A 53,617-nucleotide genomic window follows, 5' to 3' on the forward strand; every position below is an offset into this window, starting at 1 on the left:
CTCGTAGGCGGCGGCCGCCGCCTCGTGCCCGCCGCGGCGCCGGGCCCGCCCGGCGGCCTGCTCGAGCTCGGCGACGACCGCCTCGTCCGGCTCCACCGTGCCCGCGGCGCGGTGCCAGGCCCGCCGGTCGGCGTCCGCCTCGCCCAGGGCGTCCGCGAGCGCCCGGTGGGCCGCGCGCCGCTCGTGGCTGGTGGCGGCGTCGTACACGGCGGAGCGCACGAGCGGGTGGCGCAGCTCCAGCTGCGTGCCGGCCACGCGCAGCAGCCCGGACCGCTCGGCCTCGTCCAGCGCCCCGGGTCCGACGCCGAGGGCGCGGGCGGCCTGCTGGACCGTGCCGACCCGGGTCGAGTCGTCCGCGGCGGCGACGAGCAGCAGCCGCTGGGCGTCGTCGGACAGGCGGCGGGCCCGGTCGAGGAAGACGCGCTCGACCCCGCCGGTCACCGGCAGCCGCTCCGGCAGCGGGGCCCGCCCGGCGAGCTGGTCGGTGCTGAGCACCTCGGGCAGCTCGACCAGCGCGAGCGGGTTGCCGCCGGTGCTGGCCCGCAGCCGAGCCGCGACGCCCGCGGCCACCGGCGCACCGGCCTGGGCGGACAGGAGCGCGGCGACGCCGTCGTCGTCGAGGCCGGCGACGGCGAGCTCGGGCAGCCCGGCGCCGTCGAAGGAGCGCACGTCGCCCTCCCGGGCGCCGAACAGCACCGCGACGCGCTCGCGCTGGAGCCGGCGGGCGGCGAAGAGCAGGGCCGCGGCGGAGGCGTCGTCGAGCCAGTGCGCGTCGTCGACGACGGCGAGGACCGGCTCGGCCGCGGCGGCCTCGGCGAGGAGGTTGAGGGCGGCGAGGAAGACGAGGAACCGGTCGACCTCGCCGGCCTCCTCGCCGAGCACCACCCGCAGGGCGCGGGCCTGCGGGGCGGCGATGCGGTCCGCACGGTCGAGCACCGGCCGCAGCAGCCGCTCGAGCGCGGCGAAGGGCAGCGGCGCCTCGGACTCGATGCCCTGGGTGCGCAGCACCTGCATCCCGTCGGCGCGCGCGGCGGCGTCGGCGAGCAGCACGGACTTGCCGGCCCCCGGCTCGCCGCGCACCACGAGGGCGCCGCCGCGACCCTCGCGTGCGGCCCGGACCAGCTCGTCGATCGCGGCCTGCTCCCGCGCGCGTCCCTGCACTCTCACGCGCCGGAGACTAGCGGCCCGCCGGCGTCCCGGTGACCATCCCGGTGATTTCACCGGCGCGAGGCGCGGCGCCGGCTCGCGACGATCGTCATGCCCGACCCGCTCGACCCACCCGGTCGACACACCCGAAGGAGCCCGACATGTCCCAAACCACCGCCGAGTACCAGGTCACCGGCATGACCTGCGACCACTGCGTCCGCGCCGTCACCCAGGAGGTCGGCGCCATTGCCGGGGTCGACGACGTCGCCGTCGACCTCGCCACCGGCCGGGTCACCGTCCGCAGCAGCCGCCCCCTCGGCGCCGAGGAGATGGCCGCCGCGATCGACGAGGCCGGCTACCAGCTCACCCACTGACCGCCCCGCCCCCGCGAGAGGAGACCCGCCGTGACCGCGACCGCCTCGACCACCCCCACCGGCACGTCCGCCCCGGCCCCGACGGTCGGGCCGGCCGGCCCGACCGTCGACCGCACCTTCGACATCGGCGGCATGACCTGCGCCTCGTGCGTCGGCCGGGTGCAGAAGGCCCTCGGCCGCGTGGACGGGGTGGTCGCGGCGGCGGTCAACCTCGCCACCGAGACCGCCACGGTGAGCTACGACCCCGCCGTGGTCGACGTCGCGGCAATGACCGCGGCGGTGACCCGGGCCGGCTACACCGCCGCGCCCCGCCCCGCCCCGCGCCCCGACGGCGGCACCCCGCCCGACGGCGCCACCCGGCTCGACGCCGGCACCGGCCCGGAGGCCGACCCCGGCCCCCGCGGGCAGGACGCGGAGGCCGCGGCCCTCGACGCCCGCCGCGACGCCGAGATCGCCCGGCTGGGCCGGCGCTGGAAGGTGGCCCTCGCCGTCGGCCTGGGCCTCATGGCCGTCATGTACGTGCCCATCCACCTCGACACGATGGACTGGCTCATGCCGCTGCTCTTCGTGGTCGCCACCGCCGTGCAGCTGTGGGCCGGCGCGGACATCTACCGCGCCGCCTGGACCGCGGCCCGCCACCGCGCCACGAGCATGAACACCCTCGTCGCGCTCGGCACCGGCGTCGCCTACGGCTACAGCGCCTTCGTCACCCTGTGGCCCGGCCCCGCCGAGCGGTGGGGCCTGCCGCTGCACGTGTACTTCGAGACCGCGCTGGTGGTCGTCGCGCTCGTGCTCCTCGGCCGCTGGCTGGAGCTGCGCGCCAAGAAGCGCACCGCCGCATCCCTGCGGGCGCTGGCCCGGCTCGCCCCGCGCACCGCCCGCGTCGTGCGCGACGGCGACGAGCGCGACGTCCCGCTCGAGCAGGTCCGGGTCGGCGACGTCGTGCGGGTGCGCCCCGGCGAGCAGGTGCCGGTGGACGGCGTCGTGACCGAGGGCGCCTCCGCCGTCGACGAGGCCATGCTCACCGGCGAGAGCGTCCCGGTGGAGAAGGCCCCCGGCGACGCGGTCATCGGCGCGACGGTCAACCGCACCGGCACGCTGCTGGTGCGGGCGGACGCCGTCGGCGCCGACAGCACCCTCGCCCAGATCATCCGGCTCGTCGAGGACGCCCAGGGGACCAAGCCCCCGATGCAGCAGCTCGTGGACAAGGTGGCCGCCTGGTTCGTGCCCGCCGTGCTCCTCGCCGCGGCGGCGACGTTCGCCGCGTGGATGACCTGGGGACCGGCCGAGGACCGGCTGGTCCTGGCCATCACCGCCACCGTGGCGGTGCTCATCATCGCCTGCCCGTGCGCCCTGGGCCTGGCCACCCCCACCGCCGTCATGGTCGGCACCGGCCGGGCGGCCGAGCTGGGCATCCTCGTCGGCGACGGCCAGGCGCTGGAGACCGCCCGCCGGATCAGCGCCGTCGTCCTCGACAAGACCGGCACCATCACCCGCGGCCGCCCGGCCATGGTGGACCTGCACACCGTGGACGGCTGGGACGCCGAGGAGCTGCTCGCCGTGCTCGCGGCGGCGGAGGTGCCCAGCGAGCACCCCACCGGCGCCGCGCTGGTCGCCGCCGCCCGGGAGCGCGGCCTGGCGCTACCGCCCGTCGCCGGCTTCGCCGCCGTGCCCGGCCACGGCATCACCGCCGAGGTGGGCGGCCGCCGGGTCGTCGTCGGCAACCGGGCGCTCCTGGCGGCCGAGGGGATCGACGCCGCGGCGCTCGAGCCCGCCGCCCGTGCCGCCGCGGCCGACGGCGCGACGCCCCTGTTCGCCGCCGTGGAGGGGCGGGCCGCCGGCCTCGCGGCCGTGCGCGACACCGTCCGGCCGGGCGCGGCCGACGCCGTCGCCCGGCTGCGGGCCCTGGGCCTGGAGGTCTGGATGATCACCGGCGACCACGCCGCCACCGCCCGCGCGGTGGCCGCGGAGGTCGGGATCGAGCACGTGCTGGCCGAGGTGCTGCCGGCCGGCAAGGCCGACGCCGTCGCCGGGCTGCAGCGCGCCGGGCACGTCGTGGCCATGGTCGGCGACGGCATCAACGACGCCCCCGCCCTCGCCCAGGCCGACCTCGGCGTGGCCATCGGCACCGGCACCGACGTGGCCATGGCCGCCTCGGACCTGACCCTGGTCGGCGGCGACCTCGGCGGCCTGGTCGGGGCCCTGGCCCTGTCGCGCCGCACCGTCGCGACCATCCGGCAGGGGCTGGTGTGGGCGTTCGCCTACAACGTCCTGCTCATCCCGGTCGCGGCCGGGGCGCTGTACGCCTGGGACGGCCTGCTCCTCGACCCGGTGCTCGCCAGCGCCGCGATGGCGATGAGCTCGGTGAGCGTGGTGACCAACGCGCTGCGGCTGCGCCGCTTCCGCCCGCCGGCCACCGCCGCGGAGATCCTCCGCCCGCCGCTGCTCGCCCGGCTGCGCCAGGGCGCCTACCTGGCCGGCGTGGCCGTGGTCGCCCTCGCCCTGGGCGTCGCCTTCACCGTGGCCAGCCGCAGCGACGCCGCCGAGCGCGGCATGAACGGGCTGCTGGCGTGGCAGGCGGGGATGGGCATGCCGATGCGCCCGGCGATGAGTGCCATGGAGGAGGCCGAGGTGGCGCCGCTGCGCCCGCACGACGCAGGCCTGCGGGTGGACGTGGACGTGCCCGCCGACCTGGCCCCGGGCCGCCCGGCGACGCTGACCGTGTCGGTGCGCGACGCCGCCACCGGCGCGCTGGTCACCGACGTGGTGCGCACCCACCAGGTGTGGATGCACATGATCCTCACCCGCGCCGACCTGGGCACCTTCGCCCACATCCACCCCGAGCCCACCGGCACCCCCGGCGTCTTCGCCGTGACCGCGCAGCTGCCCACCGGCGGCCGGTACGCCCTGCACACCGAGTTCCGCCGGCAGGGGCAGATGGCCGACGTCCTCGACGCCCGCGAGCTGCGCGTGCCGGGCGCGGCCCCCGCCGCGGCGCCGCCCGTTGGCGAGGTGCGCGAGCAGGTGACCGGCGGGGTGCGGGTGCGCCTCGACGGCGAGGCCCACGCGGGCGGGCGCAGCGACCTGGCGTTCCGCTTCACCGACGCCGCCACCGGGCGGCCGGTGACCGACCTGCAGCCCTATCTCGGGGCGGCCGGGCACGTCGTGGTCATGGCCGCGGACGGGTCGTCCTTCGGGCACCGCCACGCCGAGACCGAGGACGGCCGCGGCCGCCCGGTCCTCGCCGTCCCGGGCACCCGGTTCGGGCCCGACCTCGACCTGCACGTGACGTTCGACCGGCCCGGCACCTACCGGCTGTGGGCACAGTTCCGGCTGGCGGACGGCACGGTGATCACCGCGCCGTTCACGCTCGAGGCGGAGTGAGCCACCGGCGGTGACGCCGACCGGGCAGGACAGACGCGCGACGGCGCCGGACCAGGGGTCCGGCGCCGTCGCGCGTCTGCGGTGCGGGTTACTGCTTGCCCGAGGGCTGCTTGCCGCCCGCCACGGCCGGGGTCTTGCTGCCCTTGGGGGCCGGCGTCGGCTTCTTGCCGGAGGCCACGGCCTCCTCCCAGGCGGCGCGGGGCCGGGAGAGGGCGCTCAGCGAGACGAGCTCGCGGCGGAAGACCAGCGCCTGGGTCCAGTCGGCGAGGATGCGGACCTTGCGCTCGAAGGAGGGCATCGCCAGGACGTGGTAGCTGCGGTGCATGAACCAGGCCAGCGGGCCGCGGAACTTGAAGCCCTTGATCTGCGCCACGCCCTTGTACAGGCCGAGGGAGGCGACCGTGCCCACGTTCTCGTGCACGTAGTCCGTCGGCTGCTCGCCGCGCAGGACGCGCACGATGTTCTCGCCGAGGTGCTTGCCCTGGCGCACCGCGTGCTGGGCGGTCGGGCCGCAGGTGACGCCGGGGCCCTGGGTGAGGTCCGGGACGGCGGCGCAGTCGCCGGCGGCCCAGGCGTTCTCGACGGGGGTGCCGTCCTCCTGGGTCACCTGGAGGGTGGCGGCGGTGCGGACGCGGCCGCGCTCGTCGAGCGGGAGGTCGGTCTGCGCCAGGACCGGGTGCGGCTTGACGCCGGCGGTCCACACGACGGTGTCGGCCTCGAACTTCTCGCCGGTGGAGAGCTCGATGTGCCCGTCCACGCAGGAGTTGAGGAAGGTGTTGAGGTGGATCTCCACGCCGCGCTCGCGCAGCTGCTCGATGGCGTAGCCGCCGAGCTCCTCGCCCAGCTCGGGCAGGATGCGCCCGGCGCCCTCGACAACGACGAACCGGAGGTCCTCGGGCTCGATGGAGTCGTACTCCTTGGTGGCCGCGCGGGCCATGTCCTCGACCTCGCCGATGGCCTCGATGCCGGCGAAGCCGCCGCCGACGAAGACGAAGGTGAGCATGCGCTTGCGCTCGTCGGCGTCCCAGGTCGACGCCGCCATGGCGAGCTGGTTGAGGACGCGGTTGCGCAGCGCCGTGGCCTCCTCGATGTGCTTGAAGCCGATGCCCATCTCGGCCAGGCCCGGGATCGGCAGCACGCGGGCGACCGAGCCGAGGCCGACGACGAGGTGGTCGTAGGTGACCTCGTAGGCCGGGTCGTCGGTGAGCGGCTTGATGACGGCCTTGCGCTCGGCGTGGCGGATCTCGGTGATGTTGCCGTTGAGGACCGTGGTGCCCTCCAGCTCGCGGCGCAGCGAGGTGACGACGTGGCGCGGCTCGATCGAGCCGGCGGCGGCCTCGGGCAGGAACGGCTGGTAGGTCATGTACGGCCGGGGGTCCACGACGGCGATCTCCGCGTCCGCGCGCCCCAGGTGCTTGCGCAGCGTGGTCGCGGTGTACAGGCCGATGTACCCACCCCCGGCGATGAGGATGCGCGGCGTGCGACCGCCGTGGATGACGGGCCGGACGCTCTCCTCGGAGCGGGCCGCCATCGTCTTCGCGGCGTAGACGCCGGCACCGGCGAGCGCGGCCACGGACGTGGTGGCGGCGAGAGAGCGCAGGAAGGAAGCCATGCGGCCCATCGTAGGAGCCCCGTCCGAGGCCCTCCACGTGAGAATGGGTGATTTGCCCGTGAGAAGCACCACGGTGCTGACGGCGCGTCAGATCGTGCTATGCGGCCCGCTCGGAGCGCCGCCGTCACGCCACCACGTCTGGTGCCCCCAGCGGGATTCGAACCAGCACGGATCATTACTGGGGCCATGCGGTTTTCGGCATGATCCTGCGGAATCCCGCACTCGCCTCATCTCGCCCAGCCCCGTCGGATACCCTCGAAACACGTCCCCGTTGTTGACTCGTCAACACGCACCACACCCCTAGGAGGGACCTGTGGCATCCATCCGCCAACGCACCGGAGCGAAAGGCACCACCTGGGCCGTCCTCTTCCGCGACGACGACGGCCGGCAAACCTCCGAGACGTTCCCCACCAACGAGGCAGCCGAGGAGTTCCGCGCACTCGTCGACCGCATGGGAGCCGAAGCAGCCCGCCGCATCCTCGCCGTCTCCGAAGGGCTCACCCCCGGTGCACCACGACCACAAACCGTCGCCGAATACCTCACCGAATACATCCACCACCTCACCGGCATCGACGAAGGCACCCGCACCGGCTACCGGCAGCTCGCCAAAGCCGTCACCACCAAGCCCATCGGGGCGATCCCCCTCAGTGCCCTTGAGCGCCGCGACGTGGTGGCGTGGATACGGGACCAGGAGAGTTCCGGCCTGTCACAGAAGACAGTCATCAACCGCCGCGGCCTGCTCTCCGCCGCACTCGCCCGTGCCGTCGAAGACCAGATCATCCCCCGCAACCCCGCGTACCGGGTGCCAGTCGCCCGCACCGAACGTCAGGAAATGGTGTTCCTGACCCCGGCCGAGTTCCAGATCCTCAAGGCCAGAGCCACCCCACACTTCCGCCCCTTCCTCGACTTCCTTGTGCTCACGGGACTCCGGTTCGGGGAAGCCACCGCGCTACAGGCCAGGGACCTCCACCTCGAGGACTCCCCGCCAACACTGTCGGTCGTGCGGGCATGGAAAAAGTCAGGCAAGCTCGGCCCACCAAAGACAAAGAAGGCCCGCCGCACCATCTCCCTCCCACCCGAAGCCGTGACCATCCTGCGGGAAGCCATCAAGGGCAAAGCCCAGGACGAGTGGGTGTTCACGAACACCCAGGGGCGCCGCATCCTCCAGAACACGCTTTGGGGCCTGTGGGTCACGTGGCTCGATGACACCGAGCGGGCGCCGGGCGGTTGGGGTGGCCGGGGCAAGCCTGGCAGTCAGGCGCCCCGCCAGCCGCGCCACCCGCTGCTCGGGAAGAAGCCCCGCATCCACGACCTGCGCCACACCCACGCGTCGTGGATGCTCGCCGCCGGGATCAGTCTGCATGACTTGCGCCACCGCCTTGGGCACGAGTCGATCCAAACCACCTCGGACACCTACGGCCACTTGATGCCTGAGGCGCAGATCCAGGCCGCGCGCGCGGCATCACTCATGTATCAGCAGGGGTTGCCTCGCCTGGACGCCGCCGAGGTACTCGCCATCGAAGCCTGACCCCGCACGCGAAACGCCCCGCTTACCGACTTGGTAGCGGGGCGTTTCGTCGTCTCAGGGAATAACACCAGTGTCGTTCACCCCTGGCGGTGACCTACGTCACCGTTTAGCGTCAGTGGTCTCCGAAACTATGCCCATACGGACGTCACCGCTCGCCAATGTCGGCGGTCACCACTACGTTCGCACGCATGTTCGAAGACGCACCAACCGGGGGGAACCTGATGCCGTACCACCAACCGCAACCGCTCACGAAGACGTGCCGCCTGACCTGCCCGCTCGCTTCCCAATGCCCCTGGTCTGTCGCTTACGTTGGGGCGGGACACCGTACTGAATGCCGAGGCCGTTGGCGCCGCTGCCGTCAGGTGCGGCGGGCGTTTGCGGAGTTCCGGCGCCTGTCCCGTCTGCGGGATCAGTCGCGCCGTCCAGTGCGCCACCGGATCCCGCACTGCCTGTAGTCATGGGGGCGGAACGCTGGAGGGCATGTTCCGTCACCTCTTCCTGTCGTTGGCGAAGCTCGAATAGTTCACGGTTGAGCCGAGCGAGCATCCGCACAACGTCATAGACGATGCGGCGCTGCTCGGGGTCAAGCAGATCGGCGTCTTCCGGAAGGTTGTCCGCAAACGAAGTGCCAGCGAAAGGGACGCCGGCTGCCTCATACACAACCTGCCGGGATTCACCGGACAGCTCTGCTAGTGCGTCAAGCGTTTTGCGTGACGGCTTCGACAGGTACGTGCCAGCACGGATCTTGTCGACCGTCGTGTAGGACAACGTGAGCCCTCGAGCCTCGGCGGCACGCCCCAGGGCGCGTCCACCGCGGCCACCGTTGCGGGCCACCGCGAGGTCTGCGATGTCCCGCAGACTCGGCTTGCTGTTCTCCATGCCGCAGATCCTCTCGGCGCTTTTCCCACTGGTTCAACGATCGACGCAAGTCCCGAAGACAAGTCGGATGCTCAGAGTACGCAGAATGACGCCAGATTCATGCCTCATGCTTGACAAGTGAGTGACACGTGCAGCATGCTCCACTTGTCAGATCGAACGAAAGGAGGCATGATGAGTACACGACGCCCGAAGGTCCGTTATCTCAGGGAGGTCTGGATGAAGGTGATCAGCGGAGAGCGGATCGCCAAGGCCCGACGCAGAGCCGGCTACACGCAGTACGAGCTGGCCGCACTCACCAAGTGCACACAAGCCGCCATCTCCGGCCTAGAGACCGGGAACATGCCCCGGTGCTCCGAAGACCTAGCCAAGGCCATCTGCAAGTGGCTCGACCGCGACGTGGAGGAACTGTTCGAACGCCACGGCGACTCTCGCGTTGAGCGAGTGACAAACGCAGCCGGCTCCACTCACCAACGGAAGAAGGTTGCAGCGTGAACCACCGAGACCCATCCCTGCGGGAGCACTACGTGTACCGCTTCTACGACGCGGACGGCGCACTCCTCTACATCGGCTGCACGGTCGATCCGCGGATGCGCTGGAAGGAACACAAGAGCTTCCGCCGGGAGATGACGGACCGGGTCGCCAAGGTCCGGATGCAAGGCCCGTACAACTACGACACCGCCCGCGCCATCGAGAAGCAGGCCATCAAGGACGAGCACCCCACAGAGAACGTCATCTACAACCGGCCGGCGGGCTTCATCGCTGAGAAGCGCCGCCGGAGCCGCTTCGTCGAGGCCGAGATGGTCCGGCTCATGGATCTAGGTCTCGGCATGGCTGAGGCGCTGAAGGTCGCGGACGCCGCCTACGACAAGCGGGTGGCGGCATGAGCGACGTGCGACTGATGACGGTTGAGGAAGCCGCAGCAGCACTCAACCTGTCCGAGTACACGGTGCGTGCTGAGCAGAAGCGCGGCCGACTCCCCTACCGCCGCGTGGGCCGGTTCATCCGGTTTACCGAGGCCGACCTGGACGCGTACACGGAGCGGATTCGTGGTGAGGAAGCGCCGACGCTTCGCCGCACTGCCGCTTCCCAGGCCCGTCGTAGGGCGTCTTAACAACCAGTAAGGCCGGGCGCCCCGTCCTGGACAACCCGGCCTCACCGATACAACGACAAGGAGTTTACCCGTGAACCAGAACATCCCTGCTGAGGCCATCGAGGCCGCGACCCGCTCCATCGTTGCGGACCATCACCTCATCACGGAGGGGGACGCCTACGACCTGGCCTGCAACGCCTTGGCCGCCGCTCTCCCCTCCATCCGTGAGCAGATCGCTCGCGACATCGAGGCGGCAGTGGACGTGGACGCTCACCCTGGCCGGAACGTCGGGCTCCGCATCGCGGCTCGTGTCGCGCGGGGCGGTGAGGCGTGATGACCACCACCACGGAGCTTGCTGAGGTCCGTGAGGCCCTTGTGCATCTGATGCAGCCTGCGTGCCGGGCGATGCTGCCGGGGTTCGACCCTTACGCGTGTAACCGGCGCCAGGGGCATTTCGGGGAGCACGTTTGGTCCTCGCCACTGGGTGGGGCGGCTATCCGTTGGGGTGAAGCCGCATGAACGCCCTGGACCGTCTAGCCCAGATCGAAGCGATGGATCTGCCCGAGTTCCTTCAGGGTCAGGCAGCCGTGAGCGACCCCAACCACCCGATCCGTGGGCGCGCGCTCAACAAGGCCGCCAAGGAAGTTGAGGGGCTGGTCGCCGCCCTACGTGCCGTCCTTACAGAGGTTGAGGCATGGAAGCGCGTGCCGCCCGTAGATGTCGGCGTGCTCCGCATCGAAGCCGCGATCACGGAGATTCTGTCGTGAGCGCGCAGCCGACGCACACGTGGTCGCGGACGTACTGCGCGGACCACCACTGGGTCCCGGTCGTGGGCTGTGACTGGTGCCCGAGCGAGAAGGCCCGCCTGAGCCTGGCGAAGGCGGCTCACCCGGCCGGCAGCAAGAGGCACCTCGCCCCTGTCCCCACGTGGGAGCAGCAACGCACCGAAGGGCAGGCCAGCGCCCGCGCTCTCGGGGCCGTCATCGGCTGGGCCGTCTTCGCCGCACTCCTACTCATTGCGTTCGCAGAAGCCACACCCGCAGGTGTCGACATCGCTTGCGGCCTCATCGCCCTCCCCCTCGCCATCAAGCTCCCATTCCCATCCCGAAAGGCCAAGCCATGACCACCACCATCCGGGGCGCGCTCGTTCCCGATTCGTACAGCACCACGATTGACGGTAGCCGCGCCGACATCCGTGTCACGTTTAAGACTCCGACCGTCCCCAGCGCCACGACGATCCTCGACCGTGACGAACTCCTGGCGGCTGTGGCTGCCGAGCTGGGCGTCATCATCATCAACCGCGCCGACCTCCCCGAAGTTGTCATCAACGGGGACGAGGTCAAGGCATCTTCCGGTCCCGGCTACGTCGCGACCAGTGTGGGCTGGGAAACCGCCGAGAAGCTCCGCGGAGTCGCCTACGGGTGGCTCGCTATCGCGGAGTACCTGGACGCGCACCCGCCCGTGGACGAAGCCCAGGTGGACGCCCTCGCCGAACTCCTCGTCGCGCACTCCGCCGAGATGGTCTCCGCCGCATTCACCAACGACACCAGCGCGAGAGACGCCGCACGCCGCCTGCTCGCCACCGGCCGCGTCACGGTTCGGGAGGCGTGATGTCCGCTGATTTTGACCAGGACGTGTACCTGTCCCGCCCAGCCATGACCGACCCCGAACAGGCCGCGGCACCACAGTGGCAGTACACGGCACAAGACGTGCTGTCCCTCGTCAGTGAGGTGTGCGGCGAGAACCCGTTCACCGTCACCACCGCCCAATACAGGGACACCATCACCCTCGAGGTGTGGACCCTCAACCCCAACGACGCCCACACCATCGCCGAAAACCTCAACCTCGCCCGCCACCCCGTCCCCTCACGATGGACCGGCGCCTATGAGGGCCTGGCCGTGTGCCTCATCACCCAGCCCATTGCGCAGGTGGCCGCATGAGCGCCATTTCGATCTGCTGGCACACCTGGGGTCTGAACCCGTACAAGGTCGGCGCGGTCCACTGCACCCGGTGTGGCGCTCTGCCTGAACTGTTCGCCGTCGCGACCACCACTAGCAGCAAGACCGACTTTGGGGCGGTGGCCGCATGAGCCTCCGCGAGTACCCCGAAGTCATCCAAGGCGACGAGCGCACAGCCGCCCGCTTCCGCAAGTTCGTTCCAACGACCGACCCCAGCCAGTGCTGGGAGTGGCAGAGCGTAAGAAACCCGTCCGGCTACGGGAAGTTCTGGCTCAACGGCAGAACTGACTTGGCCCACCGAGTCTCCTACAAGCTCCACCACGGCCCCATTCCTCCCGGCATCCACGTTCGCCATACCTGCGACAACCCGCCGTGCGTGAATCCGTCCCACCTTCTCCTTGGTACAGGGAAGGACAACGCGCGCGACGCCCTCGAGCGCGGCCGGTACCGCCGTGGCGCCAGCAACGGGCGGGCGAAGCTCACGCCGCAGCAAGTGAGTGAGATTCGTACGGGCTGGCACCGAGGCGAGACGCAGGTCTCTATGGCGCGCCGGTTCGGTGTCTCCCGTTCCGCCATCCAGTGGGTTCTGAACGGCCAGAACTGGGCCGGGATTGGGGAGACACCGTGAGCCTCATTGAGTTTCCGGACGTCGTTCAAGGGTCGGACGCTTGGCATGAGCAGCGTCGCGGCATCGTCACCGCATCCGTCGTCGCCAAGCTCATCACCCCCAGCACCCTCAAGCCCGCGAACAACCCCGAGTCGCGCGGCCTGACTGCGCTACTCGCGGCCGAACGCATCACGGGGTACACGGACCCCACCCACATGACCGATGACATGTGGCGTGGCGTTGAGGACGAACCCCGCGCCCGCGACAAGTACGCCGAGCACTACGCCCCCGTAACCGAGACCGGGTTCATGGTTCGTGACGACTGGGGCTTCCCAATCGGCTACTCACCCGACGGCTTGGTGGGTGACAACGGGCTCATCGAAATCAAGTCGCGCCGGCAGAAGAAGCATTTGCAGACGATTCTTGCCGACGCTGTTCCGGCCGAGAACATGGCCCAGCTCCAAACGGGGCTGCTCGTTTCTGGCCGTGACTGGATCGACTACATCTCCTACTGCGGCGGGATGCCCATGTGGGTTAAGCGCGTGACCCCCGATCCGCGGTGGCAGACCGCGATTGTCGACGCGGTCCGCGCATTCGAGAAGGCGGCCGACGAGATGGCCGCGAGATACCTGGACGCCGTCAAGGGACTGCCCACGACCGAGCGCGTGACCGAACTGGAAATGGTGATCTGACATGGCGACTAAATCCACTCCTCGTGCCGCACGGGCTGAGGAGCGTGGGGAAGGCATTTGCCGCACTTGCCTCGCGCCCATCTGGAACGAGGGCGGAACGGTCGGCCACACCCGCCGCGAAGAAGGTTGGTCCGACCGTGTCGAAAGCGGCGGAGATTCCCTCGTTTGCTTCTCGGCGGTCGACTACCGCCACGTCCCCCTCACTGGCCGCGAGGCCGCCATTTACGACCACGCCTACACCCTCGGCACGAAGGGCATCTGACCATGGACCTCACCCAGACCATCGCCCCTAAGAGCGACCAGCAGAACTACGACGACTACATCAGTGGCCCGAAGACCGTCACCGTGTCTGAGGTCCGCGCCGGCAACGCTGAGCAGCCGGTGGAAGTCCATTTGGTGGAGTTCCCCGGCCGCCCCTACAAGCCGTCCAAGTCCATGCGCCGTGTCCTCGTGGCCGCATGGGGACCTGAGGCGGCGAACTACGCGGGCAGGCGCATGACTTTGTACGGCGACCCAACTGTGCGCTTTGGTGGGCAGGTCGTGGGGGGCATCAAGATTTCGCACCTGTCCCACATCGACAAGCGCCTCACCCTGGCTCTCACGGCAACCCGGGGCAAGCGCGCACCCCACGTCGTCGAACCCCTCACCGACGACGCCCCGGACCTGTTCGCGGAGATTAAGCGCATCACCAAGCCCGGCGACCTGAACGCGCTCTACAACCGCCACAAGAACGTGTGGACCGACGAGCACACCGCTGCCGCGTCCGCACGTAAGGCCGAGCTGACCGGCGGTGCCGCATGAGCGACTACACCCCGAACACCGAGTACGTGCGCGACTTCTACGCCAAGTTCCAAGCCAACCTCGAACTCACCTTCGGCTACGAAGACGAACGGTACGAGGCAGCCGAAGCCGAGTTCGACAGGTGGCTCACGACCGTGAGGGCCGAAGCGATCCGGGAATCTGCGCAGTCCCCCCGGATCACTGATATCGGCCGCAACGTTCGCGAGTTCGGTGAACCCGGCACGCCCTACTCGAACGGCGCAAGGCACGCGGTCGCTGCCGTCCGTGAAGCGATGCACTCGCAGGCAACCCGCATTGAGTCGGGTGAGCGGCCATGAATCTGACTGTGCTGCGTCTTCGTGCCGCGTCCCGGCGTCGTGAACTCACCGACCAGGAGCGCGACCACCTCGAGTCCGTGGCTGAGGACATGGCCGAGGACCGCAAAAGGGGCTGGTCATGAAGCTCAATCCGTCCGGACAGCCCCCATGCGGCTACCCCTGGGCCGACGGATGGGGCCCCCACGAATGCCACCTCAACCAGCACCACACCGGCAAACACAGGTGCGCATGCGACGCCAACACCTGGGACGCCGAAGACAAGGAGGCGGCGTGATCGTGTCCGTCCCGTGCAAGGGCTGCGGTGAACCCGTCGTGTACACGCAAACCAGCCCACTCCCCGAAGGCATGGGCATCTACCACGGCGCCTGCTGGGAGAAGCGATGACCGATCCAGTCGACCACCCCCAGCACTACACCTCCCACCCCTCCGGCATCGAAGTCATCCAAATCACCGAACACATGAACTTCTGCCTCGGCAACGCCATCAAGTACATCCTCCGCGCCGACCACAAAGGCAAACCCATAGAAGACCTACGCAAAGCCCGCTGGTACATCGACCGCGAACTCGCACGCAGAACAGGAGAAACACAGTGACCGCCGTATGGGAGGTCTCCCCAACCACCACCGACCTCGAGGCGTGGCGCGCACAGGTGGAAGCCAAGCGGGAACGCTCCATCTACTTCCGCCAGCTTGAGAAGGCCGCGAAGGACTCCCAGTCACCCCAGGCACTCGCGAAGGCGGCCCGCCTCGTGAAGCCGAAGCGGACCCGTAAGCCGGCCAAGCCGCGGAAGCCAAGGGCACCCCAGCTCCGCCCCTGTGCCGCATGCGGGTACCTCACCCGACCGAACGGCACCAAGGCCGAAGACTTCCCCGACGTCGTCACCCTCGTCCGAGGCAATGCCGACATGTGCAAGACCTGCCACAGACACGGCCCCCGCCAAGGCCCCCCGCGGCAGGAAATGGTCATCAAGGACTGCGAAGACTGCGGCCGGAAGACCCGCCCCAACCGGCGCAAGGCCAGTGAGTTCCCCTTCCCCACCGTCGCCCGCCACGACTCCAAGGTGTGCGCGTCCTGCTACGCCCGCCGCGAATACCAGCGACTCACCGGAGAAGAGCGGTACCGCCGCACCGACTTCCTCCGACCCTGCGCCGGCACCTGCGGCAGGCTCACCCGCCCCCACAACAAGCCCCGCGAACTGTTCCTCCCCACCGTCACTGTCCCCCGCACCGGACGCGGCATGTGCTCCGCGTGCTACCGAAAGGCCATGAAGCCATGAACAACGACGACCTCTTCACCGACCACCCCGAGGTCCCTCTCCCGCCCGTCATCGAGTTCGACCCGCTCCCGGTCGCCCCGGACGGTGACCGCACGTGGATGGAGGACGGCCTCTGCGCTACTTCCAGCACCCCGGATGCCTGGTACCCAGAGCGCAACTACCCATCCCACAAGGCCCAGCGTCTCTGCGACGGCTGCCCAGTCATCGACCAGTGCGGCGAGTGGGCGCTAACAGTTCAGGAAGAGTGGGGGATCTGGGGCGGACTCACCGAAGAGGACCGCCGCGCCATCCTCCGTACACGCCGTAAGCGCAGTGCCAGGCGGGCCGTCGCGTGAGGACCGCCATCCGTATCGACGCAGACACGGTGGCGAAGCTCCCCGCCGACCGGTCCCGCAGTTACCTCATCGCCCTGCTCAAGCGTGAGCAGGAGTTGGAAGCACAGCGCCGCCGCGACTACCAGCTTCGCAAGAGGCGCCGGCAGAAGATGGGCGGCAGCAACCCCGCCTGGCGTGACCGGATGCTGCTGTTGGCCGAGATGCACCGCCTCGAGACCGAAGCGCAGGAGAAGTACGCGCGGATGCTCGCCAAGTCCGGCGGGAGGCCCAACAAGTGAGCCGATCCCGAAAGTCAGCCCGCGCGGCCGGCACATGGTTCGAAACCGCCGTAGCCGAATACCTCGCCCAGCACGTAGACGACCGCATCGAACGGCGCACCAGAAACGGCAGCAAGGACCGCGGCGACATCGGCGGCGTCAGGCACATGGGAAACCGTGTCGTCATTGAAGCCAAGAACGCCGTCACCCTAAACCTGTCCGGCTGGGTGAACGAGGCCGAGATTGAGCGCGGAAATGACGACGCGATGGTTGGCCTGGTTGTCCACAAGCGCAAGGGGAAGGGCGCCAAGCAAATGGGCGACCAATACGTGACACTCACCCTCGCGGACCTCGTCGCCCTGCTTACTGGGGATCGCCCTTCATAGCCTGTGGAAAACCCCGGCCGTGCTACCTCGGCCACCCTTTCCGGGCATACCATGAAGCAATAAGCGAGGCCGCCCAGGAATGCGCCCCGGACGGCCTCAACGGAACCGCTAGGAGGTCCCGCGTGAACGATTTTACCCCACCAGAGCCACGACCAATCGGCGCAATTATCGGCCCCGACCCGGCCGCATGGCTCGCCAAGGTCATGGGCCTGCCACGCGACTACGTCGCAGCAAAGCTCGCCCAGGCCAACGCAACCCTTAAGGACGCCGCCTGATGGCCATGCGCAAGCCCGGCGTGTACGTGGCACTATCCGCGAACTACGCAGACGACGAGAAGATCATGGAAGCCGGCGAGGACGCGGAACTCCTCTACATCCGCATGCTCGCCTACTGCGCCCGCACCCCCCTCACCGAGGGGTGGATCAGTGAGCGTGTCATCCTGTCCCGCCTCGGCATCCTCCCCCGCATGACGGGAACCGGTGCGGGAATTGAGCCGGGAACCGATGCGGGAAGCCGTGCGGAGAAGTTGCGGGAAGTCGGACTCATCTCCCGTGAGGGCGAAGGGTTCCGGATCACTTCGTGGCTCAAGTGGAACAAGTCCGCCGAGGAGATGGGCCGGGAGCGCGCCAGGGACCGCCAGCGCAAGACCAGCGCAAACGACGGAACCGGTACGGGAAACGATGCGGGAACGGATGCGGGAACCGGCCCGGGACTCCCTGACCCGATCCGTAGGGCAGATCAGAATACAGATCAGAACCAGAAACAGAGCACGCCCGCCAAGCGCGCGACCTCTCTCCCTGCCGACTGGGAACCCACCCAAGAGCACATCGAGCGCGCAGCCCAGGACGGCATCGACCTCGGGCGGGAACTCATCAAGTTCCGCGCCTACGTCGATGAGAAGGGCCTCACGTCCAAGTCCTGGAACCAGCGCTTTACCCGGTGGCTGATGCAGGCCGCGGACTACGCCAAGGCCCGACCAGGGGGGAACGTCACCGCCATCACCGGCCGTCCCCGCCGTGATGTGGGGGTGGACCAGTGGCTGGCCTGACCGCACACGAAGCCGAGCAGGCCGTCATCGGGGCCTTGCTCCAGGCACCGGGGAAGATGCGCGAGGTTTCGCAGATCGTCGCCCCCAGCGACTTCGAGTCCATGCCCTTGGGTGAGCTGTATTCACTCATGGCGGGACAGGCAGCGACCGGGCAACCCTTCGACTCGTTGACCCTGTGGCCGGCGGTGCACGCCCACCCGATCCTGTCCCGGACGTTCCGGTCTGCGGCGCAGTTGCATGACCTGATCGAGGCAACCCCGACGGCGTCGAACGTTGCTCGCTACGCCAAGCAGGTCCAGGAAGCCGGGCAGTCACGGCGGCTCCGGGCGGCGGCCATCCGGTTCGACCAGCTCGCCGGGGACGTGTCGCTCACTGCGGCGGAGAAGTTGACCCTGGCGCGTCAGGAACTCGACCACATCGCTTCCGAGTACGCGACCGCGGTTGATGCGCCCACCCTCGCGGAAATCCTCGCCGTCCCCGACGCCGAAATTGAGTGGGTCATCCCCGGGTTCCTCGCCAAGCGCGACCGGTTCGTCCTCACCGGCGCCGAAGGTCTCGGGAAGACAACCCTGCTGCGGCAAGTCCTCATCTGCGCCGCCGCTGGCATCCACCCCGTCACGTTCGAGCGGATGCGGCCCCTCACCGGTGTCGTCATCGACACCGAGAACAGTGAGGACCAGTGGCGGTGGGAGACCCGCCGCATGGTCGCCCAAGCCCGCCGATACGGTGCCGCCGACCCGGGCGAGAACATCCGCCTGCACTGCGCGGGGCGGCTCACCATCACGTCCGAGCGTGACCTGGGGATGGTGCACTCCCTGCTGGACCAGCACCAGCCCGACCTTCTCGTGATCGGCCCCCTGTACAAGCTCAGCCCGGGCGGCATGAACGACGACAAGGACGCCTCCCCGGTCCTCACCGCTCTGGACAGCATCCGGGACCGCCCCGACGGTCCCGCGATGCTCATGGAAGCCCACGCCGGCCACGCCACTGGCGGGGACGGTGAGAGGAACCTGCGCCCGCGTGGCTCGTCTATGCAGCTCGGGTGGCCTGAGTTCGGTTTGGGCCTCGCCCCCGATAAGGACGCCGACCCGTCGGAAGGGCTGGCCGTTGTTAAGCGGTGGCGCGGTAACCGTATTCGTGGCCGCTATTTCCCTGAGCGTCTGCGTTCCGGTGGGGATTGGCCGTGGATGGAAGACGGTGCAGCGATGAACTGGATTGACATGAAGAGTGGTCGCGCTGCCTGATTTCGACCTCAGCAGCGCCCGCCCATTTCTGAAACAATATGAGCGACCCCGAAACTAAGGAGAACCCCCGTGGCTGGCGACACCATCATTACGGTTGTTGGAAACCTGACCGCTGACCCCGAGCTGCGCTTTACGCCCAACGGCGCAGCGGTCGCGTCTTTCACCGTGGCTTCGACCCCGCGCAGTTTCGACAAGAACGCGAATGAGTGGAAGGACGGGGAGACACTCTTCCTGCGCTGCTCGGTGTGGCGTGAGGCCGCGGAGAACATCGCGGAATCGCTGACCAAGGGTGCGCGGGTGATCGTGCAGGGGCGCCTCGTGTCCCGGTCGTTCGAGACCCGCGAAGGTGAGAAGCGCACCGTGACCGAGATGCAGGTGGATGAGGTGGGCCCGTCCCTCACCTACGCCACTGCGAAGGTCACCCGGTCTTCGAAGGGCGGGCAGCGTTCGTCCTACGCGCCGGCCGGTGGCAGCGCCCAGGACCCGTGGGCGTCCGCCGCTAACGACCCGGCCCCCTTCTGACGTGCGCGCGTTCTTCTACCGCCGCCCCCGCCTGTTCTTCGGGGTCCGCATCGGCGGCAGGCAGTTCGACTACGGGGCCGGAACATGGCGGCCCCTGTTCTTCCCCACCCCGGAGGAACGCGGCACCTACCTGGACCTCGGCCGAGGCGGGATCTTCCGATGGGGGCGAGTCAGATGAGCACCCCGTACTACGACGACGACGAAACTCTCATCACTCTCCACAACGGCGACTGCCTCGAAGTCATGGCCGAGATGTCAAGCGACTCGGTCGACATCGTTGTCACATCCCCGCCCTACAACATGGGTCTAACTCCCGGCGGCAACGGGCGTGGCACGTACAAGCACACGACCCAGAAGGCACGACGGTTCGCTGACGGGTACGGGCAGCACGACGACGCCATGGCACAGGACGACTACGACGCCTGGCAGCGGAAGGTGCTGGCCGAGTGCTGGCGCATCGCCCGCAAGGCCGTGTTCTACAACCACCGGCCCCGCATCGAGCACGGTGTCCTGCGTGACCCGCTCGGCAACGACTTCGGTATCCCGCTTCGTCAGCGCATCATCTGGAACCGGGGCACCGGCATCGACGTGAACCTCCGGAACTTCTGCACGCGAGGCGAGTACATCTATCTGTTCGCTAAGCCCGACTTTCAGCTTGTCACCCATGCCGCCTCGGGCATGGGTGACGTGTGGGACCTCGGCATCGAGTACGGCATCAAGGATCACCCGGCGCCGTTCCCCATCTCCCTCCCCGCGCGGTGCATTGAAGCCACCGGGGCGCAGTCCGTCCTAGATCCGTTCAGTGGCTCAGGCACGACACTCCGCGCCGCCATGGACCACGGCATCCGCGGCATCGGCATCGAGTTGGAAGAGAAGTTTTGCGCCATGACGGTGGGCCGCCTCCAGCAGCAGGCCCTAGACCTTTGGAGTGCGGCATGAGCGAGTACTTCGAGACGTCTGCGGATCGCCGGTACAACGCCCTCCTCGACGAATACGCGGCCACCCTGCGCACGGTGGAGAACCTGACCGTCGAACGCAACCAGTTGCACCGCGACAACTATTTGCTCGGCCTGCGGGTGCAACAGCTCGAAGCCCGCCTCAACAGGCTCAAAGAAGGAGCAGCGTGAACGTCTCCGAGTGGATCGACCGAGTCATTCACGGCCCCGGCGGCATGGACGACTACGGGCGGTACGAGATCGTCGCCTTCAACGATGAGCGTGTGGACGCTGTGACGTGGGCTATCCGGTGCCTCGCCAATCCGAACAACAAGGGCGCCGCAGAAGTGCTGGACGCCATCCAGCATCAGCGCGCAACGGCCATCAGTCAGAGTGAGGCGGCGGCGTGAACGATCCCATGGTGTGCAGTGGCCGCCCGCACCCGCATCTGCCGAACGTGCACGACCTGACCGTGGAACGTGACCACTGGTTAGGCGAGGCCGCGAGGTGGCGGGGCTTGTTCGAGAGGGCCGCTAGGGAACTCGCCCGCTCGCATGGTCTGACCCCGGAGCAGGAGTACGTGCGGTGGAACCTGGAACCGCCCGAATGGCGCACGCAAACCGGCCCAGGACAGCCTGAAACCGGCCCCGGGTACACCGAGCCACCCCTACCCGTATTCGACGCCCAGGAGGCAGCAGCGTGACCGAGAGACTGCAAGCCGCAGCCGATGTCGCACACTCTGCCGGATTCGCCTCGGTCAGCATGGTGCAGCGCAAGTTGGGCATCGGGTTCGTTGAGGCACGCAACCTCTGCCAGCGACTCGAAGACCTAGGCGTGTTCGCTCCGACGGTCGGCAGCAAGGCGCGGGACATCCTCACTGCCCGCGAGGAAACCCGCCGAATCATCGAGGGGGCAGCGTGATGAGCTACGGCGCAATCCACGTCGGATCCATCCACATCGGCTACGACCTCGCCGACGACGGAGAACCCATCACCACGGTCACCACCGACGGAGACATGCCCCTCGTCACCCAACTCGGCCTACTCCGCCTCGCCGAAGACACCCTCATGAACGGCGCACTGGACGACGAGGAGGACGGCGATGACTGAGCCAACCGAGCGGGCGTACAAGCCTGACCACGTGTACCGGGCGGCGATCCTTGACCGGGTGAACCGGCTCACGCGCCCGATCACGACCCGGGAAAAGTACGACACCGAGGACGGCACGAGGACGCACGTCACCCGGCACCCGTCGCTGTTGGGGCAGCTCGCGTCCGCGGTCACCGGCACCACCGGACCTTCGACGGCTGGCGGGAAGGGGTTTGAGTCCAAGCCCGCCGCCAGGTTGGACGCCCTCGACGCACTCACCCGCATCGAGCAGGAAGCCCGCTGGTGGGTCGCAGCACTGTACGGCCCCCGACGCGCAACCGCTGCCGCGAACCTCCAATGGCTCGCCGGCCACGCAACCACCATGCCCACCCACGACCTCGCAGACCTCGACCACGACACCCGCTCATGGGTCGCAGCCGCCACCACCATCTCAGGTATCGACCAGCCCGCATGGCGCCCCTACATCCCCTGCCCCAACTGTGACGAAAAGGGCACGCTCAGGATCAGGACTGATCCCGTGTACGCCACCTGTGTCGCATGCGGCGAAGGGTGGGACCGGTCCACGGTTGGCGCCATTGCTGACCACCTCGACATCGTGACCCAGAGTCACGAAATCCCGACAGTCCCCGCAAGTCACGAAATGCTGACGGGCGGCAGCGGGCGAGGGCTGGTTGCGTCGGATGAGTACGACCTTCCCGGGGCTGCCTGAAAATTGGGTGTGTAGTGGGCTTGACAAGGGTGTCTAGCGCGCTATACAGTTGTCTCAACAGCAAGGGACAACAACCAAGGAGCAGGAACCATGACCGAAATCAAGTTCACCGCCACCCGCACCGGCCGCCGCGCCTACCGCTACGAGGCCCGCCAGATGCGCTGGTTCCCCATCGGAGTCGCCAAGGCCGAACTCCTCATCGCCACCGGCGCCGGCAAGGACATCACCGCCCAGGCCGCCAACCACCGCTCCACCCTCGTCCGCTACCGCTGACCAAACCGCCCGGGGCTACGGCCCCGGGCAAACCCGAAAGGGAAAGCCGTGAACCCGATTCACACCAAGCTCACCAAAGCCCGCACCCGCGTAGATGCGCTAGAGAAAGCCCTACAGCGCGCCCGCGGCTCAGCGGAGGCAAACACCCCAGGCGGCCTCAGCGGCTACGACTCCGCCATCCTCTCCGGCATCCGCCGCAAGCCCAACCACAAAGCCGACAACCGCAGGTGGGCCGCCTACGACCGCGAAGCCGCCATCACCCTCGAACTCGAAAGCGCACGCCGCGACGTCGAAACGCTAGAGGCGCAACTCAAGCGAGCCGAACAAGACGCTAACGCCCCGCGCGACCTCAACAACCTCGAGCCCGGCGACCTCGTCCGCGACTCCGTTGGCTGGCACCGCGTCACCCGCGTCAACGCCAAGAGCGTGTCAGTCGAAACCGGCTACTCATGGACCGACCGAATCCCCCACGAACGCATCATCGAAACCCGCGCCGCTAAGGTCGCAGCATGACCGCCTACACCGAATGGACCGCCCAGGGTGAGGAGAACGGCGAGGGCTGGATTGCCGAACTCAATGAGTACACCCGTGATGAAGCGGAGGCATACGTCAAGCGCCACGGCGGCTACCTCATGCGACGCGAAGTCACCGAATGGGAACGGGTACTGGGAAAGGACAAGAAGTGAGCGACTACACGCCCACCACCGAAGCGGTGCGCACTGACTGGGTCGAGGGCTGGAACGGCTGGCTCCACGCAGGTGCCGCGTTCGACCGGTGGCTCGCCCAGGTCAGGGCCGAGGCGCTATGGGAGGCTGCGGACTTCCTGCGTGACGACATGGACGAGCCGTGGGGGACGCGGGCTGCTAACCGCCTTGATGAGCGCGCCAACCAGATTAGGCGAGGTGAGGTCGCGTGACCATCACAGAGTTCCTGCTAGCCCGTATCGCTGAGGATGAGGCGGAGGCGCGGTCAAAGCCGACGACTTACCTGTACATCCACCCGGACGGGTACGACATGGCCGACATGGGCCCCGGGTATGTGCTGGCAGCCAATCCCGCCCGGGTGCTGGCCGAGTGTGCGGCCAAGCGGGCGATCATCGAACCCGCCCGTGATGCGACCTACTACGCCAAGCGAGTAGACAGGGAACTCCTCGGCGGCCCCCGGGACGCCATGGCCGACCCCTACCCTGGCGACGTCATCCTCCGCCATCTCGCCGCCGTCTACGCTGACCACCCGGACTATCAGCAAGAGTGGAAGCCGTGACGAACCTAACCGCCGCTACAGAAGCCCGCCAGCTCGCCCAAGCCCAACTAGAACAAGCCGACAAGGAATGGCGGCAAGCCATCCGAGAAGAAGTCGCACGCGGCAAGTCCTATGCCCAAATAGCCGAGGTAGCAGGAATCACCCGCGGCCGAGTCGCCCAGATCATCCACGAAAATCGGTGACGTCCTATCGGCGTGTCGCGTTGACGAACGTCGACAAAACCCATACCATTACCCCTCGTAGGGATTAGTGTCTCTACGATCAGGAAGCCGCCCCAGCCCCACCGCTGACGGGCGGCTTTCCCACATTCTCCCCACCTAGCCTCTCAACGATGCTCACTACGGTTGGCGAACCCACTGGCAGACGTGCCAGAAACGGGGCGCCACACGGCACCTCAGCGTGGGGCACTGAGGTCAAGTTTCCCAGCCATGACGGCTGGGCGGGGTCGGCCCTCGATAGCTCGCTACTTAGCAGGGCACGCCGAAAGGGACCGCCATCCATCTACCGTTCGTGGATGCTGGCTGGACTGGTCAGCCCGGTCCCCACCATTCACCCGCCCGCTGGCATCGACCCACCACACACAACCACGAACCTGGGTGCGAGCGTGCCAGCAGGGCGGGACCACACTCATGCCCGACCCCCACCCATTACCCCGGCCTATACCCGGACCCCCCTTGATACCCGGGGCCGGGATAAGCCCGGGGAGGTGCAAGCGTCGCGGGGCCGTGGCGCGGGAGGTCAAGCGAACAACAAGAGGTCAACGGCATGGCAACGTCGCGCACAGGCACAACGAAGTACCTACGCAACCGCGCACGAGTCCTACGCCAAGCACAAACCAACGGCCTCACACACTGCCCAGGCTACGAAGACGGCCAAGGCAACCACATCAACTGCGGACGCGAACTCAACTACCAAGTACCAAAGCTCCCGGAGTCCGCAGAAGCAGACCACATCCTTGAACATCGACACGGCGGAACAGACGACGTCGACAACCTGCGCGTGATCTGCCGAACCTGCAACCTCGCACGCAACAGGACACGCGTCCGAGTCAGCGTGCCGGCCGATGACGGATTCCCAACCAGTCAAGCCTGGTGACCGTTCCACATGCCGGAACATTCCGCGTGGTGGAAGGGGTGGGGGGCCACCCCCGCCCCCGGCCCCCGCGCCCGCCCCCCTGCGCATAGCGAGATCCCCCCGAGACCCAGGGAGGGGGTGCCGGATGGCCCCGAAGAAGGAAACAACCGTGTCCCGCATTGACCGTCTCCGCGCCCTCGCGGACCTGCTTGAGGCGTCTTTGGACGAGGCGACGGTTGGTGTGCGCGCGCAGATTGCGGCGCAGTACCGGGCGACGCTTGCGGAGATTGCGGAGATTGAGAAGGCCGCGCCTGAGCAGAAGGGGACGGCGTTAGATGAGCTCAACGCACGTCGTGCTGCTCGGGAAGCAGGAGCCTCGCGTAAGGCTGGAGCCGCGCCGGTCTGAGAAGTGGACTGATGGTGATGACGCGTGTTTTTTGGCGTCGTCGTATGGGTTGACGCCTGATCCGTGGCAGACGCTGGTTATTGCGTCGTGGTTGGGGCGTAAGGCTGATGGGAAGTTGGCTGCCGGCCGGTGTGGGTTGGCGGTGCCGCGTCAGAATGGCAAGAACGGCATCCTTGAGGTTGTCGAGCTGTTCAAGATTGTGGTGTTGGGCCGGAAGGTTCTGCACACGGCGCATGAGGTGAAGACGGCGCGGAAGGCGTTTCTGCGGCTTAAGTCGTTCTTTGAGAACGAGCGGAAGTATCCGGAGCTGGCTGCGCTTGTGCAGGATATTCGGCAGACGAACGGTCAGGAAGCCATTGTTTTGACGAACGGTGGTTCGGTTGAGTTTGTGGCTCGGTCCCGTGGGTCGGGTCGTGGCTTCACGGTCGATGACCTCGTGCTTGATGAGGCGCAGGAACTGTCGGATGAGCAGCTTGAGGCGCTGCTGCCGACGACTTCTGCTGCGCCGTCGGGTGATCCGCAGATCATCATGACGGGGACGCCTCCGCCGCCGCACGCGGATGGTGCGCCGTTTAAGCGGATGCGCGCTTCGGGTGTTGAGGGCAAGGACAAGCGGCTGTCGTGGCATGAGTGGTCGCCTGAGCGTGTGCCTGACCCATCGGACCGGGATGGGCTGTTGGAGGCGGCTGCTGAGACGAATCCGGCGCTTGGTTTGCGGTTGCAGATGCAGGTCGTTGAGGACGAGTTGGCGCAGATGTCGTTTGCGGGGTTCATGCGTGAGCGGTGTGGCGCTTGGGATTCTGACGCGCTTGGTGGGGTGATCGACTTCCCGCGGTGGTTGGGCCTGGCTATCCCGGCCGAGGGTGCGCCGTCTGATGGTGCGCGCGCGTATGCGGTGAAGTTCTCCGCTGATGGTGAGCGTGTCGGTGTGGCTGTCGGGGTTCAGGTTGAGGGTGCCCCGTGCCATGTGGAGGCGTTGGGTGTTCGGCCGGCGTCTGATGGCGTGGCTGGGCTGGTGGCGTGGTTGGCGGAGCGTGCTCGTTCGGCGGCGGTGATTCTGGTCGACGGTAAGGCGGGCGCGGGTGACATGGTCGCGTCTCTGCTCGCCGCGGGGGTTCCGAAGCGGCGGGTGCGTCTGGTGTCGACGGATGAGGCGATCACGGCGCATGCGGGGTTCCTACGCGCGATCAATGAAGGCGATTTGACGCATTTGGCGCAGCCGGGTTTGGACTCTCAGGTGCGCGTGGCCGGCAAACGGAAGATCGGCAATGCGGGCGGGTGGGGTTGGCAGTCGGTCACCCCGGGCGCTGATGTGACGGCTCTTGATGCGGTGACTCTTGCGCGCCATGGCGCGGCTACAGCGAAGAAGCGAACTAGTGACGATGGGAGCGTGGTGATCCTGTGAGCATTCTCCCTCTGTCTCCGGTTCTGCTCGGTGGCCTGTCCAATGACGAGGCTGAGCTGATTGAGGCGCTGACTGACCAGTTGGGGCGTGTGGCTGGCCCGAACATGGAGGCCAACGCCTACTACGAGGCGCGGCACGTTCTGTCGTCGCCGGGGTTCACGATCCCGCAGGAGGTGGCGTCTCGCCTCGCTCCGGTGGTTGGCGCGCCGGGCACGGTCGTTGACGTGCTGGATGAGCGGCTGGACTTCCTTGGCTGGGATGACGCGGGCGCGGATGACCTCGGTTTGGGCGAGGTGTATGACGCGAACGAGCTGGACGCTGAGGCGCCGATGGTGCACCTTGACGCCCTGATCTTCGGGACGGCGTTCGCGCGGGTCGGAACGGGTGCTGGGACGCCGCTGGTGACGATGCATCCGCCGACGACGACGACGGGTCTGCGTGACCCTGCTACGCGGCGTCTGCGGGCGGCGTGGACGTCCCTCGAGGTCCGCGACGGGGAGACCGTCCGCGGTGTCCTGGACGTGCCCGATGAGGCTGTCACGGTTGAGCGTCGCCAGGGCCGTTGGGTTGTGGTGGACCGGGATCAGCACCGTATGGGCCGTGTGCCGGTGGTGCAGTTCTCGAACCGTCCGCGGGCGTCGCGTCGTGGTGGCCGGTCGGAGATTACGCCGGCTATTCGGTCGCTGACTGAGGACATGATGCGTGCGGCGCTGGGGATGAACGTCAATACGATGTTCTACTCGATTCCGCAGCTGATGGTGCTGGGGCGCGGGCCGGATGCGTTCAAGGATCGCAACGGTAACCCGGTTCCGGGGTGGAAGATCCTGGCGGGTCACGCGTTGGCGATCAACAAGGACGCCGACGGTGACATCCCGGAGATTCACCAGTTGCAGGTGGCGTCGCCGCAGCCGTTCATTGAGCAGTTGCGGGATTTCCGGATGCAGGTGGCTTCCGAGGCTGGCATGCCTGCGGACTACCTCGGTATCCAGACGTCGAACCCGTCGAGCGCAGACGCGATTCGTATGGGTGAGTCCCGTTTGGTGAAGCGCACGGAGCGGCGCCAGTCGGGGTTTGGGCGGTCGTGGCTTGAGGTGGCGCGCCTGTCGCTGCTGGTGCGCGATGGCGGGGTCCCGGAGGACTTCGCGTCGCGCATTGCGGTGGATTGGCAGAATGCGGCGACTCCGACGCGGGCTGCGGCAGCGGATGAGGTCACGAAGCTCGTCGGCGTTGGCGTGCTGGAGCCTGGGTCTGAGGTGGTCCGCAAGCGGCTGTCTCTGACCCGGTCGGAGACGCGCCTTCTGGATGCTGAGCAGGCGCGTGCGCGTGCTCGCCGGTCCGTGGATGAGCTGATCGCTGCGGCCGGGAACAGGACGGCGGTGACCGGTGGCGACGGCGACTGACGTTGGCCGGCTCCGGGAAGCGAATGCGGCGCTGGAAACGCTTGCCCTCGATGCCCTCCGGGGCTTTTGGGCGTCTTTGGACCTCTCGAAGCCGGAGAAGGTTCGGGATGCGCTGGTCGAGTTCCTTCCGGCGCTGACGGCCAAGTATGGGGAGGTCGCGGCGGTTGTCGCGGCGGACTGGTATGACGAGTTGCGGGCCTCTATGGGGGTCCGTGGCCGGTTCGCCGCGGTGATGGCCGCCCCTGTCCCCGCGGCGGCTGCTGTGGCGCAGGTGCGGTTCGGTGCGCAGCACTTGTTCACTCCGACACCGCAGCAGACGTTGGCGTTCCTCGAGGGTGTGGCGTCTAAGTACGTTCTCCAGCCTGGACGGGACACGGTGCAGCAGTCTGCGGCTGCTGATCCTGCCGCGTCTGGGTGGCACCGCGAGACTCGTCACGAGGCGTGCGACTTCTGCCGCCTTCTGGCAGGCCGGGGCGGGGTGTATCGCAAGGCCACGGCAGCATTCGCGGCGCATCACAACTGCCATTGCGTAGCCGTTCCGTCCTGGGACGCGAACGCGCCCGAGGTGCCTGTTGAGGCTTATGTGGCTTCGCAGCGTCTCGACTCTTTGCGCCGCCAGGCCGCAGGCGAGCCCGTCACGCTCTCCACGCGCCGGAAGAGGTACCTGGAGCGGCGTGGTTTGACCGCGCAGGAAGACGCGCAACGGCAACTCGACGCCCACCGCGCCCGGGTGCGCGAGTACATGGCATCGATGGACGACTAGACCACCCCAAGCCGCACGGCACAGGGGACCTACCCGCACGGGAGCAACAATGAGCGACGGCACGACCACCCCTGCCCCGGAGGCGCCTGCACAGGACGCCGCTGAGGCCCAGCAGAAGACCCCGCCCGCTGAGGACTCGACCGACTGGAAGGCTGAGGCCCGAAAGTGGGAGACGCGCGCCAAGGAGAACAAGGCTGCCGCCGAGCGGCTTGCCGAGCTTGAGCAGGCGCAGATGACCGAGGCTGAGAAGGCCGCGGCACGGGTCAAGGCCGCTGAGGAGCGGGCCGCCCAACTGGAGGCCGCGAACATCCGCAAGGACGTCGCGATTCAGTACGGGCTTACCGCTGACGATGTGGCGCTTCTGGAAGGTGTGACGGACGCGGACGCTATGCGGCGTCTCGCGGAACGTCTCGCACGGCAGGCACGTGAGGATGCCGCGCCGCGTTCCCCCCGCCCGAACCCCGCTCAGTGGGAGGGCGATTCCCCCGCCGAAGACAAGGACGCGGTCGCCCGCGCCTTCTTCGGCATCTAACACTTCACGAAAGAGGAACCCATCATGGCAGTTCTCCTTGACGGGATTGAGGTCCCGCTGCCCAAGGACTGGGCTCGCACCCAGCTTTCCCAGGCGTTCGAGCAGTCCGTTGTCGGTCAGCTCACCAACGCCCAGCCGATTCCCCTCGGTGAGCAGGTCATCCCCGTTTACGAGGGTGGCTTCGAGGTTGGCTACACCGCTGAGGGTGGCCGCAAGCCCGTCTCTGAGGTCGGCTTCTCGCACCGGGTGCTGTCCCCGAACAAGTTCGCGGGCATCATCCTTGTGTCGCAGGAGGCCGCGCGGCGCAACCCCGCGCAGATGCTGGAGAACATCCAGCAGGACATGCGTAACGGTGTCCAGCGCCAGATCGACTACGGCATCTTCTACGGTAAGTCGGCTCGCACCGGCAACCCGGTCCCGAACGTGACGTTCGTGAACCAGACCACGGCCCGCACGACCGTCGGTGCCGGCGACCTGGCCGACGAGGTTCTCGCTGGCTATGACCTGGCCGTCGCGGGGAACCCGAATGGTGACCCCAACGGGTTCGCGTTCGACACCGCGTACCGGACCAAGATCGCTCGCGCCGGCGCCGTGTCCAACACCGTCGGCGCCACCGTCCCGGCGATCCCGTCCCTGACCGGTGCGGGCGCCACCCTCGGTGGCCTGCCCGTCGCCTACGGCCGCACCGTCTCGGGTCGTGTCGGCACCCAGGACGCCACCGTCACCAAGGGCTTCGTCGGTGACTGGAACAGTGGCCTCACCTGGGGCTTCGCGGACCGTATCGAGCTTAAGCGGTCCACCGAGGCGACGGTCGTGGACGGTGCTGGCAAGGAGTGGCACCTGTTCCAGGACAACATGATTGCCTACCTGATCGAGTTCACGGCCGGTTGGTCCGTTGACCCGACCAAGTTCGCTGCCTACGACGAGGGCGCCGGGGCCTGATGGCTAAGGCAACCAACAAGGTGACGGGGGTGACGGTCGCCGCTGATGAGGCGGTGATTCGTCGCCTCGGTCCCGAGTGGGAGGCCGAGAAGCCTGCCAGGCGGGGACGTCGCCCGAAGGTAGAGAACGACGACGAGTGATGTGAGGGGGTGGCCGGTGTGACCTTCCTTGTACCGGATGACCTGGCTGCGTTCGCGGACATTGAGCCTGTCAAGGCGCAGGCGATGATCGAGGACGCAGAGGCTATGGCGGCGCTGGCCGCCCCCTGCATCACCAACCCGGACTTCGCCGCGGACGCCGCGTTACTTGGTGCGCTCAAGGCGATTCTGCGGGCGGCGATCCTGCGGTGGAACGACACCGGCTCCGGGGCTGTGACCCAGATCGGTGCGGGGTCGTTCCAGCAGACCATCGACACCAGGTCTGGTGTGCGCCGTGGGATGTTCTGGCCGTCGGAGATTGAACAGCTTCGGGACCTGTGCGCGAAGTTCAGCGGCAACGCGGATGATGATGCGGCGTTCATGGTGAACATGACCCCGGATGCGCCGGTGCCGTCGCTGGCGTCCCGGCCGGATCTGTGGTTCCAGTGGGTCAATCCGACACCTCCGGGGGCGCCATGAACCTGACTGGCCGTTTCCCTGGCGAGTGGTTGGTGTCGGTGACGGTGACCCGGTCGGGTGGCACGGACCGTAAGGGCAACCCGCTGCCGGCGACTGAGCACACGGTGGATGACTGCCTGGTGAGCACGCAGACGTCCGCTGAGGAGGCGTTGGCGCGGTCGGACAGGCCGGACACTACGGCGTGGCTGTATGCGCCTGCCGGGGCTGATTTCACGTCGACTGACACGGTGACTGTGCCGCCGTCGCCGAAGCGACTCTGGCCGGATGGTGTGTTCACGGTGAACGGTCGCCCCGACGTCGGCCCACTCGGCGTCCGCGTTCAACTCCGGGAGGCGTGATGGCTACCAAGTATGAGCCGGACCGTAATGGGATGCGGGAGTTGTCGCGGTTAGCCGGTGTGCAGGGTGTCGCGCTAGAAGCTGGGCGTGCGGTTGCCGATGCGGCTCGTGCGCTTGACCCCAGGGGCGGCTATGAGGTGCGCGCGGCGACGGTGACGGCTGGTTGGCAGAACGAGCACCGCGCCGGGGCTGAGGTTGTCGAGACGGACCGGGCGAAGGGTGCCCATGTTCGCGCGTTGGCTCGTGCTTCCCAGACTGCGAGGCTCTGATGGCGTTTCCTGATACGCGTGACGTGTTCGATGAGCTGGTGCACGGGAAGGTGTTCGCGGGTCGCACCGTGGAGCTGTTCTACCGGCTGCCGGCGGACTTCACGACGAGGGCTGGGAAGCCTGATGGTGCGGTGGCGCTGGTGTACACGACGGGCGGCAGTGAGGGCCTGGATCGTGTGGACCGGGCCACGCTCGAGGTGTACGCCCCGGGCACGGACGCTGACGATGTTGCTGAGGCTATTCGGGATGCGGTGGCTGGTGACCCGATTCTGTGGGGTGACGAGGGCCAGCCGCATGACCTCGAGGCGGGGTATGTGGATGGTATTCGCTGTGATGTGACCCCGCATGAGGTGCCGTTCCCGTCTGACAGTGTGCGGCAGGTTAACGCCTTGTATTTGGTGACGTCCCGCCAGCAATAACACTTGGGGGCGCCTGTGGCGATGTTGACCATTGTTACGAGTGATGACGTGACGCAGGTGTTCCGGGTTGATAAGCATTCGGTTGCTGACTTGCCCGAGAGACTGCACGAGTCACGGTTCATCCAGTTCAGGTCCGGGAACAAGGACCACATTTTTAACCGGGCGCACATAATCCGGGTCGACATAGAAGATTGACCGGCGCCCAACCGATCTAGACGCAGCGCCCCCGTTTGCGGGGCGTCCCCCGATGAAAGGAAACCCCGCAAATGCCTACCTTCGCTGAGCTGATGAAGGACGCGGACCACCGCGGACTTGTCCGGAAGTCAAAGCGCGCAATGGGATTCATCCGTCGCGCTTCCGAGGGCGAGCTGCCCGAGGCCATCACCGGCCCCAACAGCCTGCCCGTCGACCTCAAGGCCCTCGGCTTCAAGCCCATCGGCCTGGTCACCCCGGACGGTTACCGGTTCGGCCGTGACGTCGAGAAGGACGACGTGGACGCCCTCGGCTACTCCTCGTTCGTCCGCACCGACGTTCTCCGGGTCGCCCGCACCATCGCGTTCAACCCGCTCCAGTTCGGGCAGCGGCACCTCAACGAGATTCGCTACGGCATGGACCTCTCCGGTGTCACCCCCGACGCCACCACCGGCGAAATCGTCTTCGACGAGCCCGACCTGCCCATCGATGACGAGTACCAGCTCATCGTCGTGGCCGACGACGGGCCGGCCGCGAACAACTGGATCATGGGCCGCGGTTACGGCGCCGTGAAACTGGCGAACGCGGACGAGGAGGCGTGGGGCCAGTCGGTCATCCAGAACGCGCTGACGTTTGATGTGTTCACGGATGACGAGCTGGGTACGCCGGTTCGGCACTACCTGGGTGGCACTGGGGCGAAGGCGTCTGCGGACATCCTGGGTTACGCGTCGGCTGGGGCCTAACAGTCTCCTGGTCGGCGGTGCGCTCCGGGTGTCGTGCCGCCGGCCAGGCTCCTCCATCTTTCACACCCGCCCATATCAGCCCTGACGAGAGGGAGGCATGACCATGCCCCGTTTCACTCACAAGGACACCGGTCACGTCGTGGAGACGTCCGACGCCCGCGAGCGGGTCACCCTGCTCGCCTCTGGTTACCGCGAGCAGGCCGCGAAGACCGCCGCCGTGCGCGAGGCCGACGCCAAGAACAGCAAGTAACCACCAACCAACACCCGGGAAGGTTCCATCGTGGCTAACGACAAGCCGAAGAACGTCATCAGCGTCAGCGACCTCGACAGCGAGGTCAACCACGACCCCGTTCGGGTCCCCCTCAAGTCGGGCAAGTTCGTCACGTTCCCCGACATCTACGACGCCCCCGTTGAGGAAGCTGAGGCGTTCTTCCAGGAGATTGCACACGGGCAGGCCACCGGGAAGATCACCCCGGCCCTGCGTAAGTGGCTGTCCCCGGAGGACTATGACGCACTCCTCGAGCAGTTCCCCACCCTCCGCGCCCTGACTCCGGTGATTGAGCGGGTCATGGCCGCCTATGAGAAGTCGTGGGGGACGCCGGGGGAAGAGCGCGCCTCCGCGAACTGATCCGCCGCTACCGGGCCGAGATTCGCGCCGACCTGTTGCAGGTGTTCGGTGTGGACTTGGCCCGGTGGTGGGTGGACCGGCGGTGGAAGGCGTTGCTTGAACTGATCGACCAACTGCCGTCGGCGTCACGGTTCAACGAGGCAGTGCAGAACGATCCGGAGCAGGCGGAGTTGATCGCCTTGGCCCGGGAGGAAGCGGCAGACCAGGACACTGAGGGTGAGGCGTGGTCGCCGCGGGTTGCGGAGTACGACCTGCACGCGAACCTGCTGCGCGACCTCATCCAAGCCGTCCTCGGGTTGCAGGCCGCCACGGTCGCAGCGCAAGGCGGCAAACCCGGGCAAGTCATGGACTACCCCACACCCAAGACCGAGGTCGACCGGGCTGTCGCCCGCATGAACCTTGCGTGGGCGAAGAACATGGCCGCCCGGTTCGGGTTCGACCCTGACGAAATCTAGACGGGGGCACCCAGTTCGCGTGCCAGTGCGGTGAAGTCGCTGTTGTCCTTGCGGCGGAAGTGCAGTTGGTACTTCTTCCCGCCGTTAGCCCGAAGGACGAGTTTGCCGTTGACCAAGGCGTTGCCCGTCTTGAACTGCTCAACGGTGAACTCGTCCCGGGTGAGAACAAGATCGGGCTGGGCGGCGCCAACCGCCAGGACCGCCCTCCCCATGCCCTTGACGGTTTCCCTGTCCGACTGCCCCTCGTGGACGTAATCGTCAACGTCCACATCACTCGGCCCCATAAGGCCAAAGTGGGCCGCCTTGTTCGTGCCCCGGGCACGGAGAGTGTGACCGTCCCACTCAACCTCGCACATGTAGCCCCTGAGCTTCATCCCCCACACACCCCTCACCGCCGGCCAAAACTTGTCGGGCTCACAATAGCGTGTCGCACACCAAAACGACACCCATTTCGATACAATGAGCCCACAACAAAAATAGACCCCGCGACGGCCAGGTGTTAGCGCACCGAAAGCCGCCCGGGGCATGGCCGACCGGATAGGGGTCGACGTGGCTAATTCTACATGCTCAATCGACGGATGTGTCAAGAAGGTGCGGGCACGCGGTCTCTGCGGCGCCCACTACGAAGCGCAGCGGCAAGCCAACGGCGGCACCCGCCAGACCGCCCCCTGTAGAGGGTGTGGCAAGCCGATCCAACGCGAACCCGGGTCCACACAGATCCGCCACTACTGCGACGACGGCTGCCGGCCCAGGTGTGACATCGACGGATGCGATGAGCCTGTTGTGGGGCGCGGCTGGTGCGCATTTCATTACACGCGCTGGAAGCTGGCAGGCGATCCGACCGCCCCACTGACGAAGTCTAGCCCGTATCGCGGTGCGAAATGCTCCGTTGAAGGATGCGACAGGGCGAAGCGCAAACTCGGCATGTGCGCGGTCCACTACGGATAGTTTCAACGCACTGGTCAGGTTAAGCCGATTGCCGAGCGGTATCAAGGCGAAACGTGCATCGCTTGCGGTGGCCCGTCCGGCTTGCTCTGGGGTATGCGCAAGTTCTGCTCGTCTCGGTGTCAGCAACTCTATTACCGTCACGACGGACAGATTCCCGAGACGTTCACCTGCGTTATCTGTGGCGGCGAGTTCCCCATGGAAAGAACTGACGGAGAGCGCCGGCTACGCCGTCGCAACAAGCGGATCAAGCAGTGCAAGCGATGCAGTCAGGATCGCAGGAAGCACGGCGTATCCGTTGGCTGGCTTGCCGCTCGTGACGGTACCGACTGCTCGATCTGCGGTGACCCTGTCGATATGACGTTGCGGTACCCGGATGGCATGTGCCCGTCAATCGACCACGTTATTCCGCGCGCGAAGGGCGGAACGAACGACCCCGAAAACCTGGCGCTTGCCCACATGCAATGCAACCGAATCAAGTCGGACTCCGGCCACAGGCTGGGGGTGAAGCGCGTCTAAGCCGGAGGTAAACAGTGGCGACAGTTGGCTCGGCGCAGGTACTCATTCGCCCTGTATTTGGAAATTTTCAGCGGGATATCGCGAAGGAACTCGGCGGCACTGGCACTCAGGCCGGCAAGGCTGCCGGCTCATCTCTTGGTGACAGTCTCGCGAAGTGGGGGAAGCGCGGCGCGGTCGTTGCCGGTGCGGCTATCTCGACTGTGGTTGGCGCTTCGCTTGTGCGCGGATTCGGGCGCCTGTCCGCTATCGAGAACGCGCAGGCAAAGCTTCGTGGGCTTGGGCATGACGCTGACTCGGTCAGGGCCATCATGGACAACGCGTTGACGTCCGTGAAGGGCACTGCGTTTGGGCTTGGTGAGGCGGCGACCATCGCGGCTTCGGCTGTTGCTGCCGGTATCAAGCCGGGTGAGAAGCTGGCGAAGCACCTGACCAACGTGGCTAACAATGCGGCCGCTGCGGGCATCTCCATGGAGGAGATGGGGGGCGTGTTCAACAAGGCGGCCACGCAGGCGAATGGTGTGCAGAACGACGTCATTTCGCAGTTGGCTGACCGGGGCATTCCGATTTACCAGGCGCTGGCTGATCAGATGGGTGTCACGGCTGGCGAGGTGTTCAAGCTCGCCTCCGAGGGCAAGGTTAACTTCGAGACGTTCTCGGCGGCGGCAGAGAAGGCGGCGGGCACCGTCTCTGCGGAGATGGGTGGCACGGTCACTGGTTCGTGGAAGAACATGTGGGCTTCGATTGGGCGCGTCGGTGCGAACGCCCTGTCTGGCGTGTTCCCCCAGATTGCTCCGGCCTTGCAGGGTGTCATGAACGCACTCGGGCCCGTGGAGGAGAAGGCCAAGGTCGTAGGCGAGGCCGTCGGCAAGTGGCTTTCACGCGGCGCCGAGGCGGTGAAGACGTTCATTGCCGAGTGGAAGTCTGGTGAGGGTCTGGGTGGTCGTGCCGCTGAGATGTTCACGAGGATCACGGACGGGGCTAAGGGCCTGTTCGATCTGCTCGTGCGCGGGGACTACTCGGGTGCGTTGCGGAACGCGTTCGGGTGGGAAGAGGATTCGGGCGCGGTCGATGCGCTGTTCCGTCTGCGGGATGCGGTGATTGACCTTGGCGGGTGGATCAAGGACACCCTGCTCCCGGCTGCCCGCGACTTCGGCGGCTGGTTGAAGGACCACAAGGGTGTCGTGATCGGTGTGGCTGCCGCGTATGGGGCGCTCAAGCTTGCGGTGATTGCGCACACGGCGGCGATGGCGGCTCAGAAGGCCGGCGGCTTTGGCGCGATGCTGATGACGTGGGTTAAGAGTCTGAATTTTGTTCAGACTGCCACGAAGATGGCTGCGGCTGTGCAGTGGTTGTGGAATGCGGCAATCACGGCTAACCCCATTGGCATCATCATTGTGGCTGTCACTGCCCTTGTTGGTGCTTTGGTGTGGTTCTTCACGAAGACCGAGACCGGGCAGCGGATTGTCACGGCCGCGTGGGAGGGCATTAAGACGGTTGTGTCGGCCGTGGTGGGTTGGTTCACCGGGACTGCGCTGCCGTTCATGAAGGGTGTGTGGGATGGGATCGCGGCGGGTGCGTCCCGGCTGTGGGGTGTCCTGTCCCCGGTCTTCTCGGCCATTGGTGTCGCTTTCAAGACCGTCGGTGGGTTTATCTGGTCGGTCTGGTCAAGCGTCATCAAGCTCGCCTGGGATCTGATCGCTTTCGGTGCGAAGGCGCTGTGGAACAACGTCCTCAAGCCGGTGTTCGGGTACATTAAGGCCGGCTGGGATGTGCTGGCGCAGGGCGTCAGGTGGGCGTGGACCAACCTGCTCAAGCCAGCGTGGGATGCCGTGTCGGCGGGTGCGTCGTGGTTGTGGAAGAGCGCACTCAAGCCCGCGTTCGACGGCATCAAGGCCGGGTGGGATTTCGCGATCCAGGGCATCAAGTGGGCCTGGGACAACATTCTCAAGCCCGTGTTTAATGCCGTCAGTTCGTTTGTGACCGACACGGTCGTTCCAGGTGTGCAGCGTGGCGTCGACACTCTCAAGAGCATCTGGACGACGGTCGCGAACTTGTTCCGGTCGCCTATCAACTGGGTTATTAACACGGTTTGGAACAACGGGCTCAAGAAGGCGTTCGACAACGTCGCCACGGCGATTGGGTCGAGTTCGCGTCTTCCGCAGGCGCCGACGATTCCGGCGTTCGCTAAGGGTGGATACCACAAGGGTGGTTGGGCTCTTGTGGGTGAGGAAGGCCCTGAGCTTATTAACACGTCGAACCCGGCTCGGGTGTACACCGCCGCTCAGACGGCGGCGATGCTCGGTGCCGGTGAGGGCTCTGAGGGTGGGTCTGTCGGTTCGGTTGTGCGGGCTGCCGTGGACTGGATTCGGGGTGGTCTCGCGTCGGCGGCTGGGGCGATTCTTGATCCGCTCAAGCGGCTCATCTCGTCCTCTGTGGGGCAGTGGGGCACGTCCGGGCGCCTGGCTGGGGATGTGGCCGGCTCGGCCATCGACCGGTTGGTGTCGTGGATCCGAGGGAAGGACGCTGAGGCGCCCACCATCGGCGGGTCTGGTTGGGCGCGTCCCGCGAACGGCCCGGTGTCGCAGCGGTTCGGTGTCGCCGGGGTCCTCTCCGGTCTGCCGCACGCCGGTATTGACATCGCCACCACCGGCAAGACGTTCGCGGCGGCGGCCGGGCAGGTTCTCAAGACGGGGATGAACATTCTCGGTGGCCGGTCTGGTATCGGCATTCTGCTCCAGCACGCCCAGGATCTGTTCACCTACTACGGCCACAACCCGGTCGGCGGTGTACAGGTCAAGCCGGGGCAGTCGGTCAAGGCCGGTCAGCACATTGGGTTCGGTGGGTCGACCGGGAACGTGACGGGTCCGCACCTGCACTTCGAGCTACACAAGGGCGGCATCGGGCGGGCCGTTGACCCGGCACAACTTGGCGTGTTCGACAACGGCGGGTTTCTCCAGCCGGGGGCGTTGGGGACGAACTTCACGGGGAAGCCGGAACCGGTGCTGACGTCCCAGCAGTGGGCGGACATTCACCGGCTCGCCGTGGACCGTCGCAGCCGCCCAGATGGGCCGCAGCGCATTGAGGGCACCTTGGACCTCGGCAACGGCCTCAAGGGGTACGTGCGAGGCACCATCCAGGAAACGTTGAGAGGGGCGGGGCGCTGATGGCTGGTCTGTCTCTCGAGGTGTTGTCTGATCCGGTGCCGTCGGTTGGGGTGACGGTGGATGGCCTGGATGCGTCTGGGCCGTCCACCGTGACGGTGGAGCGGTCTATTCCTGGTGAGGGTTGGACCCAGGTGCCGGGGATGGCGGGCCGCCAGGTGACGGGCGGGTTCTATGAGGTGGATTACGCGGCGCCGCTTGCTGTGCCGGTGACGTACCGGGCGACCGTCGTTGGTGCGGTGCAGCCGGCCACGCTCGAGGCTGTGGTCACGGTCGTTTCGGGAACCTGTTGGTTGCAGGACCCGGTGAACCCCTTCACCGCTGTGCCTGTTCATGTCGGCAGCGGCGCCAGAAGGGGTGGGGCCTTCTTCACGAAGGCGTCGTTCGCTTCGCTGTCGTGGCAGTTGCCGGGTGCGGTGGAGCGGGTCATGGGAGCTACTACCCCTGTTGGTATGGGTGGGGTGCGGCAGGCGCCCTCGGGTCTGCCGATGACGATTGTTACGCAGTCCCGGGAACAGGCGAACCGGCTGCGGACCCTGCTGACGACCGCGTACCCGCTGATGCTGCGGGTGGTTCCTCCGGTCACACAGTTCCCGGCGGTGTCATTCCTGCACGCCGAGGTCGAGGAGCGGCCCCGCTTCGACGTGGCACCGTTCGATGGGAGCCGGGAGGACTGGGTCCTTACGGCAGATGTCGTGCGGGCTCCGCGGGTGCGTGTGTTGGTGCCGCGGTGGACGTATGGGGACGTGCAGGCGTTGTGGGAGACACACGGGCAGGCGGTTGCGGCTGGGGGGAGTTACCTGGACTGGTTGCGTGACCCGACCCCGGCGGGTCGGGGTGGCGCAGCACCTATGACGATGGCGGTGGAGGGCTGATGCTGAACCTCAGCGACGATGTCCGGGAGGCGCTGTCGGGGTCGCGGCCGGCTGATCGGGTGGTGGGCGAGGTCTGGTACGACGGGCAGCTGGTGGTGCCGAACCTTGACATTGGTTCGTGGCGGATTGACACGGATGCCACCCGGTCGGTGCGCCGGCAAGTCACCGTCACTGTGACTTCCGATGATGGTGCTCTGGCGCCGTGGGCGGTTGATGACGCCCTCGGTGTGGCCGGGTCTGTTCTGCGGCTGGTGTACATCGTGGGTGGGGTGGCGGACGGGCAGGTTCCCATGGGGGAGTTCCGCATCACGCGCCCGTCGGTTGCGGAGTCGTGGCGTTCGCAGCGCCTTATTCGGGCGTTTGATGATGAGGGCCGGTCGGTGGTCGCGGAGGAGTTGCCGGCGCAGTGGTCGTCGTCGGCGGCTGTCGAGGTGCAGGCTGATGATCTGACGCGTACTGCGGAGCTTGGCCGGTTTGTGGCGCCGGAGGCGGTGAAGCACACCGGGTCGGTGATTCAGGAGGTGGCGCGCCTGCTCGATGGGATTGTGCCGGTCACTGTCGCGGCGGGGGTGGTGGACGGTCGGGTGCCGGCGTCGGTGACGTATGAGCGTGACCGTATGCCTGCGGTGGAGGCTCTGCTGGGGTCGATTAACGCGACGCATCGGATGACTGGTGATGGCCGTTTCGAGGTTATCCCTGTGGCTGGTGGTGCGCCGGTGTGGGACATCGCGGGTGGGGATGATGGTGTGCTGGTCGACTTCGGTCGGGCGATGGATGTGCGGGATTTTCCCAACATTGCCGTCGTGGAGGGCAAGAGTGCGACCGACCTGCCGCTGATTGGGGTGGCCCGGGAGACTGGTGGGGCGCTGCGTGCTAGTGGCCCGCACGGGCAGATCCCGGAGTTCATGTATTCCGACATTATGGACACGCAGGCCAAGGTGACCGCTGCGGCGAAGACCCGGCTGGCGAATCTGATCGCTTCACGGTCGGTGGTGTTGCCGGTGACGTGTCTGCCGCATCCGGGGTTGCAGGAGTATGACGTGGTCACGTTGACCACGCCGGCTGGGACGCTGACCGGTCAGGTTCAGACGGTCAATATCTCGGGTGGGCCGGGTGGGGTGGACCCGATGGGGTTGGGCATGGTCGTGGCGTGGGAGCAGATGGCCGCTATCGCCCGCGAGCTGCGGAGGAGGTAGCGGTGACGCTTGAGCAGGACTTCCGTCGTGCCCTGACCGGTGAGGTTGGGGCTCGGGTGGCACGTGGTCAGGTCGAGCAGGACGACGCTGGGGTGCTGCGGGTGGTTATTGAGGGTGCCCGCCCTCCGGTGCGGGCCCTGGGGCGCCCGAACCTGCGGGTCGGTGACGCCGTGGGGTGTATCCGTATCGGTGACCAGTGGTACGTCCTGGGCGCCTCCACGGACCAGCTCGCCCCCACCCCGGCGCGCCCGTCGACTGGGCGGGTGACCGCTGTGACGGCTGGGGCGAAGACGATCACGCTCACCGCGGGTGGGGTGACTCACCAGTCGCCGTTCCTGGGGGTGTGGTCCCCGACGGTTGGTCAGGACGTGACGTTGCTGTGGCCGGAGGACGACACGGTGCCGGTTGCGCTCGGCCCGATTGGGCAGGTTCCGGCCCCGGCTCCCGCACCGACACCCGAGGTGCCTCCGGCGCCGACGAACCCTGCCACGCCCGCGCCGGAGAGCGGGTGGACGTGGTTCACGGCAACTGATTCGGGGACGATGAACCAGAACAACAACTGGAACGCGTCGACCGGGCGGGCTGTGCGTCAGGGGTCGGGGTACGGGCTGACCGGGCAGGGGGCCTGGTGGTACGGCACGAAACCGTCTGACACGTTGCGTGGGCGCACCATCACCCGCATGCAGATTCGGCTTCCGGCGCGTGAACGGATCGGCAACTACAACGCCGCCGTCACGTTCCACTTCTACCTGCACGACCAGGCATCCCGTGGTGGGCGGCCGGCCCGCCTGGACGGCCCCCACAATCACGCCCTTTCTGCGGGTTACCGGGGTGGGGACATGATCGATCTGCCCGCCTCGTGGGGGCAGCACATTGTCAACAACGGGGGCGGCATCACCATTTGGGGTGACCCTTACGCGGGCCTTGTTGGTGTCGGTGCCGCCTTTGAGGGGCTGGACCCGGCGTCGGGGCAGATCGTTCTCGACTGGACCCGCTGACGAACCACTAGCTGGACAACTACATCGAGGAGGCCCGCTGTGGCTCAGACCGCGGATGGCATCTACTACCCGACCCAGACCGACGCGTTTAACCCTGCCGGGGACATGGAGGCTATTGCGCGGTCCGTCCCGGGCATTATCGTCCCGGTCGCGAATGTCACCGAGCGGAATGCTTACGCTGCGGCGCGGGCCGCTGAGGGGCGCCCGGCTTCGGCCTCTGATCCGATTTATGTCGACCGTGCGGACACCGGCACCACGGAACGCAATAGTGGTTCGGGGTGGCGCACGGTCGGCGCGGAGGCTGTGTCGGGTCATGACGCCGGGTACCCGCAGGGTGGGCCGTTCACGATTTCCGCGCTGGTTGGGCTGCTGACCGTACCTGCGGTGCCGTTCAACCGAATCTTGACGGTGTCCGCGTCCCTGACCGCGTTGTCCGTGACGAACATTTGGGACGCGGCGCTCTCGGTGAATCAGAACACGGTGGCGGGCGCGCAGCGTAAGGCACGGTTCGCGGGCGCTAACTCGGCGGCGCATCTGAGCATGGCGTTCGCGTTGCCGGGTGGGACAGCGGCGACCGTGCGCACGTGGGTGGAGCGGGTCAGTGCGACCGGTTCGATTCAGCTCAGTTCGGCCACGGCGTACCACACCATTGACGTCACGGCGCATCGCGCCTAGAGCCGTGCCACCTCGGCGGCTTTGGGGCTGTGGGCGCCACCCAAGGTGCGGGTGTCGTCCGGGGCCGCGTCTTGCAGCACGGGGAGGATGAGGGCGGCACCGAGGGCGACCCACATCCCACGGTTGGCGGAGATGTCACCGGACACCATGGCGTTCGTGACGTGGAAGACGAGCAGGCCGAGCATGGCCTTCTCCACCAGCCCTGTGGCGGCGCGCCGTTGCCGCCGCAGGGCCACCACAACGGCGACGACGAACACGGTGCCGGCGATCCACCCGCCCTCGGTGAACACCTCGAGCACGATGTTGTGGGGGTACTGGGCCCACCCGGACGCGAGTAGCAGGTCTGGGGGTAGGTGGACGTAGAGGCTGCCCCACCCGACGCCCATCGGTGTCGTGTCGATCAGCTCCGCCGATTCCTCCCAGAGCCCTGCCCGGGCCTGTGCGGAGTTGTCGCCGAGCGAGACGAGCCGGGCGGGGACTAGCCCGGCCCGGGCGGCGAGGAACACCGCCAGGAAGGCGCCCACCCCGGCGACGGCGAGCCCGACAAGGCGCCGCGGCCCACCCCCGGCGGCGACACCGGCGGCGAGGATCGCGGCGAGCGTGGCGAGGAGCGGCCCACGGGAGGCGGTGTCGACCGTCGCACCGGCCAGCACCAGAGCCCCGGCCACAGCCCAGAAACGGTGCTTCCGGGTGGACATGGCGGTGATCGCCAGGACGACCGCGGCGGCCCCAACAGCACGCCCCGCCGAAATGGTGTTGCCACCGTCGATCCCGAACCGCCCGAGGCCCCCCGGATCCTGGTACGGGAACACCAGGGCCAGGGCGACCACGCCGAACCCGAGGATGACCGTCAGCTTGAGCCAATGCGCCCGGGCTGCGGTGCCCCGTAGAAGGAACATGCCGCCCAGGATCGCGAGCGGGACGAGGGTGGCCAGGTCGAGAACCTTGTCCCTGGCGTAGGGGTTCCATTGCCCGAACGGGATGCCTGAGAGGAAGGCGAGCCAGAGCCAGATCACGGTCCCGAGGCCGCGGGGTAGTTCCGTGCCCTTCAGCAGCGCACCGATGAGCTGGTTGCCGACCGTCACGGCGACGATCCCGGCACCTATGAGGGTGATGTCGACTGGGATCCATGCCAGGCCGGGTGCGCCTTTGAAGTAGCCGGCGAACGCCAGGAGCAGGAGGCCCAGCGTCGTGGTTCGCATGCCCGGATGCTACCGGGTCCGTCCGTAACAACAGCAAGCGCCCCCACACCGCCGGCCAGGGCTGGTGTGGGGGCTGAGCCAGACCCCCGTTTGGGAAGGGCCTGACCTAATGACACCCAACAGCAGAAACGGCCCGTGCGCCAATGCGCCACACCAGGGGGACCCGCTCATGGACCGATACCGAGGACATAAGTTGCCCGTGGTCCTGTACCGGCACCCCTACCAGCTCTCTATTGGTGTGGCTCTGGCGGTGATGGGGACACGGAACCTGCTCACCCCGGCCGCGCTCCCCTCCGCGATTGAGGCCCTGCCGGTGGTGGTCGCCTACGGGTACACCGTCGCGCTCACCTTGGGCGGGATCGGGATGTTCCTGGGGCCGGTCATCAACGGGCGCACCACGTGGGGCCTGTTCATTGAGCAGATCGGGTTGTGGTTCACGGCGTTCGCGATGGGCGTTTACGCGGCGGGCCTGGTGGTGGTTATCGGCTCCCCACGCGTGGCGATTTCCGTGGTCCTGCTGTGTTCCCTGGCGTTCGCGTGCGTGGTCCGGTCTCGGGCGTCTGTCCTTGACTCCGGGTACACGTTGCACGGGGTTCGCACGGAGCTGGCCCGCCGTCGCCGAAACGGTGAGGACTGCTGATGGAGATTTACTCCGCCATCGTGACCGTGGTGGGCGCTGTGGTCGGCGGTATCGCGATAAAGCAGGCGTACCTCAACAAGCGGCTCGGGGACAAGGCGTCCGCTGAGGGGAAGTCCATTGGGGCGAAGACTCCCGCCGAGGTTGAGTCGATCAGTGTGACGACGATGAAGACGGCCCTGGACGCGGCGAACAAGCGCGCGGACGAGGCTGAGGCGCGTGAGCGTCGGGCGTTGGCGGAACGGGACGAGGAACGTGAGGGCCGGCGCCTCGACCGTGAGGAACACCGCCGCGAGATGTTGCAACTCGAGGGCCGGTTGAAGAAGTTGCAGCAGGAGTTCACGGCCCTGCACACCGAACTGTTGCGGTACAAGGCCCGGTTCATAGCCGAAGACGTCACCTAACCCCAGCCCCGCAAGGGGCTTTTTTAGTGCCCAGGAAGGGGCCGTGTCGTGGCTTACGACTACATCACGCAGTACAACTCCCCGAACTACACCCCGAACGCGAAGGTCCCGGCCGCTTTCGGGGGGCCGCGCACCATCGAGGCCATCACCATCCACCACTGGGGCAGCCTCGGGCAGAAGTTCCAGAACGTCGTCAACTACCTGTGCCGCAAGGGCGGGAACACGTCCGCCCACGAGGTCATCGAAGCGGGCAAGGTCGCGGTCATTGTGAACCACCGGGACGTGGCCTGGCACTCTGGCAACGGGAAGGGCAACCGGACCACCATCGGGCTCGAGCTGCGCCCCGAGGCCACGGATGCCGACTATGCGACGGCGGCTGAGCGGATCCGGGATCTGCGCGCCGAGTACGGGAACCTGCCGCTGATCCCGCACCGGGCGTGGAAGGCGACGGCGTGCCCGGGGAAGTGGGACCTGGCGCGGCTTGATGCGCTGGCCCGTGGCGGGTCGTTCGTCAAGCCCGTCACCGACACTGTCACCCTGCCCAAGCCCACGCCGACACCCAAGCCGTCCGGGTTTGACGCGAAGGTGAAGGCGTACCAGGACGCGCAGCGGTACTACCCGGGCATGGTGCGCGACGGTATCGACGGGCCGATGAACCGGGCGCACAAGGCGTGGGTGAAGACCCTCCAGGCGACCCTGAACAAGTACAAGTCCGACCTGCCCCCGGTGCGCGTGGACGGCGGTTACGAGGACTTCACGGTTCGCAAGGTCGCCAACATTCAGAAGCGCAACGGCCTCGTGCCGGACGGTATCGCCGGGCCTGTCACGTGCCGTTTCCTCCGCATCCCCAAGCACCCGTCCGCCTGATTGGAGACCCCATGCTGACTGACATCCTCTCCCCCGCGCACCGCAAGGTCTTCTATGCCGTGTACGCGTTCATCGGTGTGGTCCTCGGGGCCGTGCAGGTGGCTTACGCGACGGTGAACGCGGGGCAGCCTGTCGCGTTGACGGTGGCGCTGGCGGTGTACGCGTTCCTTGGCACGGCCCTGGGCGCGACTGCCGCGTCTAACACCCCGACGGGCCGCCACGTGGCGGAGGCCGACTATGTCTGAGTTCCCGTGCGCGTGCGGCCACCAGTACCCGTCGTATGAGGCGTCTGCCGCGTGTGAACGCACCTGCGATTCCGAGGACAGGGCCACCCGCTCGATCTTCTCGCACAAGCGGATTCGTGACATGCGCCCGGACCCGGACAACTTCCCCGACGCCGCCTAGATGCACGACACCCCCCGGCTGCGGCTCGGTCCTCCCCTGGAGGGCCAGCCCCCGGCCGGGGGGTGAAGGCGGGGCGGGTGCCACTGTCGCTTGGGTTCCCGCGTGGCTATCGCGGCCCAGAGGCGAGACCGGGGCCTAACCGATCAGCAATGACTACCCGCCCGAAAAGAGTACCACATCCCTCCCAATTCCTTGCATGACTGACACCGCCTAGGAGACGACGTGTCCGTGCAACTCCCCACTGAGGTTCTGTACGGCCACGTCGTTGGCCGGTTCCTGCTCGCCCAAGCTGACGGCCCGGACCCGGACCGGATGCCTGACGCTGTGGCGGCTAGTGGTTCGGTGAAGTTCACCCCCGTCACCACGATCCACCGCACTGTGCAGGAACCGGCCACCATCCTCCGCACCCCCATCACCTGCGCCGTAGGTCCGGACGGATGGATCATCGACCCGCAAGGCAAACCCGGCGTGTGGTTAGCGGTCGGGCAATACGACGTGGCCTCGTCCTTCACGGCCGGGTCCGTGCAGGGGTTCCGCATCGACGTAACCTCCGGGCACACCGAGGCGGCGCCGCTTGACCTGACCATGGCGGCGCCCCTCGTGCCCTCCCCGGCGACAGTGTTCGTGGTCAATGAGCAGGTGTACCGGGACACCCTCGCTGCCGCTGAGCGTGCGGAGGTCGCAGCGGGGAACGCGGGCGCACCCGACCCGGCCGTGGTTGAGCGGGCGGTTGAGACGTACCTGGCGGCGAACCCGGGAGGCGTTGAGGGACCGCAAGGCCCGGAGGGTCCGCAGGGTCCGCAGGGTCCGCAGGGTCCGCAGGGTCCGCAGGGTCCGCAGGGTCCGGAAGGTCCCCGTGGGCCGAAGGGTGACCCTGGCGCGGACGGTGCCCCCGGCCAGAAGGGCGACAAGGGGGACCCCGGCACACAAGGTCTCAAGGGCGACAAGGGAGACAAGGGAGACCGAGGCGACAAGGGCGACCCCGGCACCGCCGCCTTCCTCTACCTCACCGGAGGCGCGCCCGTACCTGGTGGCACACCCGCCGGCACCCTCATCGTGAGGCCCGCCTGACATGGCCGTTCCCACGATCACAGCGACGGTCACGGGTGGGCGCACCGGGGCTGGGTCGTTCACTGTCGCCCCACCCGCTGCGGTGTCGTGGCTTGCGGTGGTGGCGGTGTCGTCCAACTCGACTGTCACAGCGCCGTCCGGGTGGGTCCAGATCGACACTCAGTCGTCGGCCCGTTACCGCCTGTTCCGCGCCGACAGCACACCGGGTGCGAGCTGGTCCGCCCAGGACACATGCTCAGTCGTCATCATCGGGTACGGGCAGCCCGTGACCGTCGCGCAGATGCTGTCGGCCGGGTCCCTCACCTCCCCCGCACTCACCACCACCGAACCCGCGCTACTCATGCGGGCACTCACGGACCTCAACGACGGGGTCAACACAGACGCCGGCTACCCGTCGTCAGCCACGGTCGGGCGGGCGCAGTCGCATCCGGTTGACGACTCGGGGAACTGGCAGGCAACGGCTGCCGTGGCGCACAGCGACGAACCCACACCCGGGGCTAAGGCGTCGGCCGCGTGGACGCTGTCGGCGTCGTGGACGCCCCGCGCGTGGACGCTCGCCCTCACCGCCCCCGACCCGGCACCGTCGGGGAACGTGGCCCGCTGGTGGAACGGCACCACGGAGACACCCGCCAGTGTGACCCGCTGGGACGGAACGCAAGAGCAACCGGTCACCCTCGAAATCGCATGACAGATGGCCTCCACTTCTCTAGTCGGTTGACTAGGGAAGTGGAGGCCTTTCTTTGTCGGTGCTGCAAAGGTATCCGTGGGCGATACTTTCGCAGCGCATCAGCCTGTGGATAAACCAAAACGGGCGCAACCTCACCGGGCATGTTCCCGATAAACTAAACCCGCACACGATGGCAACGGGGCCAGACCTGGAAACGCACACGAAAGGTCAACCACAATGAGCCTCAGACCATGGTTCCCTGACGTTGGGCGCCTCACACCTAAGCAGTTCGCGATGCTTGGCAAGGCGCACCGGAGGTCTGTCGGGTATTTCGCTGCTGGACCCATCGCAATCATCGTCGACCTCCCTAAGCGGTGGCAGGTTAGCGACCCCGAGAAGGTACCCGTCGCGTCAATCGGAATCAACCCGAAGCGCGCCCGGAAGGAGAGCGACCGATGAGCCTCCTCACCGCCACCAAAACCGGGCCACGACACAAGCCCAAGGGACCCAAGTGCGGCGTCGGCAAAGTAATGGAATCGCTCGCCATCCACGCTGACGCCGACAACGAAGCGTCCATCAAGCTCGCCAACCTCTACCTGATCCTCGAGAACCCCGAATGGACAGGGGAGGAAATCGCCGCCGAAATGCGCGAAGACGGCTACGACATCCAAGGCCCCGCCGTAGCACGACACCGTCGCGGCGCATGCAAATGCGAGGAACTGTGAAAGGCGAGCACCGCTGGGACGGCGACGAATGGGACGCGTTCAGCGGCTGGCGCAAGGTCTACGCCTACATCCAGCGGCCGGGGGTCCGCAAGAGCATCAAGCGCAAGTCCCACAAGAAGGACCGACGCAACTGGCGGCGGGACCCCTACTACCGAACGGATGACGCCGCGTGAGTCTCACCAACGCCGTCAACGACGGCCCACCCTCCAAGCGTGTCGCACCCGCACTCGCAGCGTCACGGGTCCTCATCTTCGACATCGAAACCATCCCCGCACGGGTCGAGTTCGACACCTACGACCTCAAGATGCGCAACCCGTACATCCCGCACAAGGCCGTCAAGGAACCGGGCCGGATGCTCGCCTGGGGTGCGCAGTGGTACCACGAACCCACGAAGGTGATGTACCGGGACGTGCGCCACCCCGACATGCTCGAGGATCTGTGGCAGCTCATCGACTCCGCCTCATACGTGGTGACGTTCAACGGTGACCGGTTCGACCTCAAGAAGGTCCGCGGCTACTTCGCTAGGGCCGGCCTGCCCCCGTTCCGGCAACCCAAGTCCATCGACCTCATCAAGACCGCCCGCACCTTCGGGTTCGAGTCCGGGTCCCTCGACTACACGTGCCGCATGTTCGGAGTCCGCCGCAAAATCGACAACGGCGGCGCCAACCTCTGGCGCGCCTGCCTCGCCGGAGACGACAAAGCCTGGCGAGACATGCGCACCTACTGCGTAGGCGACGTCCGCGCCACCACCGACCTCTGGGACGCCCTCCGCCCCTGGGTCCCCGGCCACCCCATCATGGGCTACCCCGGCGACGACCAGACACGCTGCCCCCGCTGCCTCTCCACCGAGGTCACCGACGTGGGCGCCGTGCAGGCACAGGTCATCAGGTACCGCCAGTTCCGCTGCTCGTCATGCACCGGCCTGTTCCGCACCACCGTCCACTCACGCACCGGCATCGTCCGCGCACTCTAGGAGCACTGTGATGACTGACTTGGCCGAACGTATTGCCGCTGAGCACGCATTCATCTGGGAGGAACTGAACAGGGGGAACATGATGATTCCCCGTTGCACCTGCGGCGCGTACCCCGGAGCCAACGAAGGGCACGCCAAGCACGTCGCAGAGGTCACCGAGAAGGCCGTGCGCGAGCAGATCGCCGAGAGCATCAAGTCTTACATGGACAGTCGCGCCAGCGACCCGTACTTCCCCGTAATCCCATACGCCCGCATGGCCAAGATCGCCCGCGGGGAGGCTGCGTGAGCCTTTTTGACATCTTCCCCGGCGATTGCGTCGAGGTCATGCGGACACTTCCGGCCGAGTCTGTAGACGCGGTGATTACTTCCCCGCCGTATGCGGAGCAGCGAAAGTCCACCTACGGCGGCATCCCCGAGAAGGACTACCCCGCGTGGACTGTGGCGTGGATGCGCGAGGCCCGCCGCCTGTTGAAGCCTGACGGGTCCGTCATCATCAACATCAGCCCCCACATCAACAAGGGGCAACTGTCTGACTACGTGCTCCGCACTCGCCTCGCTCTCCGCCAAGACGGGTGGAACGAGTGCGACGAACTGATCTGGCACAAGACCAACGCGATGCCCGTCGGCCCGAACAATCGGCCTCGACGGTCCTGGGAATCGCTGCTGTGGTACTCGAAGACACCGAAGTGCTACACCGACCCGACAGCGAATGGTGCAGCCCCGCTGAGGGCCACCGCCGTTGTGACCTCCGGGCAGCACGTAAAGCAAGGCGGGTTCGACCACTACACGGACGGCGGTAACAAGAACACCACACCCAAAGTGGCACGGTCCCAGAACGTCGTCGCCATGTCCAAGGGCTCCGAGACGACAGGGCATCCGGCTCCCTTCCCGTGGCAGTTGGCCGAGTGGTGCGGGCGGCTCATCTGCCCTCCCGGCGGCACGGTCCTGGACCCCTTCAACGGGTCCGGGTCCACTGGCGTCGCGGCCCTCCGCAACGGGTGGGACTACATCGGCATCGAGAAAGTCCCCGAGTACGTCGCCATGAGCAAACGCAGACTCGCAGCCATCGAAGACGCCGCCTGAGCCTTGATCCGGACTGATCTAGTCCACACCGTTGATTGCGCCCCCATCCCAACCGGGACGGGGGCGCGACGGTGGTGGCGGTCGGGGCGTGTTCCGTGTCGGCTGGGTGCGTCTAGCGTGCTGCTCATGTTGACGAGACCTGTTGACGTGAGTCTGACACCCGTCCGGATCGGTACATCGCCGCAGGTCAGAGCCTCGCAAACGTGGTGCCCCCAGCGGGATTCGAACCCGCACTTGGCCGGGTTTAAGCCGGCTGCCTCTGCCAGTTGGGCTATGGGGGCCCGCGATGCGGCGGCCCGGTGCGCCGCGGGGCACGTGCTGCGGCCTGGGCCGGTGGCCGCCGCGCGGCACGCCCGCCCATCCTGCCGCACCCCGGGCGCGGACGAGGTCAGGCGCCGGTGGTGGCGCCCGCCCCGATCGACAGCGCGATGCCGTCGAGGATGTCGTGCTCGCTGGTCACGACGGTGGTCAGCGCCCCGCCGCGGGCGGCGACCTCGCGGGCCACGCGGCTGATGACCTCCGACCACACCAGCGCCCCGGCGCCGATGACGTCCACCCGGCCCGGGTGCATGAAGCCCATCGCCGCGCGCTCCTCCCGGGTGGCGTGGACCAGCGCCCGGCACGAGCCCAGGGCGTCGGCCAGGGACAGCGCCGCGCCGTCGATCGCCGTCGGGTCATAGGCGGACAGGCCCAGGGCGTGGGCGGTGACGGTGGTCACGGAGCCGGCGAGCCCGACGAGGGTGCGGGCCCGGCCCAGCGGGACGACGGCGCCGGCGGCGTCGAGCATGGCGCGGACGTCGGCGCGGGCGGCCTCCTCCTGCGCGGCGGTGGGCGGGTCGTCGTGCAGGTGGCGCTCGGTGAGGCGGACGCAGCCGACGTCCATGGAGTACGCCACCTCGGGCTCGCCGTCGCCGAGCACCAGCTCGGTGGACCCGCCGCCGATGTCGACGACGAGGTGGGGGCCGGGGTGGGCCTGCGGGTCGAGGACGCTGGCGGCGCCGCGGAAGCTCAGCGCGGCCTCCTCCTCGCCGGAGACCACCTCGGGCTCGACGCCGAGGGCGTCGCGGACGCCGTTGACGAACTCCTGCCGGTTCTCGGCGTCGCGGGTGGCCGAGGTGGCCACGAAGCGCACCGCCGCGACGTCGTGCTCACGGCACAGCGCGGCGTAGTCGCGGGCGGCGTCGAGGGTGCGGGCCAGCGCCGCGGGGTCCAGGCGGCCGGTGCGGTCCACGCCCTGGCCGAGCCGGACGATCTCCATGCGCCGGACCACGTCGGTCAGCCGGGGCACCGGCCCGGTGCCGACGTCGGCGATGAGCAGGCGGATGGAGTTGGTCCCACAGTCGATGGCAGCTACCCGAGTCACGGGACAACCCTGCCACGCCCCTCGGACGCGGGCTTCGCCGGGCACGGCCGCCTTAGGGTGGCGCGCATGAGCGAGGAGAGCGCGCGGCAGGCGCTGGAGCGGTCCGGGATCGACTTCGCGATCACCCGGCACGGCCGGGTCGGGTCACTGGCCGAGGCCGCCGCGGCCCGCGGCGTCGCCCCCTCGGCGATCGTCAAGACGATCGTCGTCCGGCGCGGGGAGGGCGACTACCTCTTCGTGCTCGTGCCCGGCGGCCGGACCATCGCCTGGCCCAAGCTGCGCGCGCTGCTCGGCGTCAGCCGGCTCTCGATGCCCGACGCGGCCACCGCCAAGGACGTCACCGGGTACGAGCGCGGGACGATCACGCCCTTCGGGGCGTCGACGGCGTGGCCGGTCATCGCCGACGCGGAGGTGACCGGCACGGTCTCCATCGGCGCCGGCGCCCACGGGGTGGCCGCGACGGTGCAGGCCGACGCCCTCGTGGCCGCGCTGGGCGCGCAGGTCGCGGACGTCACCGAGCCGGAGGGGTGAGGGCGGGCGGCCGGGGTCCGGCCGGCGCGCCTCAGCACGAGCAGCGGTGCGGGCTCCAGCTTCCCTCGAGCAGGCGCAGGGTCTCGTCCCCGAAGGGGTTGACGCCCTCCCCCACGGCGAGCGTGTGACCGAGCAGGGCGTGCAGGCACTTCACCCGGGTGGGCATGCCGCCGGCCGAGACCCCAGCGATCTCGGGGACCTCTCCCAGCTCCGCCCGCCGGGCGAGGTAGTCCTCGTGGGCGCGGCGGTAGGCGGCGGCGACGTCGGGGTCGCTCGCCAGGCGCTCGTTCATGCCCACCATGACCTGCTCGGCCTCGAGCCGGCTGACCGCTTTCACCGCGGGCGGGCAGGTGAGGTAGTACGACGTCGGGAAGGGGGTGCCGTCGTCGAGCCGTGGCGCGGTGCGCACCACCGTCGGGCGGCCGCAGACGCAGCGGGCGGCGACGGCGACGACGCCGCGCGGCACCCGGCCGAGCTGCTCGGCGAGCACCTCGAGATCGCGCTCGGTGACGGTGGGGTCCACGCCTTCTCCTCTGTCGGTCTGTGGCGACTGCCCGCCTCACGCGGACGCTCGGTCGGTGTGCGAGGCCGGGTGCCGTCGAAGCTCATGCCGCTACGGCCTCACCGCACGATAGGTCATGTCTGCAGGCACGCCGGGCTTCGCGTGGGGCGTCACAGGCGTCGGCGGGGTCCGCGCGTGATCCGCGGCTCGCGCGCACGACTTGACGCCTCGCGCACGACTTGACGCCTCGCGACCAACTTGACGTCTCGCGCTCTGGTGGGGGTCAGGGGGTTGGCGGCGGCTCCGGGGTGACCAGCCCGGAGGGGTCGGCGTCCTCGCCGGTGGCCGACTCCCCCGCCACCTGCACCGACTCCCACATGTGCAGGTACCAGGGGGTGGCGGCCACGCGCGCCTCCTGCCGTCGCTCGGCCTCCGCCTCGGCCTTGCTCTGCCCGCCGGTGACGGTCTCGGGGTCGACCACGACGTAGGGCGTCTCGCCGGGCATGACGTACCCGAGCCGGTCGCGCGCCTGGGCCTGGACGTACTGCTCGTCCTGCCACAGCTTGAGCTGCCGCTGCAGCTCGGCGTTGCGCGCGGTCGCGTCCGAGACGCGGGTGTTGAGCTCGCGCAGCTGCTCCTGCTGGGCGACGGCGAAGCGCAGCGTCGGGGCGAGCACGGCGAAGGCGACGAGGCACACGAGGAAGATGCCCAGGGCGCGCAGGGTGATGGTCGGGCTGGGCGCGCCGTCGTCCCCGCCGAAGGTGACCGCCCGGCGCGTGCGGGCGCCGGATCCGCGCGGGGCGGCGGCCGCGGCGCTCCGGGACGCCTGGGCGGCGGGCTTCTTGCGGGCGGCCCGGCCGGACGAGCCCGTCGGGCCGGCGCCGCGCGTC

The 53,617-nt window shown here is 67.8% G+C and carries 76 protein-coding genes and 1 tRNA gene; 68 read left to right on the plus strand and 9 right to left on the minus strand.

The window, feature by feature from the left end:
• The coding region (locus tag GD970_RS14390) for an AAA family ATPase (protein ID WP_193314947.1) at nt 1–1,167 on the minus strand (1,167 nt) is incomplete at its 3' end.
• Between the two features lie 140 nt (nt 1,168–1,307).
• Between GD970_RS14390 and GD970_RS14395 the strand changes: the two genes are divergently transcribed.
• Complete coding sequence (locus GD970_RS14395; RefSeq protein WP_152203594.1) at nt 1,308–1,520, plus strand: heavy-metal-associated domain-containing protein; 213 nt, start codon at nt 1,308–1,310, stop codon at nt 1,518–1,520.
• A 132-nt stretch (nt 1,521–1,652) separates the two neighbouring features.
• Nucleotides 1,653–4,904: a heavy metal translocating P-type ATPase gene (locus tag GD970_RS14400; RefSeq protein WP_152203658.1), complete on the plus strand. Its 3,252-nt coding sequence runs from the start codon at nt 1,653–1,655 to the stop codon at nt 4,902–4,904.
• Between the two features lie 88 nt (nt 4,905–4,992).
• Here GD970_RS14400 and GD970_RS14405 read toward each other — a convergent pair whose 3' ends face one another.
• Nucleotides 4,993–6,516, minus strand: coding sequence for an NAD(P)/FAD-dependent oxidoreductase (locus tag GD970_RS14405; protein ID WP_319593466.1), 1,524 nt, complete (start codon nt 6,514–6,516; stop codon nt 4,993–4,995).
• 313 nt (nt 6,517–6,829) lie between these two features.
• Between GD970_RS14405 and GD970_RS14410 the strand changes: the two genes are divergently transcribed.
• Complete coding sequence (locus tag GD970_RS14410; protein ID WP_152203595.1) at nt 6,830–8,044, plus strand: tyrosine-type recombinase/integrase; 1,215 nt, start codon at nt 6,830–6,832, stop codon at nt 8,042–8,044.
• Between the two features lie 246 nt (nt 8,045–8,290).
• On the opposite strand, the gene GD970_RS14415 is transcribed toward GD970_RS14410, so the two are convergent.
• Nucleotides 8,291–8,923: a hypothetical protein gene (locus GD970_RS14415; RefSeq protein WP_152203596.1), complete on the minus strand. Its 633-nt coding sequence runs from the start codon at nt 8,921–8,923 to the stop codon at nt 8,291–8,293.
• Between the two features lie 171 nt (nt 8,924–9,094).
• On the opposite strand from GD970_RS14415, the gene GD970_RS14420 reads away from it, so the two are divergent.
• The 47 genes from GD970_RS14420 (at nt 9,095) to GD970_RS14625 (ending at nt 33,928) form a co-directional block, all read left to right on the plus strand.
• Nucleotides 9,095–9,415: a helix-turn-helix transcriptional regulator gene (locus tag GD970_RS14420; protein ID WP_193314948.1), complete on the plus strand. Its 321-nt coding sequence runs from the start codon at nt 9,095–9,097 to the stop codon at nt 9,413–9,415.
• On the plus strand, nt 9,412–9,807 hold the full coding sequence (locus tag GD970_RS14425; RefSeq protein ID WP_152203598.1) for a GIY-YIG nuclease family protein: 396 nt from the start codon (nt 9,412–9,414) through the stop codon (nt 9,805–9,807). Before GD970_RS14420 ends, GD970_RS14425 begins: the two co-directional genes overlap by 4 nt.
• On the plus strand, nt 9,804–10,034 hold the full coding sequence (locus GD970_RS14430) for a helix-turn-helix domain-containing protein (protein ID WP_152203599.1): 231 nt from the start codon (nt 9,804–9,806) through the stop codon (nt 10,032–10,034). Before GD970_RS14425 ends, GD970_RS14430 begins: the two co-directional genes overlap by 4 nt.
• Nucleotides 10,035–10,104: 70 nt before the next feature.
• Nucleotides 10,105–10,347 carry a hypothetical protein gene (locus GD970_RS14435; protein WP_152203600.1) on the plus strand — a complete coding sequence of 81 codons (243 nt, stop codon included), beginning with the start codon at nt 10,105–10,107 and terminating at the stop codon, nt 10,345–10,347.
• A 181-nt stretch (nt 10,348–10,528) separates the two neighbouring features.
• Nucleotides 10,529–10,780, plus strand: coding sequence for a hypothetical protein (locus GD970_RS14440; protein WP_152203601.1), 252 nt, complete (start codon nt 10,529–10,531; stop codon nt 10,778–10,780).
• Nucleotides 10,781–11,132: 352 nt separating this feature from the next.
• Nucleotides 11,133–11,624: a hypothetical protein gene (locus tag GD970_RS14445; RefSeq protein WP_152203602.1), complete on the plus strand. Its 492-nt coding sequence runs from the start codon at nt 11,133–11,135 to the stop codon at nt 11,622–11,624.
• The gene (locus GD970_RS14450) at nt 11,624–11,953 is read left to right on the plus strand and encodes a hypothetical protein (protein ID WP_152203603.1); all 330 of its coding nucleotides are present in this window, start codon (nt 11,624–11,626) and stop codon (nt 11,951–11,953) included. The genes GD970_RS14445 and GD970_RS14450 overlap by 1 nt, the downstream gene beginning before the upstream one ends.
• Nucleotides 11,950–12,102, plus strand: coding sequence for a hypothetical protein (locus GD970_RS21690; protein WP_193314949.1), 153 nt, complete (start codon nt 11,950–11,952; stop codon nt 12,100–12,102). Before GD970_RS14450 ends, GD970_RS21690 begins: the two co-directional genes overlap by 4 nt.
• A complete protein-coding gene (locus GD970_RS14455; RefSeq protein WP_152203604.1) occupies nt 12,099–12,599 on the plus strand; it encodes an HNH endonuclease in 501 nt (166 codons plus the stop codon). Before GD970_RS21690 ends, GD970_RS14455 begins: the two co-directional genes overlap by 4 nt.
• Nucleotides 12,596–13,270 carry a lambda exonuclease family protein gene (locus GD970_RS14460; RefSeq protein ID WP_152203605.1) on the plus strand — a complete coding sequence of 225 codons (675 nt, stop codon included), beginning with the start codon at nt 12,596–12,598 and terminating at the stop codon, nt 13,268–13,270. The genes GD970_RS14455 and GD970_RS14460 overlap by 4 nt, the downstream gene beginning before the upstream one ends.
• A gap of 1 nt (nt 13,271) precedes the next feature.
• Nucleotides 13,272–13,532: a hypothetical protein gene (locus tag GD970_RS14465; protein ID WP_152203606.1), complete on the plus strand. Its 261-nt coding sequence runs from the start codon at nt 13,272–13,274 to the stop codon at nt 13,530–13,532.
• Between the two features lie 2 nt (nt 13,533–13,534).
• Nucleotides 13,535–14,071, plus strand: coding sequence for a hypothetical protein (locus GD970_RS14470; RefSeq protein WP_193314950.1), 537 nt, complete (start codon nt 13,535–13,537; stop codon nt 14,069–14,071).
• On the plus strand, nt 14,068–14,388 hold the full coding sequence (locus GD970_RS14475; protein WP_152203607.1) for a hypothetical protein: 321 nt from the start codon (nt 14,068–14,070) through the stop codon (nt 14,386–14,388). Before GD970_RS14470 ends, GD970_RS14475 begins: the two co-directional genes overlap by 4 nt.
• 380 nt (nt 14,389–14,768) lie before the next feature.
• Nucleotides 14,769–14,981: a DUF3310 domain-containing protein gene (locus tag GD970_RS14480; RefSeq protein ID WP_152203608.1), complete on the plus strand. Its 213-nt coding sequence runs from the start codon at nt 14,769–14,771 to the stop codon at nt 14,979–14,981.
• Nucleotides 14,978–15,664, plus strand: coding sequence for a hypothetical protein (locus GD970_RS14485; RefSeq protein ID WP_152203609.1), 687 nt, complete (start codon nt 14,978–14,980; stop codon nt 15,662–15,664). Before GD970_RS14480 ends, GD970_RS14485 begins: the two co-directional genes overlap by 4 nt.
• Nucleotides 15,661–15,999 carry a WhiB family transcriptional regulator gene (locus GD970_RS14490; protein ID WP_152203610.1) on the plus strand — a complete coding sequence of 113 codons (339 nt, stop codon included), beginning with the start codon at nt 15,661–15,663 and terminating at the stop codon, nt 15,997–15,999. The genes GD970_RS14485 and GD970_RS14490 overlap by 4 nt, the downstream gene beginning before the upstream one ends.
• Nucleotides 15,996–16,277 carry a hypothetical protein gene (locus tag GD970_RS14495; RefSeq protein WP_152203611.1) on the plus strand — a complete coding sequence of 94 codons (282 nt, stop codon included), beginning with the start codon at nt 15,996–15,998 and terminating at the stop codon, nt 16,275–16,277. The genes GD970_RS14490 and GD970_RS14495 overlap by 4 nt, the downstream gene beginning before the upstream one ends.
• On the plus strand, nt 16,274–16,642 hold the full coding sequence (locus tag GD970_RS14500) for a hypothetical protein (protein ID WP_152203612.1): 369 nt from the start codon (nt 16,274–16,276) through the stop codon (nt 16,640–16,642). Before GD970_RS14495 ends, GD970_RS14500 begins: the two co-directional genes overlap by 4 nt.
• A 122-nt stretch (nt 16,643–16,764) precedes the next feature.
• Nucleotides 16,765–16,917, plus strand: a complete 153-nt coding sequence (locus tag GD970_RS21695; RefSeq protein ID WP_193314951.1) for a hypothetical protein — start codon at nt 16,765–16,767, stop codon at nt 16,915–16,917.
• On the plus strand, nt 16,917–17,690 hold the full coding sequence (locus GD970_RS14505; RefSeq protein WP_152203613.1) for a DnaT-like ssDNA-binding domain-containing protein: 774 nt from the start codon (nt 16,917–16,919) through the stop codon (nt 17,688–17,690). Before GD970_RS21695 ends, GD970_RS14505 begins: the two co-directional genes overlap by 1 nt.
• The gene (locus GD970_RS14510; RefSeq protein WP_152203614.1) at nt 17,678–18,934 is read left to right on the plus strand and encodes an AAA family ATPase; all 1,257 of its coding nucleotides are present in this window, start codon (nt 17,678–17,680) and stop codon (nt 18,932–18,934) included. The genes GD970_RS14505 and GD970_RS14510 overlap by 13 nt, the downstream gene beginning before the upstream one ends.
• A gap of 69 nt (nt 18,935–19,003) precedes the next feature.
• The gene (locus tag GD970_RS14515) at nt 19,004–19,456 is read left to right on the plus strand and encodes a single-stranded DNA-binding protein (RefSeq protein ID WP_152203615.1); all 453 of its coding nucleotides are present in this window, start codon (nt 19,004–19,006) and stop codon (nt 19,454–19,456) included.
• Between the two features lie 174 nt (nt 19,457–19,630).
• Nucleotides 19,631–20,395 carry a DNA-methyltransferase gene (locus GD970_RS14520; RefSeq protein WP_193314952.1) on the plus strand — a complete coding sequence of 255 codons (765 nt, stop codon included), beginning with the start codon at nt 19,631–19,633 and terminating at the stop codon, nt 20,393–20,395.
• The gene (locus tag GD970_RS14525) at nt 20,392–20,583 is read left to right on the plus strand and encodes a hypothetical protein (RefSeq protein WP_152203617.1); all 192 of its coding nucleotides are present in this window, start codon (nt 20,392–20,394) and stop codon (nt 20,581–20,583) included. The genes GD970_RS14520 and GD970_RS14525 overlap by 4 nt, the downstream gene beginning before the upstream one ends.
• On the plus strand, nt 20,580–20,801 hold the full coding sequence (locus tag GD970_RS14530) for a hypothetical protein (RefSeq protein ID WP_152203618.1): 222 nt from the start codon (nt 20,580–20,582) through the stop codon (nt 20,799–20,801). The genes GD970_RS14525 and GD970_RS14530 overlap by 4 nt, the downstream gene beginning before the upstream one ends.
• Nucleotides 20,802–21,090: 289 nt before the next feature.
• Nucleotides 21,091–21,312 (plus strand): DNA translocase FtsK, encoded by a 222-nt coding sequence (locus tag GD970_RS14535; RefSeq protein ID WP_193314953.1) that lies wholly within the window; start codon nt 21,091–21,093, stop codon nt 21,310–21,312.
• Complete coding sequence (locus GD970_RS14540; protein ID WP_152203620.1) at nt 21,309–21,500, plus strand: hypothetical protein; 192 nt, start codon at nt 21,309–21,311, stop codon at nt 21,498–21,500. The genes GD970_RS14535 and GD970_RS14540 overlap by 4 nt, the downstream gene beginning before the upstream one ends.
• Nucleotides 21,493–22,209 (plus strand): DUF7341 domain-containing protein, encoded by a 717-nt coding sequence (locus tag GD970_RS14545; RefSeq protein ID WP_152203621.1) that lies wholly within the window; start codon nt 21,493–21,495, stop codon nt 22,207–22,209. Before GD970_RS14540 ends, GD970_RS14545 begins: the two co-directional genes overlap by 8 nt.
• A 90-nt stretch (nt 22,210–22,299) precedes the next feature.
• Nucleotides 22,300–22,482 (plus strand): hypothetical protein, encoded by a 183-nt coding sequence (locus GD970_RS14550; RefSeq protein ID WP_152203622.1) that lies wholly within the window; start codon nt 22,300–22,302, stop codon nt 22,480–22,482.
• 48 nt (nt 22,483–22,530) lie between these two features.
• Entirely contained in the window at nt 22,531–22,995 is a 465-nt protein-coding gene (locus GD970_RS14555) for a hypothetical protein (RefSeq protein ID WP_152203623.1), read from the plus strand.
• Nucleotides 22,992–23,168 (plus strand): hypothetical protein, encoded by a 177-nt coding sequence (locus GD970_RS21700; protein WP_193314954.1) that lies wholly within the window; start codon nt 22,992–22,994, stop codon nt 23,166–23,168. The genes GD970_RS14555 and GD970_RS21700 overlap by 4 nt, the downstream gene beginning before the upstream one ends.
• Nucleotides 23,165–23,398, plus strand: a complete 234-nt coding sequence (locus GD970_RS14560; RefSeq protein WP_152203624.1) for a hypothetical protein — start codon at nt 23,165–23,167, stop codon at nt 23,396–23,398. Before GD970_RS21700 ends, GD970_RS14560 begins: the two co-directional genes overlap by 4 nt.
• A complete protein-coding gene (locus tag GD970_RS14565; RefSeq protein WP_152203625.1) occupies nt 23,395–23,745 on the plus strand; it encodes a DUF6221 family protein in 351 nt (116 codons plus the stop codon). The genes GD970_RS14560 and GD970_RS14565 overlap by 4 nt, the downstream gene beginning before the upstream one ends.
• Nucleotides 23,742–23,927 (plus strand): hypothetical protein, encoded by a 186-nt coding sequence (locus GD970_RS14570; protein ID WP_152203626.1) that lies wholly within the window; start codon nt 23,742–23,744, stop codon nt 23,925–23,927. The genes GD970_RS14565 and GD970_RS14570 overlap by 4 nt, the downstream gene beginning before the upstream one ends.
• A 583-nt stretch (nt 23,928–24,510) precedes the next feature.
• Nucleotides 24,511–24,840, plus strand: coding sequence for an HNH endonuclease signature motif containing protein (locus GD970_RS22705; RefSeq protein WP_152203627.1), 330 nt, complete (start codon nt 24,511–24,513; stop codon nt 24,838–24,840).
• A gap of 124 nt (nt 24,841–24,964) precedes the next feature.
• Complete coding sequence (locus GD970_RS14580) at nt 24,965–25,225, plus strand: hypothetical protein (protein ID WP_152203628.1); 261 nt, start codon at nt 24,965–24,967, stop codon at nt 25,223–25,225.
• Between the two features lie 142 nt (nt 25,226–25,367).
• Nucleotides 25,368–26,630, plus strand: coding sequence for an ATP-binding protein (locus GD970_RS14585; RefSeq protein ID WP_226925364.1), 1,263 nt, complete (start codon nt 25,368–25,370; stop codon nt 26,628–26,630).
• Nucleotides 26,627–28,030 (plus strand): phage portal protein, encoded by a 1,404-nt coding sequence (locus tag GD970_RS14590; RefSeq protein ID WP_152203630.1) that lies wholly within the window; start codon nt 26,627–26,629, stop codon nt 28,028–28,030. Before GD970_RS14585 ends, GD970_RS14590 begins: the two co-directional genes overlap by 4 nt.
• Nucleotides 28,014–28,793, plus strand: coding sequence for a VG15 protein (locus GD970_RS21705; RefSeq protein WP_193314955.1), 780 nt, complete (start codon nt 28,014–28,016; stop codon nt 28,791–28,793). The genes GD970_RS14590 and GD970_RS21705 overlap by 17 nt, the downstream gene beginning before the upstream one ends.
• Nucleotides 28,794–28,842: 49 nt before the next feature.
• The gene (locus GD970_RS14595) at nt 28,843–29,325 is read left to right on the plus strand and encodes a hypothetical protein (protein WP_152203631.1); all 483 of its coding nucleotides are present in this window, start codon (nt 28,843–28,845) and stop codon (nt 29,323–29,325) included.
• Nucleotides 29,326–29,349: 24 nt separating this feature from the next.
• Nucleotides 29,350–30,267, plus strand: a complete 918-nt coding sequence (locus GD970_RS14600; protein WP_152203632.1) for a phage major capsid protein — start codon at nt 29,350–29,352, stop codon at nt 30,265–30,267.
• A gap of 158 nt (nt 30,268–30,425) precedes the next feature.
• Nucleotides 30,426–30,884 carry a hypothetical protein gene (locus tag GD970_RS14605; RefSeq protein WP_193314956.1) on the plus strand — a complete coding sequence of 153 codons (459 nt, stop codon included), beginning with the start codon at nt 30,426–30,428 and terminating at the stop codon, nt 30,882–30,884.
• 630 nt (nt 30,885–31,514) lie between these two features.
• Nucleotides 31,515–31,910 (plus strand): hypothetical protein, encoded by a 396-nt coding sequence (locus GD970_RS14610; protein WP_152203633.1) that lies wholly within the window; start codon nt 31,515–31,517, stop codon nt 31,908–31,910.
• 287 nt (nt 31,911–32,197) lie between these two features.
• Nucleotides 32,198–32,845: a hypothetical protein gene (locus GD970_RS14615; protein WP_152203634.1), complete on the plus strand. Its 648-nt coding sequence runs from the start codon at nt 32,198–32,200 to the stop codon at nt 32,843–32,845.
• 97 nt (nt 32,846–32,942) lie between these two features.
• A complete protein-coding gene (locus tag GD970_RS21710) occupies nt 32,943–33,095 on the plus strand; it encodes a hypothetical protein (protein WP_193314957.1) in 153 nt (50 codons plus the stop codon).
• 30 nt (nt 33,096–33,125) lie between these two features.
• Complete coding sequence (locus GD970_RS14620; protein ID WP_152203635.1) at nt 33,126–33,473, plus strand: hypothetical protein; 348 nt, start codon at nt 33,126–33,128, stop codon at nt 33,471–33,473.
• Entirely contained in the window at nt 33,434–33,928 is a 495-nt protein-coding gene (locus GD970_RS14625; RefSeq protein WP_152203636.1) for a hypothetical protein, read from the plus strand. The genes GD970_RS14620 and GD970_RS14625 overlap by 40 nt, the downstream gene beginning before the upstream one ends.
• On the opposite strand, the gene GD970_RS14630 is transcribed toward GD970_RS14625, so the two are convergent.
• Nucleotides 33,925–34,302, minus strand: a complete 378-nt coding sequence (locus GD970_RS14630; protein WP_152203637.1) for a hypothetical protein — start codon at nt 34,300–34,302, stop codon at nt 33,925–33,927. The two genes, GD970_RS14625 and GD970_RS14630, sit on opposite strands and share 4 nt — an antisense overlap.
• 769 nt (nt 34,303–35,071) lie before the next feature.
• Between GD970_RS14630 and GD970_RS22710 the strand changes: the two genes are divergently transcribed.
• Genes GD970_RS22710 through GD970_RS14660 form a run of 6 tightly spaced genes read left to right on the plus strand, consistent with a single transcriptional unit; the run spans nt 35,072 to nt 42,297 of the window.
• Nucleotides 35,072–35,392, plus strand: a complete 321-nt coding sequence (locus tag GD970_RS22710) for an HNH endonuclease (protein ID WP_152203638.1) — start codon at nt 35,072–35,074, stop codon at nt 35,390–35,392.
• A 14-nt stretch (nt 35,393–35,406) separates the two neighbouring features.
• On the plus strand, nt 35,407–38,556 hold the full coding sequence (locus tag GD970_RS22610) for a peptidoglycan DD-metalloendopeptidase family protein (RefSeq protein ID WP_152203639.1): 3,150 nt from the start codon (nt 35,407–35,409) through the stop codon (nt 38,554–38,556).
• A complete protein-coding gene (locus GD970_RS14645) occupies nt 38,556–39,428 on the plus strand; it encodes a hypothetical protein (protein ID WP_152203640.1) in 873 nt (290 codons plus the stop codon). The genes GD970_RS22610 and GD970_RS14645 overlap by 1 nt, the downstream gene beginning before the upstream one ends.
• Nucleotides 39,428–40,624: a hypothetical protein gene (locus GD970_RS14650; protein WP_152203641.1), complete on the plus strand. Its 1,197-nt coding sequence runs from the start codon at nt 39,428–39,430 to the stop codon at nt 40,622–40,624. The genes GD970_RS14645 and GD970_RS14650 overlap by 1 nt, the downstream gene beginning before the upstream one ends.
• 2 nt (nt 40,625–40,626) lie before the next feature.
• Nucleotides 40,627–41,622: a hypothetical protein gene (locus GD970_RS14655; protein ID WP_152203642.1), complete on the plus strand. Its 996-nt coding sequence runs from the start codon at nt 40,627–40,629 to the stop codon at nt 41,620–41,622.
• A 39-nt stretch (nt 41,623–41,661) separates the two neighbouring features.
• Nucleotides 41,662–42,297 (plus strand): hypothetical protein, encoded by a 636-nt coding sequence (locus GD970_RS14660; RefSeq protein ID WP_152203643.1) that lies wholly within the window; start codon nt 41,662–41,664, stop codon nt 42,295–42,297.
• On the opposite strand, the gene GD970_RS14665 is transcribed toward GD970_RS14660, so the two are convergent.
• On the minus strand, nt 42,294–43,499 hold the full coding sequence (locus GD970_RS14665) for an O-antigen ligase family protein (RefSeq protein ID WP_152203644.1): 1,206 nt from the start codon (nt 43,497–43,499) through the stop codon (nt 42,294–42,296). The genes GD970_RS14660 and GD970_RS14665 overlap by 4 nt on opposite strands.
• A 199-nt stretch (nt 43,500–43,698) precedes the next feature.
• Here GD970_RS14665 and GD970_RS14670 point away from each other — a divergent pair, with 199 nt between their 5' ends.
• From GD970_RS14670 to GD970_RS14715, 11 genes are all read left to right on the plus strand, one after another.
• Nucleotides 43,699–44,139: a hypothetical protein gene (locus GD970_RS14670; RefSeq protein ID WP_152203645.1), complete on the plus strand. Its 441-nt coding sequence runs from the start codon at nt 43,699–43,701 to the stop codon at nt 44,137–44,139.
• Nucleotides 44,139–44,540 (plus strand): hypothetical protein, encoded by a 402-nt coding sequence (locus GD970_RS14675; RefSeq protein WP_152203646.1) that lies wholly within the window; start codon nt 44,139–44,141, stop codon nt 44,538–44,540. The genes GD970_RS14670 and GD970_RS14675 overlap by 1 nt, the downstream gene beginning before the upstream one ends.
• Nucleotides 44,541–44,588: 48 nt before the next feature.
• Complete coding sequence (locus tag GD970_RS14680; RefSeq protein WP_152203647.1) at nt 44,589–45,407, plus strand: peptidoglycan recognition protein family protein; 819 nt, start codon at nt 44,589–44,591, stop codon at nt 45,405–45,407.
• A gap of 11 nt (nt 45,408–45,418) precedes the next feature.
• Nucleotides 45,419–45,652, plus strand: coding sequence for a hypothetical protein (locus GD970_RS14685; protein ID WP_152203648.1), 234 nt, complete (start codon nt 45,419–45,421; stop codon nt 45,650–45,652).
• Nucleotides 45,653–46,034: 382 nt separating this feature from the next.
• A complete protein-coding gene (locus GD970_RS21715; RefSeq protein WP_226925365.1) occupies nt 46,035–46,883 on the plus strand; it encodes a collagen-like protein in 849 nt (282 codons plus the stop codon).
• A gap of 265 nt (nt 46,884–47,148) precedes the next feature.
• The gene (locus GD970_RS14695) at nt 47,149–47,571 is read left to right on the plus strand and encodes a hypothetical protein (RefSeq protein WP_152203649.1); all 423 of its coding nucleotides are present in this window, start codon (nt 47,149–47,151) and stop codon (nt 47,569–47,571) included.
• 434 nt (nt 47,572–48,005) lie between these two features.
• The gene (locus GD970_RS14700) at nt 48,006–48,275 is read left to right on the plus strand and encodes a hypothetical protein (protein ID WP_152203650.1); all 270 of its coding nucleotides are present in this window, start codon (nt 48,006–48,008) and stop codon (nt 48,273–48,275) included.
• Nucleotides 48,272–48,448, plus strand: a complete 177-nt coding sequence (locus GD970_RS21720) for a hypothetical protein (protein WP_193314958.1) — start codon at nt 48,272–48,274, stop codon at nt 48,446–48,448. Before GD970_RS14700 ends, GD970_RS21720 begins: the two co-directional genes overlap by 4 nt.
• Nucleotides 48,445–49,248 (plus strand): ribonuclease H-like domain-containing protein, encoded by an 804-nt coding sequence (locus GD970_RS14705; RefSeq protein ID WP_152203651.1) that lies wholly within the window; start codon nt 48,445–48,447, stop codon nt 49,246–49,248. Before GD970_RS21720 ends, GD970_RS14705 begins: the two co-directional genes overlap by 4 nt.
• 10 nt (nt 49,249–49,258) lie before the next feature.
• Nucleotides 49,259–49,534 carry a hypothetical protein gene (locus GD970_RS14710; protein WP_152203652.1) on the plus strand — a complete coding sequence of 92 codons (276 nt, stop codon included), beginning with the start codon at nt 49,259–49,261 and terminating at the stop codon, nt 49,532–49,534.
• A complete protein-coding gene (locus GD970_RS14715; RefSeq protein WP_152203653.1) occupies nt 49,531–50,331 on the plus strand; it encodes a DNA-methyltransferase in 801 nt (266 codons plus the stop codon). Before GD970_RS14710 ends, GD970_RS14715 begins: the two co-directional genes overlap by 4 nt.
• 204 nt (nt 50,332–50,535) lie before the next feature.
• Here the strand turns inward: GD970_RS14715 and GD970_RS14720 are convergent.
• Nucleotides 50,536–50,612, minus strand: a tRNA-Leu gene (locus tag GD970_RS14720).
• A gap of 107 nt (nt 50,613–50,719) precedes the next feature.
• Nucleotides 50,720–51,694, minus strand: a complete 975-nt coding sequence (locus GD970_RS14725; RefSeq protein WP_152203654.1) for a Ppx/GppA phosphatase family protein — start codon at nt 51,692–51,694, stop codon at nt 50,720–50,722.
• A gap of 66 nt (nt 51,695–51,760) precedes the next feature.
• Between GD970_RS14725 and GD970_RS14730 the strand changes: the two genes are divergently transcribed.
• On the plus strand, nt 51,761–52,225 hold the full coding sequence (locus GD970_RS14730; protein ID WP_152203655.1) for an aminoacyl-tRNA deacylase: 465 nt from the start codon (nt 51,761–51,763) through the stop codon (nt 52,223–52,225).
• 31 nt (nt 52,226–52,256) lie between these two features.
• On the opposite strand, the gene GD970_RS14735 is transcribed toward GD970_RS14730, so the two are convergent.
• Together GD970_RS14735 and GD970_RS14740 are read right to left on the minus strand one after the other, a co-directional pair.
• Nucleotides 52,257–52,748: a DUF501 domain-containing protein gene (locus tag GD970_RS14735; protein ID WP_152203656.1), complete on the minus strand. Its 492-nt coding sequence runs from the start codon at nt 52,746–52,748 to the stop codon at nt 52,257–52,259.
• A 262-nt stretch (nt 52,749–53,010) separates the two neighbouring features.
• Nucleotides 53,011–53,617: FtsB family cell division protein (locus tag GD970_RS14740; protein ID WP_152203657.1), on the minus strand; the 607-nt coding region annotated here is incomplete at its 5' end.

Origin of the sequence: Georgenia thermotolerans, from assembly GCF_009193185.1 — a bacterium.
GTDB lineage: Bacteria > Actinomycetota > Actinomycetes > Actinomycetales > Actinomycetaceae > Georgenia > Georgenia thermotolerans.

Excerpts from the sequence above, each read along its gene's own strand:
- GD970_RS14700 (WP_152203650.1), top strand. The coding sequence starts at position 48,006 with ATGAGCCTCCTCACCGCCACCAAAACCGGGCCACGACACAAGCCCAAG.
- GD970_RS14525 (WP_152203617.1), top strand. The coding sequence starts at position 20,392 with ATGAGCGAGTACTTCGAGACGTCTGCGGATCGCCGGTACAACGCCCTC.
- GD970_RS22710 (WP_152203638.1), top strand. The coding sequence starts at position 35,072 with ATGGAAAGAACTGACGGAGAGCGCCGGCTACGCCGTCGCAACAAGCGG.
- GD970_RS14490 (WP_152203610.1), top strand. The coding sequence starts at position 15,661 with ATGAACAACGACGACCTCTTCACCGACCACCCCGAGGTCCCTCTCCCG.
- GD970_RS14440 (WP_152203601.1), top strand. The coding sequence starts at position 10,529 with ATGAACGCCCTGGACCGTCTAGCCCAGATCGAAGCGATGGATCTGCCC.
- GD970_RS14545 (WP_152203621.1), top strand. The coding sequence starts at position 21,493 with ATGACTGAGCCAACCGAGCGGGCGTACAAGCCTGACCACGTGTACCGG.
- GD970_RS14455 (WP_152203604.1), top strand. The coding sequence starts at position 12,099 with ATGAGCCTCCGCGAGTACCCCGAAGTCATCCAAGGCGACGAGCGCACA.
- GD970_RS14710 (WP_152203652.1), top strand. The coding sequence starts at position 49,259 with ATGACTGACTTGGCCGAACGTATTGCCGCTGAGCACGCATTCATCTGG.
- GD970_RS14445 (WP_152203602.1), top strand. The coding sequence starts at position 11,133 with ATGACCACCACCATCCGGGGCGCGCTCGTTCCCGATTCGTACAGCACC.
- GD970_RS14685 (WP_152203648.1), top strand. The coding sequence starts at position 45,419 with ATGCTGACTGACATCCTCTCCCCCGCGCACCGCAAGGTCTTCTATGCC.
- GD970_RS21710 (WP_193314957.1), top strand. The coding sequence starts at position 32,943 with ATGACCATGCCCCGTTTCACTCACAAGGACACCGGTCACGTCGTGGAG.
- GD970_RS14665 (WP_152203644.1), bottom strand. The coding sequence starts at position 43,499 with ATGCGAACCACGACGCTGGGCCTCCTGCTCCTGGCGTTCGCCGGCTAC.
- GD970_RS14395 (WP_152203594.1), top strand. The coding sequence starts at position 1,308 with ATGTCCCAAACCACCGCCGAGTACCAGGTCACCGGCATGACCTGCGAC.
- GD970_RS14675 (WP_152203646.1), top strand. The coding sequence starts at position 44,139 with ATGGAGATTTACTCCGCCATCGTGACCGTGGTGGGCGCTGTGGTCGGC.
- GD970_RS14505 (WP_152203613.1), top strand. The coding sequence starts at position 16,917 with ATGGCCATGCGCAAGCCCGGCGTGTACGTGGCACTATCCGCGAACTAC.
- GD970_RS14405 (WP_319593466.1), bottom strand. The coding sequence starts at position 6,516 with ATGGCTTCCTTCCTGCGCTCTCTCGCCGCCACCACGTCCGTGGCCGCG.
- GD970_RS14415 (WP_152203596.1), bottom strand. The coding sequence starts at position 8,923 with ATGGAGAACAGCAAGCCGAGTCTGCGGGACATCGCAGACCTCGCGGTG.
- GD970_RS14420 (WP_193314948.1), top strand. The coding sequence starts at position 9,095 with ATGAGTACACGACGCCCGAAGGTCCGTTATCTCAGGGAGGTCTGGATG.
- GD970_RS14595 (WP_152203631.1), top strand. The coding sequence starts at position 28,843 with ATGAGCGACGGCACGACCACCCCTGCCCCGGAGGCGCCTGCACAGGAC.
- GD970_RS21700 (WP_193314954.1), top strand. The coding sequence starts at position 22,992 with ATGACCGCCTACACCGAATGGACCGCCCAGGGTGAGGAGAACGGCGAG.
- GD970_RS21690 (WP_193314949.1), top strand. The coding sequence starts at position 11,950 with ATGAGCGCCATTTCGATCTGCTGGCACACCTGGGGTCTGAACCCGTAC.
- GD970_RS14550 (WP_152203622.1), top strand. The coding sequence starts at position 22,300 with ATGACCGAAATCAAGTTCACCGCCACCCGCACCGGCCGCCGCGCCTAC.
- GD970_RS14580 (WP_152203628.1), top strand. The coding sequence starts at position 24,965 with ATGGCCCCGAAGAAGGAAACAACCGTGTCCCGCATTGACCGTCTCCGC.
- GD970_RS14475 (WP_152203607.1), top strand. The coding sequence starts at position 14,068 with ATGAGCGACTACACCCCGAACACCGAGTACGTGCGCGACTTCTACGCC.
- GD970_RS14450 (WP_152203603.1), top strand. The coding sequence starts at position 11,624 with ATGTCCGCTGATTTTGACCAGGACGTGTACCTGTCCCGCCCAGCCATG.
- GD970_RS14470 (WP_193314950.1), top strand. The coding sequence starts at position 13,535 with ATGGACCTCACCCAGACCATCGCCCCTAAGAGCGACCAGCAGAACTAC.
- GD970_RS22705 (WP_152203627.1), top strand. The coding sequence starts at position 24,511 with ATGGCAACGTCGCGCACAGGCACAACGAAGTACCTACGCAACCGCGCA.
- GD970_RS14650 (WP_152203641.1), top strand. The coding sequence starts at position 39,428 with ATGCTGAACCTCAGCGACGATGTCCGGGAGGCGCTGTCGGGGTCGCGG.
- GD970_RS14730 (WP_152203655.1), top strand. The coding sequence starts at position 51,761 with ATGAGCGAGGAGAGCGCGCGGCAGGCGCTGGAGCGGTCCGGGATCGAC.
- GD970_RS14430 (WP_152203599.1), top strand. The coding sequence starts at position 9,804 with ATGAGCGACGTGCGACTGATGACGGTTGAGGAAGCCGCAGCAGCACTC.
- GD970_RS14630 (WP_152203637.1), bottom strand. The coding sequence starts at position 34,302 with ATGAAGCTCAGGGGCTACATGTGCGAGGTTGAGTGGGACGGTCACACT.
- GD970_RS14520 (WP_193314952.1), top strand. The coding sequence starts at position 19,631 with ATGAGCACCCCGTACTACGACGACGACGAAACTCTCATCACTCTCCAC.
- GD970_RS14645 (WP_152203640.1), top strand. The coding sequence starts at position 38,556 with ATGGCTGGTCTGTCTCTCGAGGTGTTGTCTGATCCGGTGCCGTCGGTT.
- GD970_RS14480 (WP_152203608.1), top strand. The coding sequence starts at position 14,769 with ATGACCGATCCAGTCGACCACCCCCAGCACTACACCTCCCACCCCTCC.
- GD970_RS14465 (WP_152203606.1), top strand. The coding sequence starts at position 13,272 with ATGGCGACTAAATCCACTCCTCGTGCCGCACGGGCTGAGGAGCGTGGG.
- GD970_RS14615 (WP_152203634.1), top strand. The coding sequence starts at position 32,198 with ATGAAGGACGCGGACCACCGCGGACTTGTCCGGAAGTCAAAGCGCGCA.
- GD970_RS14400 (WP_152203658.1), top strand. The coding sequence starts at position 1,653 with ATGACCTGCGCCTCGTGCGTCGGCCGGGTGCAGAAGGCCCTCGGCCGC.
- GD970_RS14600 (WP_152203632.1), top strand. The coding sequence starts at position 29,350 with ATGGCAGTTCTCCTTGACGGGATTGAGGTCCCGCTGCCCAAGGACTGG.